Annotated in this window: 64 protein-coding genes (1 of these 64 cut by a window edge); 8 read left to right on the forward strand and 56 right to left on the reverse strand. The window is 65.5% G+C overall.

The window, feature by feature from the left end:
• Positions 1-22 precede the first annotated feature (22 nt).
• From ACZ5BH_RS02880 to ACZ5BH_RS02895, 4 genes are all read left to right on the forward strand, one after another.
• Positions 23-1501, forward strand: coding sequence for a NarK family nitrate/nitrite MFS transporter (locus ACZ5BH_RS02880; protein WP_464890417.1), 1479 nt, complete (start codon positions 23-25; stop codon positions 1499-1501).
• Between the two features lie 52 nt (positions 1502-1553).
• On the forward strand, positions 1554-3269 hold the full coding sequence (locus ACZ5BH_RS02885) for a protein kinase domain-containing protein (protein ID WP_464890418.1): 1716 nt from the start codon (positions 1554-1556) through the stop codon (positions 3267-3269).
• Positions 3270-3595: 326 nt separating this feature from the next.
• Positions 3596-4480: a phosphate ABC transporter substrate-binding protein gene (locus ACZ5BH_RS02890; RefSeq protein WP_464890419.1), complete on the forward strand. Its 885-nt coding sequence runs from the start codon at positions 3596-3598 to the stop codon at positions 4478-4480.
• 169 nt (positions 4481-4649) lie between these two features.
• Positions 4650-5792 (forward strand): DUF481 domain-containing protein, encoded by a 1143-nt coding sequence (locus tag ACZ5BH_RS02895; RefSeq protein WP_464890420.1) that lies wholly within the window; start codon positions 4650-4652, stop codon positions 5790-5792.
• A gap of 306 nt (positions 5793-6098) precedes the next feature.
• Here the strand turns inward: ACZ5BH_RS02895 and ACZ5BH_RS02900 are convergent, their stop codons facing one another.
• The 8 genes from ACZ5BH_RS02900 to ACZ5BH_RS02935 all read right to left on the reverse strand — a co-directional run bounded on the left by ACZ5BH_RS02900 (position 6099) and on the right by ACZ5BH_RS02935 (position 12617).
• Positions 6099-6713, reverse strand: a complete 615-nt coding sequence (locus tag ACZ5BH_RS02900; RefSeq protein WP_464890421.1) for a TIGR04282 family arsenosugar biosynthesis glycosyltransferase — start codon at positions 6711-6713, stop codon at positions 6099-6101.
• On the reverse strand, positions 6710-7402 hold the full coding sequence (locus ACZ5BH_RS02905; RefSeq protein WP_464890422.1) for a TIGR04283 family arsenosugar biosynthesis glycosyltransferase: 693 nt from the start codon (positions 7400-7402) through the stop codon (positions 6710-6712). The genes ACZ5BH_RS02900 and ACZ5BH_RS02905 overlap by 4 nt, the downstream gene beginning before the upstream one ends.
• A gap of 2 nt (positions 7403-7404) precedes the next feature.
• Complete coding sequence (arsS, locus tag ACZ5BH_RS02910; protein WP_464890423.1) at positions 7405-8373, reverse strand: arsenosugar biosynthesis radical SAM (seleno)protein ArsS; 969 nt, start codon at positions 8371-8373, stop codon at positions 7405-7407.
• 3 nt (positions 8374-8376) lie between these two features.
• The gene (locus tag ACZ5BH_RS02915) at positions 8377-8862 is read right to left on the reverse strand and encodes a hypothetical protein (RefSeq protein ID WP_464890424.1); all 486 of its coding nucleotides are present in this window, start codon (positions 8860-8862) and stop codon (positions 8377-8379) included.
• A 7-nt stretch (positions 8863-8869) separates the two neighbouring features.
• Positions 8870-9520: a class I SAM-dependent methyltransferase gene (locus tag ACZ5BH_RS02920; RefSeq protein ID WP_464890425.1), complete on the reverse strand. Its 651-nt coding sequence runs from the start codon at positions 9518-9520 to the stop codon at positions 8870-8872.
• A 114-nt stretch (positions 9521-9634) separates the two neighbouring features.
• Positions 9635-10687: a methyltransferase domain-containing protein gene (locus tag ACZ5BH_RS02925; protein WP_464890426.1), complete on the reverse strand. Its 1053-nt coding sequence runs from the start codon at positions 10685-10687 to the stop codon at positions 9635-9637.
• A 4-nt stretch (positions 10688-10691) separates the two neighbouring features.
• Positions 10692-11660 carry a VTT domain-containing protein gene (locus tag ACZ5BH_RS02930; protein ID WP_464890427.1) on the reverse strand — a complete coding sequence of 323 codons (969 nt, stop codon included), beginning with the start codon at positions 11658-11660 and terminating at the stop codon, positions 10692-10694.
• A 138-nt stretch (positions 11661-11798) separates the two neighbouring features.
• A complete protein-coding gene (locus tag ACZ5BH_RS02935) occupies positions 11799-12617 on the reverse strand; it encodes a sterol desaturase family protein (RefSeq protein WP_464891186.1) in 819 nt (272 codons plus the stop codon).
• A 154-nt stretch (positions 12618-12771) separates the two neighbouring features.
• On the opposite strand from ACZ5BH_RS02935, the gene ACZ5BH_RS02940 reads away from it, so the two are divergent.
• Entirely contained in the window at positions 12772-13470 is a 699-nt protein-coding gene (locus ACZ5BH_RS02940; RefSeq protein ID WP_464890428.1) for an ArsR/SmtB family transcription factor, read from the forward strand.
• The gene (locus ACZ5BH_RS02945) at positions 13467-13685 is read left to right on the forward strand and encodes an RND transporter (RefSeq protein WP_464890429.1); all 219 of its coding nucleotides are present in this window, start codon (positions 13467-13469) and stop codon (positions 13683-13685) included. Before ACZ5BH_RS02940 ends, ACZ5BH_RS02945 begins: the two co-directional genes overlap by 4 nt.
• Before the next feature lie 164 nt (positions 13686-13849).
• On the opposite strand, the gene ACZ5BH_RS02950 is transcribed toward ACZ5BH_RS02945, so the two are convergent.
• From ACZ5BH_RS02950 to ACZ5BH_RS03000, 11 genes are all read right to left on the reverse strand, one after another.
• On the reverse strand, positions 13850-14371 hold the full coding sequence (locus ACZ5BH_RS02950; protein WP_464890430.1) for a peroxiredoxin family protein: 522 nt from the start codon (positions 14369-14371) through the stop codon (positions 13850-13852).
• Between the two features lie 19 nt (positions 14372-14390).
• Positions 14391-14972, reverse strand: coding sequence for a hypothetical protein (locus ACZ5BH_RS02955; RefSeq protein ID WP_464890431.1), 582 nt, complete (start codon positions 14970-14972; stop codon positions 14391-14393).
• Positions 14969-15346 (reverse strand): hypothetical protein, encoded by a 378-nt coding sequence (locus ACZ5BH_RS02960; RefSeq protein ID WP_464890432.1) that lies wholly within the window; start codon positions 15344-15346, stop codon positions 14969-14971. The genes ACZ5BH_RS02955 and ACZ5BH_RS02960 overlap by 4 nt, the downstream gene beginning before the upstream one ends.
• A 65-nt stretch (positions 15347-15411) precedes the next feature.
• The gene (locus ACZ5BH_RS02965) at positions 15412-15639 is read right to left on the reverse strand and encodes a sulfurtransferase TusA family protein (protein ID WP_464890433.1); all 228 of its coding nucleotides are present in this window, start codon (positions 15637-15639) and stop codon (positions 15412-15414) included.
• Positions 15640-15649: 10 nt separating this feature from the next.
• Positions 15650-16066: a DsrE/DsrF/DrsH-like family protein gene (locus ACZ5BH_RS02970; RefSeq protein ID WP_464890434.1), complete on the reverse strand. Its 417-nt coding sequence runs from the start codon at positions 16064-16066 to the stop codon at positions 15650-15652.
• An 82-nt stretch (positions 16067-16148) separates the two neighbouring features.
• Positions 16149-16739, reverse strand: a complete 591-nt coding sequence (locus ACZ5BH_RS02975) for a TetR/AcrR family transcriptional regulator (protein WP_464890435.1) — start codon at positions 16737-16739, stop codon at positions 16149-16151.
• A 50-nt stretch (positions 16740-16789) separates the two neighbouring features.
• Complete coding sequence (locus tag ACZ5BH_RS02980; RefSeq protein WP_464890436.1) at positions 16790-17827, reverse strand: alpha-ketoacid dehydrogenase subunit beta; 1038 nt, start codon at positions 17825-17827, stop codon at positions 16790-16792.
• A complete protein-coding gene (gene pdhA / locus ACZ5BH_RS02985) occupies positions 17820-18803 on the reverse strand; it encodes a pyruvate dehydrogenase (acetyl-transferring) E1 component subunit alpha (RefSeq protein WP_464890437.1) in 984 nt (327 codons plus the stop codon). Before pdhA ends, ACZ5BH_RS02980 begins: the two co-directional genes overlap by 8 nt.
• Positions 18793-19371 (reverse strand): hypothetical protein, encoded by a 579-nt coding sequence (locus ACZ5BH_RS02990; protein WP_464890438.1) that lies wholly within the window; start codon positions 19369-19371, stop codon positions 18793-18795. The genes pdhA and ACZ5BH_RS02990 overlap by 11 nt, the downstream gene beginning before the upstream one ends.
• A gap of 249 nt (positions 19372-19620) precedes the next feature.
• Positions 19621-20085 (reverse strand): single-stranded DNA-binding protein, encoded by a 465-nt coding sequence (gene ssb / locus ACZ5BH_RS02995; protein WP_464890439.1) that lies wholly within the window; start codon positions 20083-20085, stop codon positions 19621-19623.
• A 56-nt stretch (positions 20086-20141) separates the two neighbouring features.
• Complete coding sequence (locus ACZ5BH_RS03000; protein ID WP_464890440.1) at positions 20142-21530, reverse strand: MFS transporter; 1389 nt, start codon at positions 21528-21530, stop codon at positions 20142-20144.
• 274 nt (positions 21531-21804) lie between these two features.
• On the opposite strand from ACZ5BH_RS03000, the gene ACZ5BH_RS03005 reads away from it, so the two are divergent.
• Positions 21805-22449: a LuxR C-terminal-related transcriptional regulator gene (locus ACZ5BH_RS03005; RefSeq protein WP_464890441.1), complete on the forward strand. Its 645-nt coding sequence runs from the start codon at positions 21805-21807 to the stop codon at positions 22447-22449.
• 119 nt (positions 22450-22568) lie between these two features.
• On the forward strand, positions 22569-25439 hold the full coding sequence (gene uvrA, locus ACZ5BH_RS03010) for an excinuclease ABC subunit UvrA (RefSeq protein WP_464890442.1): 2871 nt from the start codon (positions 22569-22571) through the stop codon (positions 25437-25439).
• A gap of 50 nt (positions 25440-25489) precedes the next feature.
• Here uvrA and ACZ5BH_RS03015 read toward each other — a convergent pair whose 3' ends face one another.
• The 37 genes from ACZ5BH_RS03015 to rplJ form a co-directional block, all read right to left on the reverse strand.
• Complete coding sequence (locus tag ACZ5BH_RS03015) at positions 25490-26215, reverse strand: SAM hydrolase/SAM-dependent halogenase family protein (protein ID WP_464890443.1); 726 nt, start codon at positions 26213-26215, stop codon at positions 25490-25492.
• Between the two features lie 230 nt (positions 26216-26445).
• A complete protein-coding gene (rplQ, locus tag ACZ5BH_RS03020; RefSeq protein ID WP_464890444.1) occupies positions 26446-26853 on the reverse strand; it encodes a 50S ribosomal protein L17 in 408 nt (135 codons plus the stop codon).
• A 43-nt stretch (positions 26854-26896) separates the two neighbouring features.
• A complete protein-coding gene (locus ACZ5BH_RS03025; RefSeq protein WP_464890445.1) occupies positions 26897-27907 on the reverse strand; it encodes a DNA-directed RNA polymerase subunit alpha in 1011 nt (336 codons plus the stop codon).
• Between the two features lie 60 nt (positions 27908-27967).
• Positions 27968-28597: a 30S ribosomal protein S4 gene (rpsD, locus tag ACZ5BH_RS03030; RefSeq protein ID WP_464890446.1), complete on the reverse strand. Its 630-nt coding sequence runs from the start codon at positions 28595-28597 to the stop codon at positions 27968-27970.
• A gap of 15 nt (positions 28598-28612) precedes the next feature.
• Positions 28613-29005 (reverse strand): 30S ribosomal protein S11, encoded by a 393-nt coding sequence (gene rpsK, locus ACZ5BH_RS03035; RefSeq protein ID WP_464890447.1) that lies wholly within the window; start codon positions 29003-29005, stop codon positions 28613-28615.
• 18 nt (positions 29006-29023) lie between these two features.
• Positions 29024-29380, reverse strand: coding sequence for a 30S ribosomal protein S13 (gene rpsM / locus ACZ5BH_RS03040; protein ID WP_464890448.1), 357 nt, complete (start codon positions 29378-29380; stop codon positions 29024-29026).
• A 137-nt stretch (positions 29381-29517) separates the two neighbouring features.
• The gene (rpmJ, locus tag ACZ5BH_RS03045) at positions 29518-29631 is read right to left on the reverse strand and encodes a 50S ribosomal protein L36 (protein WP_464890449.1); all 114 of its coding nucleotides are present in this window, start codon (positions 29629-29631) and stop codon (positions 29518-29520) included.
• Between the two features lie 31 nt (positions 29632-29662).
• Positions 29663-30991 carry a preprotein translocase subunit SecY gene (gene secY / locus ACZ5BH_RS03050; protein ID WP_464890450.1) on the reverse strand — a complete coding sequence of 443 codons (1329 nt, stop codon included), beginning with the start codon at positions 30989-30991 and terminating at the stop codon, positions 29663-29665.
• A 27-nt stretch (positions 30992-31018) separates the two neighbouring features.
• Entirely contained in the window at positions 31019-31453 is a 435-nt protein-coding gene (gene rplO, locus ACZ5BH_RS03055; protein WP_464890451.1) for a 50S ribosomal protein L15, read from the reverse strand.
• 4 nt (positions 31454-31457) lie between these two features.
• Entirely contained in the window at positions 31458-31649 is a 192-nt protein-coding gene (gene rpmD / locus ACZ5BH_RS03060; RefSeq protein ID WP_464890452.1) for a 50S ribosomal protein L30, read from the reverse strand.
• Between the two features lie 4 nt (positions 31650-31653).
• Positions 31654-32160: a 30S ribosomal protein S5 gene (gene rpsE, locus ACZ5BH_RS03065; RefSeq protein WP_464890453.1), complete on the reverse strand. Its 507-nt coding sequence runs from the start codon at positions 32158-32160 to the stop codon at positions 31654-31656.
• A gap of 10 nt (positions 32161-32170) precedes the next feature.
• Positions 32171-32524 (reverse strand): 50S ribosomal protein L18, encoded by a 354-nt coding sequence (rplR, locus tag ACZ5BH_RS03070; protein WP_464890454.1) that lies wholly within the window; start codon positions 32522-32524, stop codon positions 32171-32173.
• A gap of 15 nt (positions 32525-32539) precedes the next feature.
• Positions 32540-33067 carry a 50S ribosomal protein L6 gene (gene rplF / locus ACZ5BH_RS03075; RefSeq protein WP_464890455.1) on the reverse strand — a complete coding sequence of 176 codons (528 nt, stop codon included), beginning with the start codon at positions 33065-33067 and terminating at the stop codon, positions 32540-32542.
• Between the two features lie 18 nt (positions 33068-33085).
• Complete coding sequence (rpsH, locus tag ACZ5BH_RS03080; RefSeq protein WP_464890456.1) at positions 33086-33481, reverse strand: 30S ribosomal protein S8; 396 nt, start codon at positions 33479-33481, stop codon at positions 33086-33088.
• A gap of 24 nt (positions 33482-33505) precedes the next feature.
• Positions 33506-33811: a 30S ribosomal protein S14 gene (gene rpsN, locus ACZ5BH_RS03085; protein WP_464890457.1), complete on the reverse strand. Its 306-nt coding sequence runs from the start codon at positions 33809-33811 to the stop codon at positions 33506-33508.
• Positions 33812-33826: 15 nt separating this feature from the next.
• Positions 33827-34366 (reverse strand): 50S ribosomal protein L5, encoded by a 540-nt coding sequence (gene rplE / locus ACZ5BH_RS03090; protein ID WP_464890458.1) that lies wholly within the window; start codon positions 34364-34366, stop codon positions 33827-33829.
• A gap of 20 nt (positions 34367-34386) precedes the next feature.
• A complete protein-coding gene (gene rplX, locus ACZ5BH_RS03095; protein WP_464890459.1) occupies positions 34387-34707 on the reverse strand; it encodes a 50S ribosomal protein L24 in 321 nt (106 codons plus the stop codon).
• Between the two features lie 14 nt (positions 34708-34721).
• Entirely contained in the window at positions 34722-35090 is a 369-nt protein-coding gene (gene rplN / locus ACZ5BH_RS03100) for a 50S ribosomal protein L14 (RefSeq protein ID WP_464890460.1), read from the reverse strand.
• 36 nt (positions 35091-35126) lie between these two features.
• Positions 35127-35393 carry a 30S ribosomal protein S17 gene (gene rpsQ / locus ACZ5BH_RS03105; protein WP_464890461.1) on the reverse strand — a complete coding sequence of 89 codons (267 nt, stop codon included), beginning with the start codon at positions 35391-35393 and terminating at the stop codon, positions 35127-35129.
• Positions 35390-35587, reverse strand: coding sequence for a 50S ribosomal protein L29 (gene rpmC / locus ACZ5BH_RS03110; RefSeq protein ID WP_464890462.1), 198 nt, complete (start codon positions 35585-35587; stop codon positions 35390-35392). The genes rpsQ and rpmC overlap by 4 nt, the downstream gene beginning before the upstream one ends.
• Positions 35587-36000: a 50S ribosomal protein L16 gene (rplP, locus tag ACZ5BH_RS03115; RefSeq protein WP_464890463.1), complete on the reverse strand. Its 414-nt coding sequence runs from the start codon at positions 35998-36000 to the stop codon at positions 35587-35589. Before rplP ends, rpmC begins: the two co-directional genes overlap by 1 nt.
• Positions 36001-36015: 15 nt before the next feature.
• Positions 36016-36693, reverse strand: coding sequence for a 30S ribosomal protein S3 (gene rpsC, locus ACZ5BH_RS03120; RefSeq protein WP_464890464.1), 678 nt, complete (start codon positions 36691-36693; stop codon positions 36016-36018).
• Between the two features lie 12 nt (positions 36694-36705).
• Positions 36706-37038: a 50S ribosomal protein L22 gene (rplV, locus tag ACZ5BH_RS03125; protein WP_464890465.1), complete on the reverse strand. Its 333-nt coding sequence runs from the start codon at positions 37036-37038 to the stop codon at positions 36706-36708.
• Positions 37039-37050: 12 nt separating this feature from the next.
• Positions 37051-37323 carry a 30S ribosomal protein S19 gene (rpsS, locus tag ACZ5BH_RS03130; RefSeq protein ID WP_464890466.1) on the reverse strand — a complete coding sequence of 91 codons (273 nt, stop codon included), beginning with the start codon at positions 37321-37323 and terminating at the stop codon, positions 37051-37053.
• A 22-nt stretch (positions 37324-37345) separates the two neighbouring features.
• Positions 37346-38173, reverse strand: a complete 828-nt coding sequence (rplB, locus tag ACZ5BH_RS03135) for a 50S ribosomal protein L2 (RefSeq protein WP_464890467.1) — start codon at positions 38171-38173, stop codon at positions 37346-37348.
• Positions 38174-38190: 17 nt separating this feature from the next.
• Positions 38191-38487, reverse strand: a complete 297-nt coding sequence (gene rplW, locus ACZ5BH_RS03140) for a 50S ribosomal protein L23 (protein ID WP_464890468.1) — start codon at positions 38485-38487, stop codon at positions 38191-38193.
• Positions 38484-39104: a 50S ribosomal protein L4 gene (gene rplD / locus ACZ5BH_RS03145; protein WP_464890469.1), complete on the reverse strand. Its 621-nt coding sequence runs from the start codon at positions 39102-39104 to the stop codon at positions 38484-38486. The genes rplW and rplD overlap by 4 nt, the downstream gene beginning before the upstream one ends.
• Before the next feature lie 3 nt (positions 39105-39107).
• Positions 39108-39761 (reverse strand): 50S ribosomal protein L3, encoded by a 654-nt coding sequence (rplC, locus tag ACZ5BH_RS03150; RefSeq protein WP_464890470.1) that lies wholly within the window; start codon positions 39759-39761, stop codon positions 39108-39110.
• 33 nt (positions 39762-39794) lie between these two features.
• Positions 39795-40109, reverse strand: coding sequence for a 30S ribosomal protein S10 (gene rpsJ, locus ACZ5BH_RS03155; RefSeq protein WP_464890471.1), 315 nt, complete (start codon positions 40107-40109; stop codon positions 39795-39797).
• A gap of 23 nt (positions 40110-40132) precedes the next feature.
• Positions 40133-41323, reverse strand: a complete 1191-nt coding sequence (tuf, locus tag ACZ5BH_RS03160) for an elongation factor Tu (RefSeq protein ID WP_464890472.1) — start codon at positions 41321-41323, stop codon at positions 40133-40135.
• Positions 41324-41354: 31 nt separating this feature from the next.
• Complete coding sequence (gene fusA / locus ACZ5BH_RS03165) at positions 41355-43451, reverse strand: elongation factor G (protein WP_464890473.1); 2097 nt, start codon at positions 43449-43451, stop codon at positions 41355-41357.
• A gap of 59 nt (positions 43452-43510) precedes the next feature.
• Entirely contained in the window at positions 43511-43981 is a 471-nt protein-coding gene (gene rpsG / locus ACZ5BH_RS03170) for a 30S ribosomal protein S7 (protein WP_464890474.1), read from the reverse strand.
• Between the two features lie 64 nt (positions 43982-44045).
• Positions 44046-44420 carry a 30S ribosomal protein S12 gene (gene rpsL, locus ACZ5BH_RS03175; protein WP_464890475.1) on the reverse strand — a complete coding sequence of 125 codons (375 nt, stop codon included), beginning with the start codon at positions 44418-44420 and terminating at the stop codon, positions 44046-44048.
• A 130-nt stretch (positions 44421-44550) separates the two neighbouring features.
• On the reverse strand, positions 44551-48798 hold the full coding sequence (rpoC, locus tag ACZ5BH_RS03180; RefSeq protein ID WP_464890476.1) for a DNA-directed RNA polymerase subunit beta': 4248 nt from the start codon (positions 48796-48798) through the stop codon (positions 44551-44553).
• Between the two features lie 76 nt (positions 48799-48874).
• Positions 48875-52957: a DNA-directed RNA polymerase subunit beta gene (gene rpoB, locus ACZ5BH_RS03185; protein WP_464890477.1), complete on the reverse strand. Its 4083-nt coding sequence runs from the start codon at positions 52955-52957 to the stop codon at positions 48875-48877.
• 200 nt (positions 52958-53157) lie between these two features.
• Positions 53158-53538, reverse strand: a complete 381-nt coding sequence (gene rplL / locus ACZ5BH_RS03190) for a 50S ribosomal protein L7/L12 (RefSeq protein WP_464890478.1) — start codon at positions 53536-53538, stop codon at positions 53158-53160.
• Positions 53539-53568: 30 nt separating this feature from the next.
• On the reverse strand, positions 53569-53578 hold the 3' portion of the coding sequence (gene rplJ / locus ACZ5BH_RS03195) for a 50S ribosomal protein L10 (RefSeq protein ID WP_464890479.1). 518 nt of this gene lie beyond the right edge of the window; only the last 10 of its 528 coding nucleotides appear in the window; its start codon lies off the right edge, out of view; its stop codon occupies positions 53569-53571.

Genomic DNA, 53578 nt, shown 5'->3' on the forward strand with positions numbered 1-53578 from the left:
TGCCTTGCCGCTGGAGACCACCATGTCCGTCATCGACCACAGCAAGATCAACCTGCTGTCGTTCTCCGGAAAGATGCGCATCCTGCATCTGACCTGGTTCGCCTTCTTCCTGAGCTTCTTCGTCTGGTTCAACCACGCGCCCCTGCTGGGCGCCATGCGCGACACCCTCGGCCTCACCGATCAGCAGATCAAGACCCTGCTGATCCTCAACGTGGCCCTGACCATTCCGGGGCGGATCATCATCGGCATGCTCACCGACGCCTTCGGCCCGCGCCGGGTCTATTCGGGCCTGCTGTTCGTCTCGGCCTTCCTCTGTTTCGGTTTCGCCGTGGCCGACACCTATGAACAACTGGCCATGATGCGCTTCCTGCTCGGCTTCGCCGGCGCCGGCTTCGTGATCGGCATCCGCATGATCTCCGAATGGTTCCCGGCCAAGCAGGCAGGCGTGGCCCAGGGGATCTACGGCGGCTGGGGCAACTTCGGCTCCGCCGGCGCTGCGCTGGTCCTGCCCACCCTGGCCCTGCTGTTCGGCGGCGACGACGGCTGGCGCTGGGCCATCGGCACCACCGGCCTGCTGGCCCTGATCTATTCGGCCGTGTACTTCTTCTCGGTGACCGACACGCCCAAGGGCTCCACCTATTTCAAGCCCAGGCGCAACGGCGCGCTGGAGATCACCAGCCCCGGTGACTTCTTTCTCTACATCCTGATGAACGTCCCCCTGTACGCGGCCCTGGGCGTACTGGCCTGGAAGCTCGGCCCGGCCAACCTGGGCATGCTGAGCGAAGCGGTGACCGACATCATCTATGCCATCCTCGGCAGCCTGTTTCTGTTCCAGACCTTTCGCATCTACCAGATCAACGGCCACGTGTTCCGCGAGCCGGTGCCGGACATCGAACGCTACAAGTTCAAGCAGGTGGCGGCGCTGGATCTGGCCTACATGGTCACCTTCGGCTCCGAGCTGGCCGTGGTCTCCATGCTGCCGCTGTTCTTCCAGGACACCTTCAACCTCTCGGCGGTGGCGGCCGGCGCCATCGCCTCGGTGTTTGCCGGGCTGAACCTCATCATGCGCCCGGCCGGCGGCTGGATCTCGGACCGCTTCGGCCGCAAGCGCTCCCTGGCGGTGATCCTGGCCGGGCTGGCCGTGGGCTACTTCCTGATGAGCTTCATGGACGCGAGCTGGCCCATTGCCGCGGCCGTGGCGGTGGTGGTGTTCTCCTCCCTGTTCGTCAATGCCGGCAACGGCGCCGTATTCGCCGTGATTCCCCTGGTCAAGCGCCGCCTGACCGGACAGATCGCCGGCATGGCCGGGGCCTACGGCAACGTGGGCGGGGTGGTGTTCCTCACCGTCCTCTCCTTCGTCTCGCCCCAGCTCTTCTTCCTGACCATTGCCGTGGCGGCCGTGGCGGTGTTCCTGATCACCGTGCTGTTTCTCGAAGAGCCCCGCGGTCACATGCACGAAGTGCTGCCGGACGGCACCGTGCAGATGATCGAGGTGGAATAAAGGCAGAGAAAAGAGGAAAGATTCAAGATACAAAATCTTGTATCTTCCATTTATGCCCAAATCCCCATCCATCAAGATCGCCTCGGCCTGTCACTCCATCGCCGGAAGCAAGCCGCAAAACGAAGACGCCTGCGGGGTGCAGGTGCCTGAGGAGCCGTTGCTGACCACCAAGGGGCTGGCGGCGGTGGTCGCGGACGGCATGAGCGGATCGGACGCCGGGCAGCAGGCCAGCCGGGCCTGCGTGCAGGGCTTTCTCTCCGACTACTTCAGCACGCCCGAATCCTGGTCGGTGAAGACCTCGGGGCAGAAGATCCTCACGGCCCTCAACCACTGGCTGTACGGCAACGGCCAGCGGGAATACGGCAGCCACAAGGGCATGGTGACCACCGTGTCTGCCCTGGTGCTCAAGTCCAACACCGCGCACCTGTTCCATGTGGGCGATACCCGGATCTACCGCCTGCGCGACGGCGAGCTGGAACAGCTCACCACCGATCATCGCATCGACATGGGCGCCGACAAGACCTACCTCTCGCGGGCCATGGGGATCGATCTGCATCTGGAAATCGACTACCGCACCGTGCCGGTGGAGACCGGCGATCGGTTCGTGCTGCTGACCGACGGGGTGCACGAATTCCTGCCCGACAGCGCCATTCGCAAGACCCTGGAAGACCACGCCGACGACCCCGAAGCGGCCGCCCGCGCCCTGGTGGCGCAGGCGGCGGCCAACGCCAGCAACGACAATCTCACCGCCCTGGTGCTGCGGGTGGATCGCCTGCCCCGGGAGAACGAGCAGGAGTTCTACCAGAAGCTCACCGAGCTGCCCTTCCCCCCGCCGCTGGAACCGGGCATGGTGCTCGACGGCCAGCGCATCCTGCGCCACCTGTATTCCAACCGGCGCACCGAGGTCTATCTGGTGCAGGACATCGACTCGGGCGAGAAACGGGTGCTCAAGGCCCCCTCGGTCAACTACGAGGACGATCCCGAATACATCCACCAGTTCCTGCACGAGGAATGGGTGGGCCGGCGCATCAACAACCCCCACGTGATGAAGGTGCTGGAGCCGCCGCGCAAGCGCACCGCCCTCTATTACCTGGCCGAACACATCGAGGGCCGCACCCTGCGCCAGTGGCTGGACGACGAGCCACGCCCCTCCCTCAACCAGGTGCGCGACATGATCGAACAGATCGCCCGCGGCCTGCGCGCCTTCCACCGCCTGGAGATGATCCATCAGGATCTGAAACCGGAGAACATCCTGGTGGACGAGCACGGCACCCTGAAGATCATCGACTTCGGCTCCACCAAGATCGCCGGCATCGAGGAAATCTACGTGCCGCTGGAGACCAACAACCTGCTCGGCACCATCAACTACACGGCCCCCGAGTACCACATCGGCCAGCCCCCATCCAACCGCTCCGACATCTTCTCCCTGGGCGTCATCGCCTACGAGCTGCTCACCGGCCGCCTGCCCTACGGCAAGGAACTGACCGCCCGCAACCTGCGGCGGGTGCAGTACCAGCCCATCAAGCGCGTCAACCCCGAAATCCCCGTGTGGGTGGACCGGGCCATCGAGAAGGCGGTGAGCATTCACCCCGAAAACCGCTTCGAGAAGCTCTCGGAGTTCACCCACGCCCTGCGCCACCCCGATCCGCGGCTTGCCGGCACCGAGCACGTGCCCCTGATCCAGCGCCATCCCGTGCGGGTCTGGCAGACCATCAGCGCACTGCTGTTCGTGCTCAACGTCTGGCTGCTGTGGCTGCTGTCGCACTGACCGGGATTGCCTGCCGCCGGTCCGGAAAACGGCACCGCTGGTCCGGTTTCTTCTCCACGGGGGCTGCAATTTGCACTCCCGCCTTGCATCCTGACTTTTCTGCCGGGAGGATCGCAGGAATCGATATTCCGAATCCAGGACATCTGCTCGTGAATGAGCACAAAGCCCTTGGGGCGTGTTGAATGCTGACTCATTCGCCAGGATTGCCCGGTAATCCGGAACAGGCTCGCTCACCCCGGATCCCTTCAGATTCTGGTGCCGGCTGCCGATACAGACGGTTCACAGACAGACACGACACACGACTGACGACGCAGGTGATGACGATCATGACATTCCGCCTCCTTCCCGCGCTCCTTCCGCTTCTCGGCCTGCTGCTCCTCTCCCCCGCCGCCCCGGCGGCCGGCGGGCAGGACAACCTGATCACCTGGGCCGGCTGCGGCATCACCAAGAAGGCCTTCATGAAGGAACTGGCGGCGGCCTACACCAAAAAGACCGGCATTCAGGTCAAGCTCTCCGGCGGCGGCGCCACCCGCGGAATCCGCGATGCGGTCAAGGGCAAGGTCATGATCGGCGGCAGTTGCCGCATGACCCTGCCGGGCGCCGACAAGTCGGAACTCTATGCCAGCCTGCATCCGGTGGCCTGGGATGCCCTGGCCATCATCGTCAATCCGCAAAACCCGGTGAAAAGCCTCAGCATGCAACAGATCCGGGGCATCTACACCGGCAAAATCACCAACTGGAAACGGGTAGGCGGCCCCGACGCCCCCATCCACCTGTACGTGCGCCGCGGCAAGATCTCCGGCGTGGGCTACGCCATCCGTCAGTACGTGTTCCAGGACAGCAACATGGCCTTCGTCACCGATCCGAAATACGTGGTGCGCTCCTCCGGCCCGCTGGAGAAGGCCGTGGAGAAGGATCCCTACGCCATGGGCATCACCGGGGTCAGCTCGGCCCGCAAGCGCAAGGTGAAGATCATCGGTTTCGACGGCAAGACACCCACCTATGAGAACGTGGCCAGCGGCCAGTACGGCCTCTACCGACCCCTGTATCTGGTCACCAGCCCCCACCCCAGCAAGGAAGTGAAGGACTTCATCGCCTTCGCCACGTCGGAAGAAGGCCGCCGCATCATCCGCGACAACGGCACCGTGCCCTACAAGGACGCACCGAAACTGATGAGCAAGATGCTCATCTACGGCTTCGATGTGAAGTGATCCGCCCGCCGGCCTGACGCCGCGCCTTCCCTCTCCGGAACCGCGACAGGCGTCCGTTCCCAAGGTACACTTCGCGGCTAACGGGCACCCCTCTGCCCGCTGCCGGATACCCGGATGTTCACATCAACCTTGCGCTTTGCGTCTCGCAAATCCCGGTACTGAGGACGGCATGCAGCGACGCTTGCAGATCGGTTTGCTCGTCTGGCTGCTGCCGGCCCTGGCGATGGCCGCCCCCGTGGCGGGCGATCCGGCCGCGGCAGCTCGGCCCGGCGCACCGGCCGATGCCTGGCAACGTTTCGTCCCGCCCGCCGACAGCCGCCACGACTGGCTGCAATTGCAGTCGGGCGAATGGCTCAAGGGTCGGCTCAAGTCCCTCTACAACTTCACCCTCGAGTTCGACAGCATCAAGCTCAAGCGGCTGAACCTGGCCTGGAAAGACGTGCAGCGGCTGCGCACCGCGGCGCCGCGCACCGTGCGCGTCGAGACCGAACGCCTCCGCGAACAGCCGCTGACGGTGATCGGGCGCATCGAACTCGACGGCGACGCCGTGTGGGTGATCGCCGGCGAACACCGACAGCGCTTCCGCCGGGATCGGATCGTCTCCATCGGGAACGGGGGCGGGAAGGAGACCGACTACTGGAGCGGCAAGTTTTCCCTGGGCGCCAACCTGCGCGCGGGCAACGCCGATCTGGTGGACATGAGCCTGCTGGCCAACACCCGCCGCCTCACCGCCGAATCGCGCTTCGTGGCCGACTACGTGGGCAACTTCAGCCGCGCCGACGGGATCGAGACCTCCAACAACCACCGCCTCAACGGCCATTACGATCGCTTCCAGTCACGCCGTTTCTTCTGGCGGGTGGTCAATGCCGAATACTACCGCGACCTGCTGAAGAACATCGCCCACCAGGTCTCGATCGGCACCGCCTTCGGTTACGATCTGGTGCGTGACGGCCGCACCGACTGGGAACTGTCGGGCGGCGTGGGCGTTTCCTACAAGCGCTACGTGTCGGTGGAAACCGGCGAAACCCCGTCGGAGACCTCCCCCTCCCTGCGCCTCGGCACCCTCTACGCCACCCGCCTGAACGCCAGCGCGAAGCTGAAGGTCAATTACAGTTTCCAGATCCTGGACAAGGCCTCGGGCACCTACACCCACCATTTCCTCGCCACCCTCTCCTCGGATCTGTGGGCCAGCGTGGATCTGGACCTCTCCTTCGTCTGGGACCGGGTTCAGGATCCCCGCCCCGGCGCCGACGGCATCCTCCCCGAACGGGACGACTACCAGCTCATCGTCGGCATCGGCTACGATTTCTGATTCCGCCCCTCCAGAGGCCGCTTTCCCACCTCGGGTCGGCTCAAGCGCAGCGGGGCCGGTACAGGTACAGAGCCCTTGAGGCCGGAGAGGTGTTTCGTGACCGTCGGCCGCAGGGACGACGTGCAGGACGCACAAGTGTCGCGAGAGGGCAGGATGCCCGAAGCGACCGCGGCCGTCGAGCCTACATGGATGTATCCACGGCGTGTCACGAAACACCTCTCCGGCCTCAAGGGCGTGCCAGATAATGGAACCCATTGGCTGAAAAAGTCCTTCTGCACAGGTCGGCCCCGCTGCGCTTGAGCCGACCTACATTCGGGCCTCTCCCAGCCGTGACAACCGCGCCAGATCCGCCGGCCGATCCACGTCCCACAGGGGATCCAGCTCCTGCCACGTCAGGCCCGCGTCCGCCAGCCGCGCCCGGGTCTGCTCCAGAACCCGGGCGGTGCCCCAGGCCACGCCTGTGAACAGATCGGCCATGCGGCGCAGGCCGATGAGCACGTAGCCGCCATCCTCGGCCGGCCCAAGCACCGCATCGTGTTCCGCCAGCGCCGCGAGGGCCGCCTCCAGGTACGCCGCCGCCATCGCCGGGCAATCGCTGCCGATGAGCACCACCCGCCGCGCCTCGCGCAGCCCCTGCGCCAGGGCCGCGGCCATGCGCGCGCCCAGATCCGGCCCCCGTTGCCGCCGGCGCGGCAATCCCGTCTCGACGAACACCGGGTGGTCCACCTCGGACGCGCACCACAACTGCACCGGCGCCAGCCGGGCGCCCAGCGCCATCGCCACCGTGCGGCGCAGCAGGCGGACATGCAGTTCGGCGGCGCCGCGCGCGCCCAGGGCGGGGATCAGGCGCGTCTTCACCTGGCCGGGCGCGGGAGGCCTGGCGAAGATCTGGATCAGCGCATCGGGGTGGCGCCAGTTCATTCCGGGCGCCAGTGCGGATAGTAGAGCCGCACCAGCCGCCGCGGCGAGACGCCCAGGAACCACAGCAGGCGCAGCGACCACATCAGCAGCACGGTGCGCAGGATCCCCCGCTCCTCCCAGCGGCGGCTGGAGGTGATCACCGGCCCGCGCAGGCACAGGGGCCGGCTGCGGCGTTTCAGGCGGCGGGACAATGCCAGATCCTCCATCAGGGGGATGTCGGGAAAGCCGCCCGTCGCGGCGAAGGCCGCGCGGGTCACGAAGACGGCCTGATCACCGGTGGCCATGCCGGTGAGGCAGGACCGCCGGTTCATCAGCCACTCGATGATCCGCAGCGGCCAGGCCGCGCCCGAGAGGCGCACGTCGAAACGCCCCCACTCGCGCCCCGCCGCGTCCAGCGCCGCCGCCACGGCCGCGTCCGCGTCCTCCGGCAGGCGGGTGTCGGCATGCAGGAACAGCAGCACCTCGCCCCGGGCCACGGCGGCGCCGGCGTTCATCTGCCGGGCCCGGCCCCGGGGTGCCGTCAGCACCCGATCCGCCAGCGCCATGGCGCGCGCCGGCGTGCCATCGTCGCTGCCGCCGTCCACCACGATGACCTCGTGGCCCCGGGCACGCAGGGGCTGCAGCGCGTCCAGGGTCGCCGGCAGCGTCCCGGCCTCGTTGAGCACCGGCAGGATGATGCTCAGGCGCATGTTCAGCCGGCGGCCAGGGCGCCGCCGCAACTGCTGCCCTGCCCGGCGGTGCAGCCGTAGCAGTGCCCGGCCACCACGATGGGCCGCCCCTCCAGCGCCCCCGGCCGCAGATCCGCCAGGGTCAGCGGCGCGCCCCGGGCGTCGCGCAGCGGCAGCGCCAGCATCTGGTTGAAGTCGCAATCGTAGAGCCGGCCCTGCCAGTCCACGCTCACCAGCGTGCGGCACATCACCGTCTCCAGATTGGCCGCCTGGTGCGCCTCCTCGAGCAGTTGCAGATAGGCGTCGAACTCGCCCTTCGACAGCAGCATGGAGCCGAAGCGCTTGATGGGCATGTTGGCGATGGTCAAGAGGCGGTCGAAGGTGATGCCGAAGCGGGCCTTCAGCTCGCGCCGGTAATCGGCCTCGAGCTGGCACTGGGGCGGCGGCAGGAAGGGGCCGGTGGGGTTGTAGACCAAGTTCAGGCGCCGGGCCGGATCCCCCTGCCCGTAACCGGCGGCGTTGAGGCGCCGGATCCCCTCGATGCTGCCCTCGAAGACCCCCTTGCCGCGCTGCCCGTCCACGTTTTCCTCCAGGTAGCAGGGCAGCGAGGCGAACACCTCCACGGCATGCGCCGCCAGGAAGGCCGCCAGATCGGCCTGTTCCGGTTCGCACAGCACGGTGAGGTTGCAGCGGTCCATCACGTGCACGCCCAGCGCCCGCGCCTCGCGCACCAGGTAACGGAAATGGGGATTGAGCTCCGGCGCGCCGCCGGTCAGATCCAGCGTGCCGATCCGGTTGCGCGCCAGCGCGGCGAGCACCGCGTCCACCGTCTCCCGCGCCATGATCTCGCGGCGCTTCGGCCCGGCGTCCACGTGGCAGTGCAGGCACTGCTGGTTGCACAGGTAACCCAGGTTGACCTGCAGGGTGGCCAGTGCGGCGCGGCGGATGGCGGGAAACCCCTTTTGCAGAAGATGCGGCAGCGTGGACAGCACGTTTCAGGACTCCGTGTTCAGGGCCGGCGCCGAGCGGCCGAGCAGGGCGGCAAGCTGGCGGCGGGCGGTTTCGGCAATGCGCCCGGCGGACAACTGCCGTTCCCGGAACAGCAGCTGTTGCAGCAGGCGCGTCTGCTGGAAGACGATCTGTTCGGGCCCCGGCTCGAAGGCCTGGCCGATGCTGATCCGGGCAATCCAGCCCAGGTTCAGGCCCCGCCCGTCGTCGAGCACGATCATGTGCGGATAGAGCCGTTTCGCCGGATCGGCGGCGGGAAAGTCCAGTACCTGCAGCAGCGTGGCCGGCCGGTTGCCCAGGCGCACGGTCATCTGGATCTCGGAAACCGAAACCTCCACCAGATACACCGGCCGGCCGACGGCCGCGCGCAGCCGCTCGAGCTGGCGATCGTATTCGGCCGAAGGCCACAGGCTGGCCAGCGGCGGCGAACCCGGCGCCGCCGCCGGCAACGGAATGCGGGCATCGTTCTCCATGACCGGTTCATTCTCTCCGCTTGTGCAGGGCCACGGCAAGGAAGCCCCCGAGCGGCAGGCCACGCACCGGCAGCACCGTCTCCAGGGCGCGGGCCAGCCTGCCCTCGCCGCTGCCGAAGATCGCATAGCCATGGGCCACGGCTGCCGGCGCCGGTTCGAGCCGGCGCAGCCACCCACGCACGGCCTGCCAGGAATCCCAGCGCGCGCCGGCATAGCTGGCGCCGCCGCGCTTGCGCCACCACAGCAGGCTGGGCCGGTGCAACAGACCCAGCACCACGCCCCGTCGCGCCACCCGCCACATTTCCCCCAGCGCCCGGCCCGGATCGGCCACGAAGCACAGGCTGGTGACCGCGGCCGCGTGGTCGAAGGCGGCATCGGCGAAGGGCAGCGCCTCGGCCCGCCCCCGCACCCAGCCCGTCGCGCCGTCGTGCTCGCGGGCGTATTCCAGCATGGCCGCCGCCGGGTCCAGCCCCGTCACCGCCAGCCCCGCCGCGGCGAAACGGCGCGTGAACTGCCCGGTACCGCAACCCACGTCCAGCAGGCTCGCGCCCGCCACCGGCCGCAGCAATCGCCACAACAAACCGAATTCCCGTTCGGCGATCCATCGCCCGCGGGCGGTGCGATACCAGGCATCATAAGCGGCCGGATCGAAGCTCAATCTTCCTCGCCATCCATCGTTACGCCCCCTGTAGGTCGGCCTTCAGGCCGACACCCATCCGTCCATTACCACGCATGTCGACCATTGGCAGCCTGTCTGGCCTGGCCGCGAGGCTCAACAACACCCTCCTGCCGCGTCGCCGTTCTCTGTATCATCGAACGGCAACCCCTTCCCGCATCCGGCGAAGATCCCGTAATGGGTACGCCCGTCGCCGAGGAACTCGAAGTGCTCCCGGAAGCGGGTTTCGTGCAGCATGCGCCAGGTGTTGCCGCACACGGGAAAGACCCGGCCGGCCTCGATCACGTGGTGCTTGTCCAGCACGAAACGATCCGGGTGATGGACGATGTCGCCGCGGTAGATCACCGCCTGCCCGTAGTCCTCGCAGGCCGGTTCCAGGCCGTCCAGTTTGAACAGGCGATAGGTGGCGGAGAAGAAGCGGATGTTGCCCACCTTGGCCCGTTGCTCGGGATCGTTCACCGCCAGCGGCCGGTCGCTGACCAGGCGCGGATCGCCGAAGCCGCAATCCCGGGCCAGATTCTCGAAATCGTTCCAGTACAGCGCGCCGCCCAGGCATTCGCCGTAGAGCACCGGATCGTTGCGCACGGCGTCCGGCACCCGCCGGTCGGCGTACACGTCCGAGAAATACAACTCGCCACCGGGCTTGAGCAGATCGAACACGCCGCGCAGCACGGCGCCCTTGTCCGACGAGAGATTGATCACGCAGTTGGATACCACCAGATCGAAACTGCCCGGCGCCAGATCCAGCTCGCCCAGCTTCTCGATATAGCCTTCGACGAAGCGCGTGTTGGGCGCGGCGTAACCGAAACGCGCCGCGTGCCAGGCTTCGTGCTCCCGGGCCACGGCGAGCTGTTCGGGCGTCATGTCCACGCCCACCACCTCGCCGGCCTCCCCCACCAGCTTCGCCAGCAAAAACACGTCACGCCCGCTGCCGCAGCCCAGATCCAGCACCCGCAGCCCCGCCAGCCGCTCCGGGATCACCAGCCCGCAACCGTAGTAACGGGCCTGCACCTCGGGATGGATGTCGGCCAGCGCCGAACGCACGTGCGCGGGCATGGCCTCCGGCGTGCAGCAGGCATCGGTTTTCAGATCGGCGCTGGAACCGAGCACCTTGCCGTAATAGTCGCGGACCGTGTCATGTTCGTTCATCGCGTCATGCCTCCGCCAAAGGATAACCGTGGGCGTTCCAGTCGGTCATGCCCTGGCGCACCACGTGCACGTCACGAAAACCCTGCCGGGCCAGGATTTGTGCTGCCCTGGCCGAGCGCCGATCGGTGCGGCAGACGATGGCCACCGGTTTCTCCAACCGATCGGCAAGCCGCTCCAGTTGCGCTGGCAGCACTTCCAGCGGAATGTTCACCGCGCCGGGGATGTGACCCTGTTCGCCACAGAAATCCTCGGCACTGCGCACGTCCAGGACCAGCACATCTTCGCCCGCCTCCAGCCGCCGGCGCAGTTCCGCTACTGTCAGCATGGACCCGCTGCGCAGGATGGCCACCAAACGCGGCAGAAAGCCCACCACCGCAAGCAGGGCCAGGGCCAGCAGGATCTTCTGAATCAGGCCTTCCTCGCCGGCCAAAGCCTCGCGACCCACATAGCCCACATAGGTATAGGCGATGGCCCCCGGCAGCATGAACAGCCAGGAGGCGAGCACGTATTCGGTGAAGCGGATCCGGGTCAGCCCCAGGGCATAGTTGAGCAGGTTGAAGGGAAACAGCGGCACCAGACGCACGAAGGCCACGAAGCGCCAGCCTTCCTGCTCCACCCCTTCCTTGAGCTGCCGGAGACGGCCCCCGGTCTTGCGCTGCACCCAGTCGGCGGCCAGGTAACGAGCCACCAGAAAGGCCAGCGCCGCGCCCAGGGTGGCGCCGGTGAGGTTGATCAGGGTGCCCCAGACGGGTCCGAACAGGGCCCCGCCGGCCAGGGTCAACACCGAGCCGGGCAGAAAGAAGACCGTGGCCAGGGCATAGATCAGCATGAACAACACCGGCCCGGCGGGACCGGCCTCGCGCACCCAGGCTTCGAGGGCCGCGGCGTCGAACTGCTCGCGGTAGATCACGGCCAGGGCGATGCCGGCGATCAGCACGAGCAGCAGAAGGATACGAAACAGCTTGGCTTGCATGATGTTCTCCAGGACCATGTCGTGTTTTGTCGCACGACCGTGGCATCACGGCCATGCAGGGAATTCCCTGTCCTCGTCCCTGAGAACGCGCGTCGTGGGGGGTTGACGGAAATCGTCTCTCGCGGTCGCGGACCCGACCTACGATTCATCCGACGGGTTCCACTCCCGCCGGTTGATCACGTAACCGGTGAGCTGGCCGATGAACGGCAGGGCCAGCATGCCCGGCAACCAGCTCACCAATTTGGGTTCGCGGTACTTGTGGATGCCGATGGTCATGCCCTCGTGACCGCCGCGCGGCTGATCCCGGTAGGTACCGAACAGGCGATCCCACCAGGGCAGGTTGAAGCCGAAATTGCTGTTGGCCTCGTCGTCGGCCACCGAGTGGTGCACCCGGTGCATGTCGGGCGTGACCACGAACCAGCGCAGCACCCGATCCAGCCGCGCCGGCAGGCGCACGTTGCCGTGGTTGAACATGGCGGTGGCATTGAGCAGGATCTCGAAGATCACCACCGCCACCACCGGCGGGCCGAGTACCACGATGGTGGCGAACTTGATCAGCAGCGAAAGCAGGATCTCGAGGGTGTGGAACCGCGCGCCGGTGGTCACGTCGAAATCGGGATCGGCGTGGTGGACCCGGTGCAGGCGCCAGAGGACGGGCACCGCGTGCACCATCACGTGCTGCAGCCAGATGACGAAGTCCATGGCCACGATGGCGATCACCACCGCCGGCCAGAAAGGGATCGAATAATAATGGAGCAAACCCCAGCCCTGCTCCGCCGCGAAGGCAGCCACCCCGACGGCGGCCGCGGGAAATAGCAGGCGGACGACGAAACTGTTGAAGAACACCAGCCCCAGGTTGTTGAACCAGCGCACCCCCTTGGACACGGTGAGGGCCCGGCGAGGGGCGAGCACCTCCCAGAGCCCCATCAGGACCAGCATGCCGAAGAAGAAACCCATGCGCAGCGGTTTCTCGTAGGTCATCACGAATTCGTCGAGGGTCACGGGTTCCAGCCTCCCGACCACCGGCACGCACCGGAACGGTCTATAATGGGTAAGAGAAATCTTATATTCAATTAATTGCTTGAATACTAGAATAGACGAAGACCAAAAAATGTCAAGCGGCACCTTCAAGCACGACCTGTTCAGCCAGTTCGCTCGCGTGGGCAAGGCGCTTAGCAACGCCAACCGGCTGGAATTGCTGGAATTTCTCGCCCAGGGCGAGCGCAGCGTGGAAGAACTGGCTAAGGTCTCGGGCCTTACCGTGGCCAACACCTCCCAGCATCTGCAGCAGTTGCGCCAGGCCGGTCTGGTCACCACCCGCAAGCAGGGCCAGCACGTCTACTACCGTCTCACCGGCGACGACGTGGTCCAGTTGCTCGGATGCCTCCGCCGGGTAGCCGAACACCACGTGGCCGAAGTGGAAAAGTTGGTGAACACCTACCTCACCGTGAAGGACGATCTGGAACCGGTTCCGGCGAAAGAGCTGCTGGAGCGGGCACGGAAGGGTCTGGTGACGGTCATCGACGTGCGCCCGCCCGAGGAGTACGCTGCCGGCCACCTGCCGGGGGCGGTGAACATCCCGCTCTCCGAGCTGGAAGCGCACCTCGAGGAACTGGATCCCAGCCAGGAAGTGGTCGCCTACTGCCGCGGTCCCCACTGCGTGCTGGCCTTCGACGCGGTCGCCCGCCTGCGCGAGAAGGGCCTGAAGGCCCGCCGCCTGGAAGACGGCTATCCCGAATGGAAACTCAAGGGCCTGCCGGTGGAAACGTCGCCGCCGGATGCCGACGAACCCCAGGAGAACACCCCATGAACTGGCTCGACAAGCTCGGCTGGCCCACCGTGATCCTCTTCGCCCTGCTGCTGGGCCTGGCCCCCTTCCGCCCCGAACCGCACGTGGTGGAAAAACTGCGCATGCTCTTCGACGGCAGCCTGCACCGGCCCATCGACATCTTCGATCTGCTCCTGCACGGCGCGCCCTGGGTGGTGCTGGCGCTCAAGGGCATTCGGGAAATGCAACGGCGGTAGGGATTCAACGCAAAGGCGCGAAGGCACAAAGAACGCGAAGAATATTGATTATGGAACGGTAGGAGCGGTACCCCGCCGTGATCATGCAGGGTGTAGGTCGGAAGGCAAAACCATTTTGAGACGATTGATAATCTTCGCGTTCTTCGCGCCTTTGCGTTGAAACGTCACCGCCTCACCAATGCCCGCACCAGGTCAAGCAATTCGGGATCGTCCCATTCGCGGCCGCCGATGGCCTGGTAGACCAGGCGGCCAGCGGGATCGATGACGAAGGTGGTGGGCAGGCCGCGTACCGGCCAGCGGTTGATGATCTCGCCATCCTGATCCAGCAACACGGGAAACTCGATGGGGTAGTCGGCCATGAAGGGGAAGATCACGTCCTCGCTCTCGCCCACGTTCACGGCCAGCATCATTACGCCTGCCTTCTGCAGGCGGGCCCAGGCCCGGTTCATGGACGGCAGTTCCTCACGGCAGGGCGGGCACCAGGTGGCCCAGAAGTTGACGATCACCACCTTGCCCCGGTAATCGGAGAGCTTGTGGCGCTTGCCGTCCATGTCGGGCAGGTCGAAGTTGCGCGCCAGGGGCGCCTCCGGCACGGGGGTCAGCAATTCCCGTTTCGGGCCCGGTTCGGCCATGATCCCGCCAACGGTGCCCGCGAGCACGGTGATCAGCAACAGACGCAGCAGCATGGGTGATCCTCCTCGGGATTCATTCATGACGATCGGGCGCGCATTCGAGCCCGCGCAGCCAGGCGGCGTGACGGCGCGCGCCGGCATGCCAGACCACATAGAGATCGAAGCGGCTGCCCGGCGGCAGATCGTAAATCGTCATGCCCCAGTTGTAGTCGCCCCGCGGTTCGTACACCTGCTCGGTGGGCAGGGTGGACCAGCGGAAGGCGATGCGTGCCGGCGGCGGCACGGCACCCGTCTTCGCCCACTCGGCCAGCCAGGCTTCCTTGTGCCGCAGCGGGCGGATGGCGCCGCCATGGGCCACGCGCCATTCCCGCAGATCCACCCGGATCGGCGGCGCCTCGCCGGGCCGGCCGGTATTGCGCACGATGGTCTGCATCACGCAGTGCACTGCCAGCCGATCCGCCTCGGCAGCCGGGAAACCCCGCGCCAGGAAGAAGGCCCGGGTCTGATCGGGCAGGCGCTGCACGATCTCCAGTTCGAAGGCACCGCGCGCCTGTTTCCAGCCCACCAGCCCCGTCTGCGGATCCACCATGCGGCTGAGGCCGGCCATCGCCAGCGCCGGCAGCAGGAACGGCAGGAACCAGGCATAACGCCTCATGCAGGCAACCCCCGACGCAGACCCTCGCCCCATTCGGCCACGAAGGTCTCGATGGACTCGATGAAGTCCGGATCGTGTTCCCGGCGATTGATGGTGGCGTGGATCACCACCGCCGCCTCGTCCGGTGGCAGATCCGTGGTCACGGTCCAGGCAAAGGCATTGGGACAGCCCGGCAGGGCAAACCGCACCCCGCCGCGGATGACCTCCCGCGTCACCCGGAACACGCCCCACACCGTCTCGATCTCCCCTTCCCGCTCTGCGGCCGCGCGCACGGCATGAATGGAGGCGCACCACTCGGGCAAGGCCGCGATGCTCAGCCGTGCCTGCAGCGCTTCGGCCGCGATGGATGCCGTGATCCGGGTGAAGAATTCCAAGCGCGATCTCCGTCGTCGAGTCGAGTCAATGGTACGCAAAAATGGCCCTCCCTGGCGATGGGGGGTTATTTCTTGCGCAACACGTAGCGGAAACCGTCTTCCGTGGTGGTGGTCTCGAGCAACGCGTTCCCGGTGCGTTCACACCAGGCCGGAATGTCGGTCCGGGTGCCGGGATCGGTGGCCAGCACTTCCAGTTCGTCGCCGGCAGCCAACCGGCCCATGACCCGGTTGAGTTCCACGATGGGCATGGGGCAGCACTTGCCCGACGTATCCAGAATCGTTCGGTTCGTCATGGGTCTCTCCTCAGAAATACTGGCAATGATCCGCCTGGGCGGCCTTTTCGTTGACGAACCAGGAAGCACCGACGATCCCCGACGCTTCCGGCATCAGGTTGTCCTCGTTGACGCCGAAGATGCTCGCCGCCAGGCTGCAGGCGTAGAAATTCACCTTCCCCGTCTCCTTGAGTGCCCGGATGAGATCCGGAATCTCCGCCGGCAGGCCGGCCTTGGCCACCTGTTCGCGAACCCAGGCATCCTGATCGGCGTGATCACCCTGGATGCGGATCGCCCTGGCGCCTTCCTCGGTGAGCGCCCGGACGGCCCAGTTGACGAACAGCATGTCCACATCACAGCCCTCCGAGGCCTGCAGATAGGCGAAGGCAAAGGGCGTGAGCAGCTTGTCGTAGGAATCGTCTCTTACCACGATGGCCATGGATTGCATGATACGCCTCCTCGAACGAATGTTCGTTCTAGTCGTTGGTGAAGAAAAAGGCCGGTTCCCCGGCCCGCCTGTCATGGTCGGCTCATGTGCCGGACACGGCCCGCCATGCGCAGTCCCAGACGTCGTCGAGATACTCGTGCAACGGCCGCTCCAGGATCCCGTCCAGGCGCAGGTTGATCAGCCGCAACGCGCCACCGAAGACCGCCGCCGCCGCCACCATGGGATCCAGGCGACGGAATTCGCCACTGTCCATGCCCTGCTCCACCATTCGCCGCATGTGCCGGAACGGCTGGGAAGAACACACGGGCGCCACTTCGGGCATGAACTCACGGTGCTTGACGAAAAGCATGTAGGTCATCACGTCCGGCTCTTCCTCGGTGATTCGGAACAGCAGCGCGATGACCGCCCGACACCGCTCCGCGGCCGTGGAATGACGACGCTCGATGCGATCGAACTCCACCTCCATGCGATTCACCAGCGTCTCGAACAGCGCCCGGGCAATGCCTTCCTTGTCGCCGAAATGGTGATAGATGGAGCCGGTGCTCACGCCGGAGGCCCGCACGATGTCGGGGATCGAGGTGTTGAAATATCCCTGTCGCGTGAACAGGCGGATGGCGGCGTCGAGCACCCGTTCCCGGACCGGATTTGGCGCCGTCGCTTGTCTGGCGTTCATGTGCCAAGATTAGAACGAACGTTCGTTCTTGTCAAACACACCCCCTACGCTCATTCCCCCACCCGCGGCGTGAGGAGCCGCAGGGCCGTGCCCACCACCGCGCCGGCATCGGGGATGGAGGCCCGCTCCAGGAGGCCGTTGTAGGGGGTGGGCACGTCGAGTCCCGCCACCCGTTCCACCGGGGCGTCCAGGGCAGCGAAGGCCGCCTCGTGGAGGCTGGCGGCGATCTCGGCACCGGCGCCGGCGAAACGGCAGTCCTCTTCCACCACCAGGGCGTGATGGGTCTTTTCCACCGAAGCGACCAGCGCCGGCAGGTCCAGCGGCCGCAGGCTGCGCAGATCGATCACTTCCGCCTCGATGCCTTCGGCGGCCAGGGTTTCGGCCGCCTGCAGGGCCACGGGCACCATCCGGTGCCAGGCGATCAGGGTGAGATCGCGCCCTTCCCGCCGCACCGCCGCCGCGTGCAGCGGCAGGGGTTCGGCCGTGGCATCGAAGGGGCCCTTTTCGTTGTAGAGCAGCTCGTGCTCCAGCACGATCACCGGATCGTCGCAGTCGATGGCCTGCTTCAGTTGCCAGTAGCTGTCCTGCGGCGTGCCGGGGACCACCACCCGCAGGCCCGGCACGTTGAGCAGGGTGTGTTCCAGGCGCTGGGAATGCTGGGCGGCCAGCTGTTTCGCCACCCCGCCCGGCATGCGCACCACCAGCGGCACGATGAACTGGCCGCCGGACATGTAACGCAGCTTGGCGGCCATGTTGATGATGGCGTCGAGCGCCAGCAGGGCGAAGTTGACGGTCATGATCTCCACCACCGGCCGGCCGCCCACCAGGGCCGCGCCCACCCCCAGGCCGGTGAAACTGTTCTCGGAGATGGGCGTGTCGCGCACGCGCCATTCGCCGTATTTGGCATACAACCCCTGGGTGACCCGATAACTGCCGCCGTACAGCCCCACGTCCTCGCCCAGCACGAAGACCGCCTCGTCGGCGGCCATGGCCTCGTCCAGCGCGAGATTGAGCGCTTCCCAGACCTTCAGCTCCCGGGCCGCCACGGTGACCGGTTCCCCGCCCAGATTGGCCTGTCGATCACGCATCGCGCGGCCCTCCATAGAGTGCGAACGGCTCGGCATACACGTCCTTGCGCACGTCGTCCGGCTCGGGGCTCTCGGCGGCGAAACGCACGGCCTCTTCCACCGTGCTCTGCGCCTCGCGCTCGATGGCGGCCAGATCCGCCTCGCTCACCCAGCCCGCCTCGAGCGCCCGCTGGCGGAAGGTGCGCAGCGGATCCCTGGCCATCAGTTCCTGCACTTCCAGGGTGGAACGGTAGGCCCCGCTGTCGGCCATGGAATGGCCGCGATACCGGTAGGTGTCGCATTCCAGCAGCATCGGTCCGTTGCCGGCACGCACGAACTCCAGCGCCTCGCGGGTTGCGGTGTAGACGGCCTCCACGTCCATGCCGTCCACCCGCTTGCCGGGAATGCCGTAGGGCGTGGTATGGCGCCAGATCTCGGGCACCGCCGTGTGGCGGTGGATCTCGGTGCCGATCTGGTAATGGTTGTTCTCGCAGAGAAACAACACCGGCAGTTTCCACAGGGCCGCCATGTTGAGGGATTCGTGGAAGGTGCCCTGGTTGGCGGCGCCGTCGCCGAAGAAGCAGTAGACCACGTCGTTGCGGTTGTTCATGCGCAGCCAGTAGGCCACGCCGATGGCCACGGGAAAGGTCTCGCCGACGATGGCATAGCCGCCCAGGAAGCGCCGTTCGCGATCGAACAGGTGCATGGAGCCGCCATAGCCGCCGGAGCAGCCGGTGGCCTTGCCGAACAGCTCCGCCATCACCGCCCGCGCCGGCACGCCCCTGACCAGGGCGTGCACGTGTTCCCGGTAGGTGCTGACCACATAGTCGCCGGCATCGGCCGCCCGCAGGCTGCCTACTGCCACCGCCTCCTCGCCCGGATACAGGTGCAGGAAGCCGGCGATGTTGCCGGCCTGGTACTGATCGGCCGCCGCCTGCTCGAATTCCCGGGCCAGAATCATGTCGGACAGGAATTGCCGGGCCAGGTCACGCTGCATGGTCCCCTCCGGAAGCCAGGTGCAGAACCGGCTCGGCACCGGCCCAGCGCAGCAGCCGGTCCCACTTCTCCGTGTGCGCCGCGTCGGTGTGCAGGATCACCACCGCCTTGCCGTCGTCGATGGCCGCCTCGATCCGGGCCACCGCCTCGGCCGGCAGGCCGAGGCGGTGCAGGGCCGTGGCGAGTTCGCTCAGGGCCGCCGCGCCGGCCATGGCGCCCCCGGCGACCACGGCGCCCGCCAGCGCACCGGCCAGGGCCTCCACGATGGGCCCGGCCGCCAGCAGGGGCCCGAGCCCCGGCAGGACGAACATCCCCGTCGCCCCGGCCAGCAGCCCCCACAGGGCGCCCCAGAAGGCCCCGTGCTCACCCCAGACTTTCATCTTCTCGCCGGTACCGTGATAGGACACCCCCAGCACATCGTCGCCGGAACCCCGCCCGGCCCGCCCCAGCAGGGAAAGCTGATCCATGGGAAAGTCTTCCTCGATGAGCCGCTCCACCAGCCGCTGCGCCTGCGCCGGGTTGGCGAAGATCCCGACCGTCAGCATGCGCTGTGCGTTTTCGCCCGTCACCTTTCGCTCCTTTTTTCCAGCCGATCGTCTCTCACATGGCGATGGCCGCCGGCAAAATCAATGCGCGGGACCGAAAAGGCAAAAGGCCGGTCAGATGACCGGCCTTTTGCACATCATTCTAAATCGATAACTCCCAAACAACCGTTCCGACATGCTGGGACCATCGCTTGTTGTTGGCACAGAGCCCTTGAGGTCGGTCCAGATACTGGTTCAGTCAAAGCAAAAGCAGGCGAATGTTTGGAACGGTTTCTAGAACGGTATGTCGTCGTCGAAGTCGGCACCGCCGCTGGCCGCCACCGGCTCCGGGGCGGCGGCCGGGGCACTGCGTTGCGCCGCCTGGCCGTTGTCCTGGTTGAAGTTGGCGCTGCCCCCGCCACGGCTGTCGAGCATCTGCATCTCGTTGGCGACGATCTCGGTGGTATAGCGATCGTTGCCGTTCTGATCCTGCCACTTGCGAGTCTGCAGACGGCCCTCGATATACACCTTCGAGCCCTTCTTCAGGTATTCGCCGGCGATCTCCGCCAGGCGGTTGAAGAACACCACCCGGTGCCATTCGGTCTTTTCCTTCTGCTCGCCGGTGTTCTTGTCCTTCCAGGTTTCGGAGGTGGCCACGGTGATGTTGGTGACCGCGCTGCCGCTGGGGGAATAGCGCACTTCCGGATCCTTGCCCAGATTGCCAATCAGAATGACCTTGTTCACACCCCTGGATGCCATGTCGTTGTTTCCTCTCGTCTCGTCAAAATCGCAATGAATACCGTGGGTATCCCGCCTCAGGCCGCGTCGCGGACCGCAGGCAGGTTGGCCAGGGCCGCCTCGTCAAGCGTGCGGTTGTCCACCTTGAGGTAGGCCACGCCGTCCTCGGGAATCACCGTCACCTCCACCACGCCGGTGACCTCGCCCAGGCGCTCGGCCAGTTGCCGCGCCGCCGCCACGTCCAGCGGACCGACGTTCAGCAGGCGGGTCTGGAGGTAAGGCGGCCGGGCCATGCCCAGCACCAGCACCAGCCAGATCCCGGCAAGCAGGGCGGTGGCCAGAAACACCCCTTCGCTGCCCGCCTGCTGGAGAAGCCAGCCCCCCAGGCTGCCACCGGCGAACACCCCCAGGAACTGGGCGGTGGTGTAGACCCCCATGGCCGTGCCCTTGTGGGCCGCGGGCGCCAGCTTGGCCACCAGCGAGGGCAGCATGGCCTCGAGCAGATTGAAGGCGGCGAAGAACAACAATAGCATGAACGCCAGACCGGCCATAGCGCCGCCGAACCGCGTCTCGACCAGGGCCATGCCCAGCTCGGCCAGCAGCAGGGTGGCCACGGCGCCGATCAGCACCCCCTTCAGACGGCGTTTCTTCTCTGCCAGAATGATGAACGGCACGATCAGCCCCATGCCCACCACCATCACCGGCAGATAGACCAGCCAGTGGCGCTCCACCCCCAGCCCCGCCTGCACCAGCAGGCCGGGCACCACCACGAAGGTGGCCATCAGCGCCGCATGCAGGGCGAAGATGCCGAAATCCACGCGCAGGAGCTGGGGATTGCGCAGGGCCTGGCCGATCCAGCCGGTCTCCACCTCCGTATCCCGGTGGAAACGGCTGTGCACGGGGGTCGGCACCACGAACAGCACGATGGCGATCCCCAGAAGCGCCAGGCCGGCGATGATCCAGAACAGGCCCGACAGCCCCAGGAAATGGTGCAACAGCGGCCCCAGCACCATGGCCAGCGCGAAGGACAGGCCGATGCTCATGCCGATGAAGGCCATGATCTTCACCCGGTGCTCCTCGCGGGTGAGATCCGCCGTGAGCGCCAGCACGGCGCTGGCGATGGCCCCAGCCCCCTGCAGGGCCCGGCCCACGATGACCCCGGTCATGGAGTCGGAAAGGGCCGCCACCACGCTGCCCAGGGCGAACACCAGCAACCCGGCCACGATGACCGGCTTGCGCCCCAGCCGGTCGGAGAGCCGCCCCAGCGGGATCTGCAACAACGCCTGGGCCAGGCCATAGATCCCGATGGCGAAACCCGCCAGCGCCGGCGTATACCCCCGCAGACCGCGCGAGTATTCCACGAAGACGGGGACGATCAGGAACAGCCCCAGCATGCGGGTGCTGAAGATGCCGGCCATGGCATAGGCGATGCGGCGTTCGGCAGGGGTCAGGGACGACGAACTCATGGGCGGCATGCGGGAAAACGGGAAAGCGCCCATTCTAGCAGAATCCCGGCCTCACCCGCGCCGCGCCTCGGCTATACTTCCTGCAATGGAACGGGAACCCCGTGGCGCCCCCCCCACCGCACCGACCCGTTGCCCATTTTGTGAACGAAGTCTTGTCGTGCCGGACAAAGCTGCCTATATTGTCGGGTCATGCATTCCCGGAATCCGGGCAGGGACAAGACCTGCCGAAGCGGATTCCCGATCGGCCACGGACATCCTGAATGAGGTTTGCCCCATGTTAGCAGGACGCTGGATCAACATCGTCGGCACCGATGCCGAACGCTACCAGGATCTGGCCGCGCATCTCGAGACGGCGACCGGCGGCCGCGTGAATCTGGCCACCGAAGACGGCCGCTCCCGGCCCACCCTCAAGTACAATGCCAAGAGCGGGCTGGTGCTCATCGACGCCATGGAAGACCGCCCCGGCACCGCCCTGGACATCCTCGTCCAGTGCCGCAAGTCGGGCAAGAAGCAGCTCATGTACGCCTTCCTCAATGCCCATCACGACACCAGCCTGGAACGCATGACCGGCCCGCCCGAGATCAGCGGCATCTTCTACGAGGACGACGCGCCCGACCACATCGCCAAGGGCGTGCTGGCCATGTTCAACGGCGATCTGTGGTTCCCGCGCAAGGTGATGAGCCGCTATCTCACCAGCAACACCTCCAGCCACCGGATCATGTTGCGCGAACACGATCTGCTCACCACCCGCGAGCTGGAGATCCTCCAGTTGCTGGCCACCGGCGCCAAGAACACCGACATCGCCGCCGAGCTCAGCCTCTCGGTGCACACCATCAAGACCCACATCTACCACATCTACAAGAAACTGGACGTCTCCAACCGCACCCAGGCGGTGAACTGGGCCACGCAGAACCTGTGAGGCGGGTAGCTGGGTTCCCGGTTTTCCCAGCCCCCCGCCAACCGCCACCGAACCCCGACTGGCCGTTCGGCCCCCCGAAGTCGTAAAATGGCGCGTTTTCCTCTTTGCGGTACCTCCCCATGGATACCATCCGCCTGCGCGGGGCGCGCACCCACAATCTGCAGAACCTCGATCTCGACCTGCCGCGGGACCGGCTGATCGTGATCACCGGCCTGTCGGGCTCGGGCAAGTCGTCGCTGGCCTTCGACACCATCTATGCCGAGGGGCAGCGGCGCTACGTGGAATCCCTCTCGGCCTACGCCCGGCAGTTCCTGTCGGTGATGGAAAAACCCGACATCGACCACATCGAGGGCCTGTCGCCGGCCATCTCCATCGAGCAGAAGTCCACCTCCCACAATCCCCGCTCCACGGTGGGCACCATCACCGAGATCTACGACTACCTGCGCCTGCTGTTCGCCCGGGCCGGCGAGCCCCGCTGCCCCGAGCACGGCACCGTGCTCGACGCCCAGACCGTCAGCCAGATGGTGGACACGATCCTGGCCCTGCCCGAGGGCAGCCGGCTGATGCTGCTGGCGCCCCTGGTGGACGCCCGCAAGGGGGAGCACGAGGCCGTCTTCGAGCGCCTGCGCGCCGAGGGCTACGTGCGGGCCCGGGTGGACGGCAAGGTGGTGGAACTGGACGACGTGCCGAAACTCGACAAGCGGCGCAAGCACACCATCGAAGCGGTGGTGGACCGCTTCAAGGTGCGCCCCGACCTCAAGACCCGCCTCGCCGACTCCCTCGAGACGGCGCTGGCCCTGGGTGAGGGCATCGCCCGGATCGCCTGGCTGGATGGCGAACGGGAGGATCTGGTGTTCTCGGCCCGCTATGCCTGCCCCGTTTGCGGGTACTCACTATCGGAGCTTGAGCCGCGTCTCTTCTCGTTCAACAACCCCGCCGGGGCCTGCCCCACCTGCGACGGCCTCGGCCACCAGCAGTTCTTCGATCCGGAGCGCGTGGTCAGCCGTCCCGAACTCAGCCTGGCCGAAGGCGCCATCCGCGGCTGGGATCGGCGCAACGCCTACTATTTCCAGATGCTCGCCTCCCTCGCCGAGCACTACGGCTTCGACATGGACACCCCCTTCCGCAAGCTGCCGAAGAAGATCCGCAACGTGATCCTGTACGGCTCCGGCGACGAGGAAATCGAATTCGTCTATTACAACGAGCGCGGCGGCGCCTACCGCAAGGTCCAGCCCTTCGAGGGCATTCTGAACAACATGCAGCGCCGCTACCGGGAAACCGAGTCCAACGCCGTGCGCGAGGAACTGGCCAAATACCTCGCCTCCCAGCCCTGTCCCGACTGCGGCGGTACCCGCCTCAACGAGGCCGCCCGCAACGTCTTCGTCTGTGACCGCAGCCTGCCCGAGATCACCGCCCTGCCCATCGACGAAGCCCTGACCTTCTTCACCGGCTTCCGTCTGCCCGGCCGGCGCGGCAAGATCGCCGAGCGGATCGTCAAGGAGATCCGCGAACGGCTGGCCTTTCTGGTCAACGTGGGCCTGGAATACCTCACCCTGGATCGCAGCGCCGATACCCTCTCCGGCGGCGAGGCCCAGCGCATCCGCCTGGCCAGCCAGATCGGCGCCGGCCTGGTGGGCGTGATGTACATCCTCGACGAACCCTCCATCGGCCTGCATCAGCGGGACAACACCCGCCTGCTCAACACCCTGCGCGACCTGCGGGATCTGGGCAACACGGTGATCGTGGTGGAGCACGACGAGGAAGCCATCCTCAGCGCCGATCACGTGGTGGACATCGGCCCCGGCGCCGGCATCCACGGCGGACGGATCGTCGCCCAGGGCACGCCCGAGGAGATCATGGGCAATCCGGCCTCGCTCACCGGCCAGTATCTCTCGCGCCGACGGGTCATCGCCGTGCCGGCCGAACGCACGCCGCGGGACCCGGCCCGCCAGATCAGCATCCTCGGCGCCAGCGGCAACAACCTGCGCAGGGTCAACGTGCAGATCCCGGTGGGCCTGATGACCGCGGTGACCGGCGTCTCCGGCTCCGGAAAGTCCACCCTGATCAACGACACCCTCTACCGCTACGCGGCCCGGCACATCAACGGCAGCACCGAGGAGCCGGCCCCCTGCGAGGCGATCACCGGCCTCGACCAGTTCGACAAGGTGGTGGACATCGACCAGAGCCCCATCGGCCGCACGCCGCGCTCCAACCCGGCCACCTACACCCAGCTCTTCACCCCCATCCGCGAGCTGTTTGCCGCCACCCCCGAGGCCCGCGCCCGGGGCTACACCCCTGGCCGCTTCAGTTTCAACGTCAAGGGCGGGCGCTGCGAAGCCTGCCAGGGCGACGGCGTGATCAAGGTGGAGATGCACTTCCTGCCCGACATCTACGTGGCCTGCGACGTCTGTCACGGCCGGCGCTACAACCGTGAAACCCTGGAGATCAAGTACAAGGGCAAGACCATCCACGAGGTGCTGTCGATGACCGTGGAAGAGGCCCTGGCGTTCTTCGACGCGGTGCCCGTGGTGCGCCGCAAGCTGCAGACCCTGATGGACGTGGGCCTGTCCTACATCACCCTCGGCCAGAACGCCACCACCCTCTCCGGCGGCGAGGCCCAGCGGGTGAAACTGGCCCGGGAACTGTCCAAGCGCGACACCGGCCGCACCCTCTACATCCTCGACGAACCCACCACCGGCCTGCACTTCCACGACATCGAGCAACTGCTGGCCGTGCTCCACCGCCTGCGCGACCACGGCAACACCATCGTGGTCATCGAACACAACCTGGACGTGATCAAGACCGCCGACTGGATCATCGACCTCGGCCCCGAAGGCGGCAGCAAGGGCGGCACCATCGTCTGCACCGGCACCCCCGAGGAAGTCGCCCGCCACCCCGATTCCCACACCGGGCGCTATCTGCTCCCGCTGCTGGAGGAGGCCGGGACGAGGGAACATCCCGCTGAAACCGGCCTGGCCACCGACCCGTAGGCCGGCTCAAGCCGCACCGCGGCGGAGCCGGCAACCCGGGCCAGGGGAGCTCATCCCCCCACCTGCACCGGCGCGCCAATCTCAAGCCCGTAGCGTTGCGCCGCACTGCCCTGATTCACCGCCAGCTCCACCAGCCCCAGCGAATTGACGTACCAGAACCCTTCCCCCGGCGGCACCTCGCCGAAGGTGCGGGCGTGGCGGAACATCTGTTCCCCGCACCGAATCACCGCCGTCTCCGGCACGGCATCGGCGCCCAGGCCGGTCATGGCATTGCCGTAACTGTCGATATAGATCACCTCGGCCAGTTCCGATTCGACCGGCGCAGCCGGTTGCCACAGTTCCATGGGGGAACGGTCAAACGCTCGTCCCGTAGCCAGCATCGCCGCCACCGGTGCGAAGAGATCGCGGCCGTGGAAGGAGGCCGAAAGCGTCTCCGGCCGCCAGTCGATGCGCCAGGCCCGTGCCGAATCCGCCCGCTGCGCCACACGGTCGAACAGGCCGTTGGCCGGCCCGACGAAATGGCGCCCGTCGGCCTCGACGAGGCACGGCAACCGCTCGGTGCCGACACCGGGATCCACCACCGCCAGCACCACCGCCGACGCGGGCAACCAGGGCACCAGCGCCGCCAGCAAGGCCCCGGCCGCCTGCGGCCGGAAGGCCGGCGCATCGTGCATCAGATCGACTACCGGAATCCCTGCCGCCTGCTGCGCCAGCACCGTCTTCATCTGGCCCGTGTAGGGGCCCTGCCAGCCGAAATCGTCAAACAGGAAGATCATGCGCTCGGCCCTTGTCGATCGATGATTTCAACGCAAAGGCATGTAGGAGCGGCGCGAGCCGCGACCATTTTTAGAATGATTTCGCGGCTTGCGCCGCTCCTACACGTCTTTTCAAAACTCTTTGCGCCCTTCGCGTCTTCGCACCTTTGCGTTGGACTTTTCAGCCCGTCTCCAGACACAAAAAAACCGGGGCAAGCCCCGGTTTTTGAGTATAGCGGTCATGCGGCCCGTTACGCGCTGGCCGCGGCCTCTTCGGTCTGGGTTTCGCCTTCGGCGGCCACGGGGCGGTCGACCAGCTCGACGATGGCCATGGGCGCATTGTCGCCGGCACGGAAGCCGCACTTGAGGATGCGCAGGTAGCCGCCGGGGCGGTCCTGGTAGCGCGGGCCGAGTTCGTTGAACAGCTTGCCCACGGCCTCCTTGTCGCGCAGGCGGGCGAAGGCCAGGCGGCGATTGGCCACCGAGTCGGTCTTGGCCAGGGTGATCAGCGGCTCGGCGGTGCGCCGCAGTTCCTTGGCCTTGGCCAGGGTGGTGCGGATCATCTCGTGCTTGAACAGCGACGCCGACATGTTGCGGAACATGGCCTGGCGGTGGCTGCTGGTGCGGTTCAGTTTACGACCACTTTTACGGTGACGCATGAGTCTCTACCTTCGCGATGCGGTTGGGAAGAAGAAGGCGCCCTCAGGCGACGCCTTCCTCCTGCTGTTTCTTCTTCAGGCTGGGCGGCGGCCAGTTCTCCAGGCGCATGCCCAGGGAGAGGCCGCGGGAGGCCAGCACGTCCTTGATCTCGGTGAGGGACTTCTTGCCCAGATTCGGGGTCTTGAGCAGCTCCACCTCGGTGCGCTGGATCAGATCGCCGATGTAGAAGATCTGCTCGGCCTTCAGGCAGTTGGCGGAGCGCACGGTCAGCTCCAGATCGTCCACCGGGCGCAGCAGGATGGGATCGATGTCCGGCTCGTGCTCGGCTTCCGGCTCCTGGGCGGTGCCGCGCAGATCGACGAAGGCCGAAAGCTGCTCCTGGAGGATGGTGGCGGCGCTGCGGATGGCCTCTTCCGGATCGATGGTGCCGTTGGTTTCCAGCTCGATGATCAGCTTGTCGAGGTCGGTACGCTGCTCGACGCGGGCACTGTCGACCACGTAGGCCACGCGCTGCACCGGGCTGAAGCTGGCGTCCAGGGTCAGACGGCCGATGGGCTTGTCCTCGTCCTCTTCGGTGAGGCGCTGGGTGGAGGGCTGGTAGCCCCGACCCCGGGCCACCTTGAGGGTCATGTTCAGCTCGCCGGCCTTGGTCAGGTTGGCGATGACGTGCTCGGGATTGATCACCTGCACGTTGTGGGGCAGACTGATGTCGCCGGCGGTCACCGGGCCCGGGCCCTTCTTGTTCAGGGTCAGGGTCGCTTCGTTCTCGCTGCCCTCGAGGCGCAGGGCCACGCCCTTGAGGTTGAGCAGGATGTCGACCACGTCTTCCTGGACCCCTTCGATGGTGGTGTACTCGTGCAGCACGCCCTCGATCTCCGCTTCCACGATGGCGCAGCCGGTCATCGAGGAGAGCAGGATGCGGCGCAGGGCATTGCCCAGGGTGTGCCCGAAGCCCCGCTCCAGGGGTTCGAGGGTCACCTTGGCGCGCGTCTTGTCGATCTGCTGGATGTCGACGATCCGCGGGGTAAGTAGTTCAGATGCTGAGGCCTGCATGTATGAATGCCCTCTCAAAGGTTCCTGTGGTTTTCCGACATCGTTGCCGTATGCGGCGGCTTACTTGGAGTACAGTTCGACGACCAGGTGCTCGTTGATGTCAGACGGCAGTTCGCTGCGCTCCGGCACGCTCTTGTACACGCCTTCCAGCTTGTTCAGATCCACGTCGACCCAGTCCACCAGGCCGCGCTGGCTGGCCGCAGCGGCGGCGGCACGGATCCGCAGTTGCTTGGCGGCCTTCTCGTTCACGGCGATCACGTCACCCGCCTTCACCTGATAGGAGGGGATGGTGACCTTGCGGCCGTTGACGGTGATGGCCTTGTGCCGCACCAGCTGCCGGGCTTCCGAGCGGGAGGCGCCGAAGCCCATGCGATAGACCACGTTGTCCAGGCGCGATTCCAGCAGTTGCAGCAGGTTTTCGCCCGTGGAGCCCTTGCGCCGGTCGGCTTCCTTGTAATAGGCGCGGAACTGGTTTTCCAGCACGCCGTAGATGCGGCGCAGTTTCTGCTTCTCGCGCAGCTGGGTCGCATAGTCGGACATGCGGCCACGACGGGCCTGGCCATGCTGGCCGGGCGGGAAAGCGCGGTTCTCCATGGCGCACTTGCTGCTGAAACACTTTTCGCCCTTGAGGAAGAGCTTCTCCCCTTCCCGGCGACAAAGACGACATTTGGGTCCGATGTATCGTGCCAAGGTAGTTCTCCCGCTTTATACGCGACGTTTCTTGGGCGGACGGCAGCCATTGTGCGGAATGGGCGTCACGTCCTTGATGTTGGTGATCTTGAAGCCTTTGGCGTTGAGGGCGCGCACGGCCGACTCCCGCCCCGGGCCCGGGCCCTTGACGTTGACTTCCAGGTTCTTCATGCCGAATTCCTGGGCCATGGTCCCGGCCCGCTCGGCGGCCACCTGGGCAGCGAAGGGCGTGCTCTTGCGTGACCCGCGGAAACCGGAGCCGCCGGCCGTGGCCCAGCACAGGGTATTGCCCTGGCGATCGGTGATAGTCACGATGGTGTTGTTGAAGGAGGCGTGGATATGCGCGATGCCGTCGGAGACGTCGCGCTTGACCTTCTTGCGGGTACGACCGGAAGATTTTGCTGCCATGTCTGGAAACCTGTCTGATTAACGCTTGATGGGCTTGCGCGGGCCCTTGCGGGTCCGGGCGTTGGTACGGGTGCGCTGGCCGCGCAGGGGCAGCCCCCGGCGGTGGCGGATCCCGCGGTAGCAGCCGAGATCCATCAACCGCTTGATGTTCATGGACACTTCCCGGCGCAGATCGCCTTCGACGGTGTACTTGCCCACCTCCTGGCGCAGCGCCTCGATCTGGCTGTCGTCCAGATCGCGGATCTTGACGTCGGGGCGCACGCCGGTGGCGGCGCAGATTTCCCGGGCACGGGTCCGGCCGATACCGTAGATGGCCGTGAGGGCGATTTCGGTATGTTTGTTGTCCGGAATGTTGATGCCAGCAATGCGGGCCATGGAGTTACTCCTGAATCAGTCGAATCCTGGGCATTCCACCGAACGCGACGGTCCGGGAAAACGCGCAATTCTACGAAAAATGCCCTGCCAGAGCAAGGCCAACGGGAACAAATCTTGCACTAACGGCCAGCGGGAGGCTAACCCTGGCGCTGCTTGTGACGCGGATCCTTGCAGATCACGCGCACCACGCCCTGGCGGCGGATGATCTTGCAGTTCCGGCACAGTTTCTTCACGGATGCACGCACTTTCATGGTTCACACTCCAAAAATGTCAGTATTCGGTCTATCGCAACAGGCCGCCGGCACCGCCGCCGCCCTTGAGGTTGGCCTTCTTCATCAGGCTCTCGTACTGGTGCGACATCAGATGGGCCTGCACCTGGGCCATGAAATCCATCACCACCACCACGATGATCAGCAGCGAGGTGCCGCCGAAGTAGAACGGCACGCTCTTCCACACGATCAGGAACTCGGGCAGCAGGCACACCGCGGTGATGTACACGGCCCCCACCAGGGTCAGGCGGCCCATGATCCCGTCGATGTACCTGGCCGTCTGCTCGCCCGGCCGGATCCCGGGGATGAAGGCCCCGGATTTCTTCAGGTTGTCTGCCGTCTCCTTGGGGTTGAACATCAACGCCGTGTAGAAGAAGCAGAAGAACACGATGGCCAGCGCATAGAGCAGCACGTACACCGGCTGTCCCGGCGAGAGCATGGTGGCCACGTCCTGCATCCAGCCCATCGGTCCATCCGGATCGCCGCCGAACCAGCCTGCCAGGGTGGCCGGGAACAGGATGATGCTGGAGGCGAAGATCGGCGGGATCACCCCGGCCATGTTGATCTTCAGCGGCAGATGGCTGCTCTGGGCCGCGTACAGCTTGCGCCCCTGCTGGCGCTTGGCATAGTTCACGGTGATCCGCCGCTGCCCCCGCTCCATGAACACCACGAAGGCGGTCACGCCCAGGGCCAGGAGGAACAGCACCAAGATGAAGCCGTAGCTCAGCTCCCCGGTGTTGCCCATCTCCAGCGTCCCGGCGATCGCCGCGGGCAGGCCCGCCACGATACCGGCGAAGATGATCATCGAAATGCCGTTGCCGATGCCTCGCTCGGTGATCTGCTCGCCCAGCCACATCAGGAACATGGTGCCGGTGACCAGGGTGACCACGGTGGTGAAGTAGAACGTGTTGTGGTCCATGATCACCAGCCCCGGCTGCCGGGCCAGGGCCACGGCCACGCCGAGGGCCTGGAAGGTGGCCAGCGCCAGGGTGCTGATCCGCGTGTACTGGGTGATCTTGCGCCGCCCGGCCGCGCCTTCCTTGCTCAACTGCTCGAGCTTGGGATGCACCTTGGTCAGCAGCTGGATGATGATCGAGGCCGAGATGTACGGCATGATCCCCAGCGCGAAGATCGAAAGGCGACTGAGCGCCCCGCCGGAAAACATGTTGAACATGGCCAGGATGGTGCCCGACTGCTGCTCGAACAACCGCTCCAGCTCGTTCGGGTCCAGTCCCGGCACGGTGATGAAGGAGCCTGCACGAAAGACCAGCAATGCGCCGATGAGGAAGAAGATCCGTTGCCGCAGCTCGGTGAACTTGCCGGCGGCCAGAGCATCGGCCATGGCGGAACGTGAGGCGCCCACCGTGGCTTACTCTTCGACCTTGCCGCCAGCGGCTTCGATGGCCTGGCGCGCACCCTTGGTGACCATGATCCCCTTGAGGGTCACGGCCTTGTCGATGGTGCCGGAGGCCATGACCTTGACCCGCTGGATGTTGCGGTTGATGAGGCCGGCCTTGCGCAGGGCATCCAGATCGATGACCTCGGCGTCCACCTTGTTCAGCTCGTGCAGGCGGATTTCGTCGGTCACCATGCCGATCCGCGAGCGGAAGCCCACCTTGGGCAGGCGACGTTGCAGCGGCATCTGGCCGCCTTCGAAACCGACCTTGTGGAAGCCGCCGGAACGGGATTTCTGGCCCTTGTGACCCCGGCCGGCCGTCTTGCCCAGACCGGATCCGATGCCGCGGCCGACGCGCTTGCGCGGCTTGCGGGCGCCCTCGGCGGGCTTGAGTGTATTCAGACGCATCTTCTCAGCTCTCCTCGACGACCTGGACCATGTAGCTGACCTTGTTGATCATGCCACGGGTGCAGGGGGTATCCTCGACTTCCACCACCTGGTGCATGCGCCGCAGGCCCAGGCCGCGCACGCAGGCCTTGTGGGCGGCCAGTCGGCCATTCGTGCTGCGCACCAGCTTTACCTTGATCTTGCCTTTGTCTGCCATGGGTCTAGTCCAGAATCTCGTCGACCTTCTTGCCCCGCTTGGCCGCGACCTGCTCCGGAGAGGACATGGCCGCCAGACCCTTGATGGTGGCGCGGACGACATTGATGGGGTTGTTGGAACCGATGCACTTGGCCAGCACGTCGTGCACGCCGACCACGTCGAACACGGCACGCATGGGACCGCCGGCGATAACCCCGGTCCCTTCCGAGGCCGGCTGCATGTAGACCTTGGCGGCCCCGTGCTCGGCGGTGATCGGGTACTGCAGGGTGCCGTTCTTCAGGGGCACCTGCACCATGTTCTTGCGAGCGTTCTCCATGGCCTTCTGGATGGCCACCGGCACCTCGCGGGCCTTGCCGCGGCCGAAACCGACCCGGCCCTGGCCGTCACCGACCACGGTCAGCGCGGAGAAACCGAAAATCCGGCCACCCTTGACCACCTTGGCGACGCGTCGGATGCCGACCAGCCGCTCCTGCAGGCCGTCGCCGTTCTGTTCTTTATCGAATCCAGCCATGATTTAACCCTTAGAATTGCAGCCCGGCTTCACGCGCGGCATCCGCCAGCGCCTTCACCCGGCCGTGGTACTTGAAGCCCGAACGATCGAATGCCACCGTGGTGACCCCTGCGGCCTTGGCCTTCTCGGCAATCAGCTTGCCGACCACGGCCGCGGCCTCGGCATTGCCGGTACTCTTGAGTTCCTTCTTGACATCGGCCTGAACGGTCGAGGCCGCCGCGATGACTTCGCTGCCGTTGGGCGCGATGACCTGGGCGTAGATGTGCCGCGGCGTGCGGTGCACCGTGAGGCGCGGCACGGCCAGTTCGCGGATCTTGGCGCGGGTGCGGCGAGCGCGGCGCAGTCGGATTGCTTTCTTGTCCATAGTCTTGTCCTGCCCTTACTTCTTCTTGGCTTCTTTGCGCACGATGTGCTCGTCGGCGTACTTGACGCCCTTGCCCTTGTAAGGCTCCGGCGGGCGGAAGGCGCGGATTTCCGCGGCCACCTGGCCCACCTTCTGCTTGTCGATGCCCTTGACCACCACCTCGGTCTGGCTCGGCGCCTCGATGGTGATGCCCTCGGGCGCCTCGTAGCTGATCGGGTGCGAATGCCCCAGGGTCAGGTTCAGGTTGCGGCCCTGGACCTGGGCACGATAGCCCACGCCGACCAGCTCCAGCTTCTTCTCGAAACCGGTGCTCACCCCGATCATCATGTTGTTGACCAGGGAACGGGCGGTGCCGCTCTGGGCCACGGCGCCCGGCATGCCCTCGCGGGGCACGAAGGTCAGCACGTCGCCGTCACGGACGATTTCCACACTCGGATGAATGGTCCATTCCAGGGTGCCCTTGCCGCCCTTGGCCGTGACGTGCTGACCGTCGATGGTCAGCTCGACGCCCTTGGGAATGTTCAGCGGGGTGATTCTAGCCATGTTCTTTCGACCTGTCGTTTACTGTACGGTGCACAGGATTTCTCCACCGTGCCCGGCCTTGCGGGCCGCGCGGTCGGTCATCAGACCGGCCGAGGTGGAGACGATGGCGATGCCGAGTCCGCCCATCACGCGGGGCAGTTCGTCCTTGCCCTTGTAGATCCGCAGGCCCGGACGGCTGACGCGCTTGATCTTCTCGATCACCGGCCGGCCCTCGTGATACTTGAGGCCGATGCGCAGACCGGGCTTGCCCTCGAACTCGGTTTCCTCGACGGCGGCGATGTAGCCCTCGTCGAGCAGTACCTGGGCGATGGCCTTCTTCTGCTTGGACAGCGGCATGGTCACGTCCGGCTTGCCGGCATGCAGCGCATTGCGGATGCGGGTCAGCATGTCGGCGATGGGATCACTCATACTCATCGGTTTTGCTCCTGCAAATCTCGGTTACCAGCTGGCCTTGCGCAGACCGGGCACGTTGCCCTGCATGGTGTGTTCACGCAGCTTGTTGCGGCACAGGCCGAACTTGCGGTAGACCGCATGGGGCCGGCCGGTCAGGCGGCAACGACGCTGCTGGCGTACGGGCGAGGCATTGCGCGGCAGCTTCTGCAACTGTTCCTGCGCGGCCATGCGCTCCTCGTACGGGGTTTCGGGGTTCTTGATGATGGCCTTGAGTTCCGCCCGCTTCTTGGCGTACTTCTTGACCATCTTTTCGCGCTTCTTCTCGCGCTCGATCATGCAAACCTTGGCCATGTCTCTCTCCTGGACCTATGACTTGAGCGGGAAGTTGAACGCCTTGAGCAGCGCTCGGCCTTCCTCGTCAGTGCGGGCGGTGGTGGTGATGGTGATGTCCATGCCACGCAGGGCATCGATCTTGTCGTATTCGATCTCCGGGAAGATGATCTGCTCCTTCACGCCCATGCTGTAGTTGCCCCGCCCGTCGAAGGACTTGGGGCTGAGCCCGCGGAAGTCCCGAATCCGGGGGATGGCAATGCTGATCAGACGGTCCAGGAACTCGTACATCCGCTCCCGGCGCAGGGTCACCTTGCAGCCGATGGGCCAGCCTTCCCGCACCTTGAATCCGGCCACGGACTTGCGGGCCTTGGTGATGATGGGCTTCTGGCCGGCGATCTTGGTCATGTCGGCCACGGCGTGCTCGAGCACCTTCTTGTCGGCCACCGCCTCACCCACCCCCATGTTGAGGGTGATCTTGGTGATCCGCGGGACCTCCATGATGCTCTTGTAGCCAAACTGCTCCTGGAGCTGCTTGACCACCTGGTCCTTGTAGAATTCCTGTAATCTCGCCATCGTTCTGCAACCTGGATTGTTTAGGCGTCAATGACTTCGCCGTTGGATTTGAAATACCGTACCTTGCGGCCGTCTTCGAGGAACTTGAAGCCCACCCGGTCGGCCTTGCCGGTGGTCGGGTTGTAGATCGCCACGTTGGAGACATCCAGCGGCATCTCCTTCTCGACGATCCCGCCGGGGATGCCGAGATTGGGATTGGGCTTCTGGTGCTTCTTCACCAGGTTGACGTTTTCCACGACCACCCGGCCGGTTTCGGGAATCACCCGAACCACGGTTCCGCGCTTGCCCTTGTCCTTGCCGGTGATGACGATGACCTCGTCACCTTTCTTGATCTTGAACATGTCTAGTCTCTGCCTTACAGAACTTCAGGAGCCAGGGAAATGATCTTCATGAACTGCTCAGTACGCAGTTCACGGGTCACCGGCCCGAAGATACGGGTGCCGATGGGCTGCAACTGGTTGTTGAGCAGCACCGCGGCGTTGCTGTCGAAGCGGATCACCGAGCCGTCGGGCCGGCGCACGCCCTTGCGGGTACGCACCACCACGGCGTTGAACACGTCACCCTTCTTCACGCGACCGCGCGGAATGGCTTCCTTGATGCTCACCTTGATGATGTCGCCCACGCCGGCATAGCGGCGCTTCGACCCACCGAGCACCTTGATACACTGCACCCGACGCGCGCCGCTGTTGTCGGCGACTTCGAGCATGGTTTGCATCTGAATCATGGCTTGTCTCCGCTGAACCTGTGGATCGTCCGATCCTTAAACCGTGGCTGCCCGTTCGACGATCTTTTCCAGAACCCAGGTCTTGGTCTTGGAGATCGGCCGGCATTCACTGATGGTGACCAGATCGCCGATCTGGCACTCGTTGTTTGCATCGTGCGCATGCAGCTTGGTGGAGCGCTTGATGTACTTGCCGTACACCGGGTGCTTGACGCGGCGTTCCACCAGCACGGTGATGGTCTTGTCCATCTTGTCGCTGACCACACGGCCGGTGACCGTGCGCTTGTTCTTCTGTCCTTCGCTCATGCTGTCTTACCTGCTTTTTCGTTCAGGATGGTCTTGATCCTGGCAATGTTGCGGCGCACGGCCTTGAGCTGGTGCGGCCGCGCCAGCTGCCCGGTGCCCTTCTGCATCCGCAGGTTGAACTTTTCGCGGGTCAGGTTCAGCAGCTCCTGTTTGAGCTCCTCGACACTCTTCTCACGCAATTCGCTGGCTTTCATCACAGTACCGTCCGGGTTACGAAGGTGGTGGAAATCGGCAGTTTGGCCGCGGCCAGGCGAAACGCCTCGCGGGCCACGTCTTCGGCCACCCCTTCCATTTCATACAGCACGCGGCCCGGCTGGATCTGGGCCACCCAGTATTCGACGTTGCCCTTGCCCTTGCCCATGCGCACTTCCAGGGGCTTCTTGGAGATGGGCTTGTCGGGAAACACGCGGATCCAGATCTTGCCGCCACGCTTGATGTGCCGGGTCATGGCCCGCCGGGCGGCTTCGATCTGGCGGGCCGTCAGGCGGCCCCGGCCGGTGGCCTGCAGGCCATACTCGCCGAAGCTGACCTTGTTGCCCCGGGTCGCCAGGCCGCGGTTGCGCCCTTTCTGTTGCTTGCGGAATTTCGTGCGTTTCGGTTGCAGCATGTCTCTGGACTCCTGTTAGCCGGCGGCCTTCTTCTTGGCTTCGGGTTCGGCGCCTTCCTGCTTGCCGATCACCTCGCCCTTGAAGATCCACACCTTGACACCGATGATGCCGTAGGTGGTGGCCGCTTCGGCAAAACCGTAATCGATGTCGGCACGCAGGGTGTGCAGGGGCACGCGGCCTTCCCGGTACCACTCGCTGCGGGCGATTTCCGCGCCATTGAGGCGGCCGGCAACCATGATCTTCACGCCCTGGGCGCCGAGGCGCATGGTGTTCTGCACGGCGCGCTTCATGGCCCGGCGGAACATGATCCGGCGCTCGAGCTGCTGGGCCACGCTCTCGGCCACCAGCTGGGCGTCGAGTTCCGGCTTGCGGATCTCTTCGATGTTGATGTGCACCTGGGGCAGGTTCATCATCCGGGTCACTTCCTTGCGCAGGCGCTCGATGTCTTCCCCCTTCTTGCCAATCACCAGGCCGGGCCGGGCCGTGTGAATGGTGATGTTGGCCGTGCCTGCGGTGCGTTCAATCTGGATGCGGCTCACGGAAGCCTGCTTCAGCTTCTGCTTGATGAAGTCGCGCGCCTGCAGATCGGCATGCAGCAGCTCGGGATAGTCCTTGCTGTTGGCGTACCACTTGGAGGTGAAGTCCTTGACGATGCCAAGGCGGATACCCGTCGGATGTACTTTCTGACCCATGCTGATTCTCGCTTATTTGTCGGCGACCATCACGGTGATGTGACTGGTCCGCTTGAAAATGTGGTTGACCGCACCCTTGGCCCGGGGACGCCAGCGCTTCATGGTCGGCCCCTCGTCAACGAAGATGCGGCTGACCTTCAGCTCGTCGATGTCGGCCCCTTCGTTGTGCTCGGCGTTGGCAATCGCCGACTCCAGCACCTTCTTGACGATGCCAGCGGCCTTCTTGGGGCTGAAGGTCAGGATCTGCAGGGCACGCTCGACCGGCAGGCCACGGATCTGGTCGGCGACCAGGCGGCACTTCTGCGGCGAGATGCGCGCGTGCTTGAGTTTTGCTGCAACTTCCATTTTCGAAACCTCTTACTTGGCTTTCTTGTCAGCCATGTGGCCCTTGTAGGTGCGCGTGGGCGCGAATTCGCCGAGCTTGTGACCGACCATGTTCTCGGAAATCAGGACCGGAACGTGCTGGCGGCCGTTGTGCACGGCGATGGTCAGGCCGATCATGTCGGGCACGATCATCGAGCGGCGCGACCAGGTCTTGATCGGCTTCTTGCTGTTGGCTTCCTGGGCCTCGCGCACCTTCTTGGCCAGGTGCAGGTCGACAAACGGGCCTTTTCTGATCGAACGTGGCATGTTGGCTCTCTATACGTTGACGTTACTTCTGGTTGCGACGGCGCACGATCATCTTGTCGGTACGCTTGTTCTTGCGGGTCTTGTAACCCTTGGTCGGGACGCCCCAGGGGGTCACCGGATGGCGGCCGCCGGAGGTGCGGCCCTCGCCGCCACCGTGGGGGTGGTCCACCGGGTTCATGGCCACGCCGCGCACGGTCGGACGCACGCCGCGCCAGCGCTTGGCGCCAGCCTTGCCCAGCTTGCGCAGGTTGTGCTCACCGTTGCTGACCACGCCGATGGTGGCGCGGCAGTCGGCATGGACCTTGCGCATCTCGCCGGAGCGCAGGCGCAGGGTGGCGTAGCTGCCTTCGCGGGCCACCAGTTGCACCGAGGTGCCGGCGCTGCGGGCCAGCTGGGCACCCTTGCCGGGCTTGAGTTCCACGGCATGCACGGTGGTGCCCACCGGAATGTTGCGCAGGGGCAGGCAGTTGCCGGTCTTGATCGGGGCGTTCTGGCCGCTGAGCAGCACGTCGCCGGCCTGGATGCCCTGGGGCGCGATGATGTAACGGCGCTCGCCGTCGGCATACAGCATCAGGGCGATGTGGGCGCTGCGGTTGGGATCGTATTCCAGGCGCTCGACCCGGGCCTCGATGCCATCCTTGTTGCGCTTGAAGTCGATGATCCGGTAGTGCTGCTTGTGCCCGCCGCCGCGGTGCCGGGTGGTGATCCGGCCCAGGTTGTTGCGGCCGCCATTGCGGGATTTCTTCTCCAGCAGCGGCGCATAGGGCTTGCCCTTGTGCAGTGCCGGCTCCACCACCTTGACCACGAAGCGGCGGCCGGGGGATGTCGGTTTGGTCTTTACGACTGCCATGTTCTTGTCCTCAAGCCTTATTCAGCGCCGATGAAGTTGATGTCCTGGCCTTCCTTCAGGCGGACATAGGCCTTCTTCCAGTTCTTGCGACGGCCCAGGCCGGTGCGGGTACGCTTGGTCTTGCCCTTGACGTTGACCACCTGCACGCCTTCCACGTTGACCTCGAAGAGCATCTCCACGGCGGCGCGGATCTCGGCCTTGGTGGCATCGGGGGCCACCTTGAACACCACCTGGTTGGCCTCGTCGGCGGCAATGGTGCTCTTTTCGGTCACGTGCGGCGCCAGCAGCACGTTCATCAGTCGTTCCGGGTTCATGCCAGGGACTCCTCGATTTTCTTCACGGCGTCGACGGTCATGACGATCTTGTCGTAGCCCACCAGGCTGACCGGATCGATGGCCGCCACGTCGCAGATCCCCACGTTGGGAATGTTGCGGGTCGACAGGTACAGCGGCTCGCTCAGTTCGGCGGTGACGATCAGCCCCTTGTCCACGCCCAGCTTGTTGAGCTTCTCGGCCATTTCCCTGGTCTTGGGCTTGTCCATGTCGAAGTTGTCGATCACCAGCAGGCGTTCCTGGCGCACCAGCTCGGAGAGGATGGAGCGGATGGCCGCCCGGTACATCTTCTTGTTGAGCTTCTGGCTGTGATCCTGCGGCGTGGCGGCGAAGGTCTTGCCGCCCCCGCGCCACAGCGGGCTGCGGATGGTGCCGGCCCGGGCCCGGCCGGTGCCTTTCTGGCGCCAGGGCTTCTTGCCGCCGCCGCGCACGGCGGAGCGGTTCTTGTGGGCGCGGGTCCCGGCCCGGGCGCCGGCCAGGTAGGCCACCACGGCCTGGTGCACCAGAGGCTCGTTGAAATCGGCGGCAAAGTTGGCGTCGGAGACTTCGATGGTCTTGGTCGAGGCCTTGCCGGTGGCGGTTGTCAGGTTCAGTTCCATGGTTTACTTCTCCCCTCCACGGGCCTTCACGGCCGGGCGCACGATCACGTCGCCACCCTTGGCGCCGGGCACGGCGCCCTTGACCAGCAGCAGGTTGCGTTCGGCGTCCACGCGCACGATTTCCAGGTTCTGCATGGTGCGCTGCACGGCGCCCATGTGGCCGGCCATGCGCTTGCCCTTGAACACGCGGCCCGGGGTCTGACACTGACCGATGGAACCGGGCGCGCGGTGCGACAGGGAGTTGCCGTGGGTGGCGTCCTGTGTGCGGAAGTGATGCCGCTTGACGCCGCCGGCGAAGCCCTTGCCGATGCTGATCCCGGTCACGTCCACCTTCTGGCCGTTCTCGAAGATGTCCACCTTGATCTCGGCGGCCGGGGCCAGATCCTCGCCCTCGCCGTCGTCCAGGCGGAACTCCCACAGGCCGCGCCCGGCCTCGACGCCGGCTTTGGCGAAATGCCCGGCCAGCGGCCTGGTCACGCGGGAGGCCTTGCGGGTGCCGGTGGTGACCTGCACGGCGCGGTAGCCGTCGGTTTCGGCGGTCTTGACCTGGGTCACCCGGTTCGGCGCCACTTCGATCACGGTCACCGGCAGGGACGCGCCGTCTTCGGTGAAGACGCGGGTCATGCCCAGCTTGCGACCAATTACACCAATTGTCATTGTCTTGAACTCCGGTTGCGGATGGCGCTGCCGTTACTGCAGTTGAATCTGAACATCGACGCCAGCGGCGAGATCCAGCTTCATCAGCGCATCGACCGTCTTGTCGGTCGGGTCGATGATGTCCATCAGGCGCTTGTGGGTCCGCAGCTCGTACTGGTCACGCGCATCCTTGTTCACGTGCGGGGAAATCAGCACGGTGAAGCGCTCTTTCTTGGTCGGCAGCGGAATCGGGCCACGCACGTGGGCGCCGGTTCGCTTGGCCGTTTCCACGATCTCGCGGGCCGACTGATCGATCAGGCGATGGTCGAAGCCCTTGAGGCGGATGCGGATGTTCTGATTCTTGGCCATGTTTCTCTCGGTTTCGGTCCAGATTATTCGATGATCTTGGAGACCACGCCGGCGCCGACGGTGCGGCCGCCCTCGCGGATGGCGAAGCGCAGGCCTTCCTCCATGGCGATCGGGGCGATCAGGCTCACGGTCATCTGCACGTTGTCGCCCGGCATCACCATCTCCACCCCTTCCGGCAGGTCACAGGAGCCGGTCACGTCCGTGGTCCGGAAGTAGAACTGCGGACGGTAGCCGTTGAAGAACGGGGTGTGACGACCGCCTTCGTCCTTGCTCAGCACGTACACTTCGCACTCGAACTTGGTGTGCGGGGTGATCGAGCCGGGCTTGGCCAGCACCTGGCCGCGCTCCACTTCGTCACGCTTGGTGCCGCGCAGCAGCACGCCCACGTTGTCGCCGGCCTGACCTTCGTCCAGCAGCTTGCGGAACATTTCCACCCCGGTCACGGTGGTGCTCTGGGTCGGGCGGATGCCGACGATTTCCACTTCGTCGCCCACCTTGACGATGCCGCGCTCGATACGTCCGGTCACCACGGTGCCGCGACCGGAAATCGAGAACACGTCTTCCACCGGCATCAGGAAGTCGCCGTCAATCGCGCGCTCCGGCTCGGGGATGTATTCGTCCATCGCCGCCACCAGCTTCTCGATGCTCGGCACGCCGATGTCGGATGTGTCGCCTTCCAGGGCCTTGAGGGCCGAGCCGATGACCACGGGGGTGTCGTCGCCCGGGAAGTCGTAGCTGTCCAGCAGCTCACGCACTTCCATCTCCACCAGCTCCAGCAGCTCTTCGTCGTCGACCATGTCGGCCTTGTTCAGGTACACGACGATGTACGGCACGCCCACCTGGCGCGACAGCAGGATGTGCTCCCGCGTCTGCGGCATGGGGCCGTCCGCGGCAGAGACCACCAGGATGGCGCCGTCCATCTGCGCGGCGCCGGTGATCATGTTCTTCACGTAGTCGGCGTGCCCGGGGCAGTCCACGTGCGCGTAGTGACGCTTCTCCGACTCGTATTCCACGTGCGCCGTGGCAATCGTGATCCCGCGCGCCTTCTCTTCCGGCGCCGAGTCGATCTGGTCATACGCCTTGGCTTCGCCGCCGAACTTCTCGCCCATCACCTTCGTGATCGCCGCCGTCAGCGTCGTCTTGCCATGGTCCACGTGACCAATCGTGCCAACGTTCACGTGGGGTTTCGTACGTTCAAATTTTTCCTTGGACACGGTGCTTACCCTCTGACTGAATTGGTTTGAATCAGGATGCCTTCTTGATGATCTCGTCGGCGATGTTCGCCGGCGCCTCGGCGTACTTCTCGAATTCCATGCTGTAGGTGGCGCGGCCCTGGGTGGCGGAGCGCAGATCGGTGGCATAGCCGAACATCTCGGCCAGCGGCACCTCGGCGCGGATCACCTTGCCCGCGGGGCTGTCGTCCATGCCCTGGACCAGGCCACGGCGACGGTTCAGGTCGCCCATCACGTCCCCCATGTATTCCTCGGGGGTCACCACTTCCACCTTCATGATCGGCTCGAGCAGCACCGGGTTGGCCTGCTTCGCGCCTTCCTTGAAGCCCATGGAACCGGCGATCTTGAAGGCCATTTCGGAGGAGTCCACCTCGTGGTAGGACCCGTCGAACAGGGTGACCTTCACGTCGACCACCGGATAGCCGGCGATGACGCCGTTTTCCATCTGCTCCTGGATGCCCTTGTCCACCGCCGGGATGTATTCCTTGGGCACCACGCCGCCAACGATCTCGTTGACGAATTCATAACCCTTGCCGGGCGGCTGCGGCTCGAGGCGCAGCTTGACGTGGCCGTACTGGCCGCGACCGCCGGACTGACGGACGAACTTGCCTTCGGCCTCGACCGTCTTGCGGATGGTTTCGCGGTAGGCCACCTGGGGCGCGCCCACGTTGGCATCCACCTTGAACTCCCGCTTGAGGCGGTCGACGATGATCTCCAGATGCAGCTCGCCCATGCCGGAGATGATGGTCTGGCCCGACTCCTCGTCGGTGTGCACCCGGAAGGACGGGTCTTCCTGGGCCAGCTTGGCCAGGGCGATGCCCATCTTTTCCTGGTCCGGCTTGGTCTTGGGCTCGATGGCCACCGAGATCACCGGCTCCGGGAACTCCATTCGCTCCAGGACGATGACGTTCTCCGGGTCGCACAGGGTGTCGCCGGTGGTCACGTCCTTCAGGCCCACGGCGGCGGCGATGTCGCCGGCGCGGACTTCCTTGATTTCGTCGCGGTGGTTGGCGTGCATCTGCACGATGCGCCCCACGCGCTCCTTCTTGCCCTTGACCGAGTTGTAGACCGTGTCGCCCGAGTTGATCACGCCCGAGTAGACCCGGAAGAAGGTCAGGGTCCCCACGAAGGGGTCGGTGGCGATCTTGAAGGCCAGGGCCGCGAACGGCTCGTCGTCGCTGGCGTGGCGCTCGGCCTCGGTCTCGCCGTCGTCCAGGGTGCCCTTGATGGCCGGCACGTCCACCGGCGAGGGCATGTAGTCGATCACCGCGTCGAGCATGGCCTGCACGCCCTTGTTCTTGAACGCGGAACCGCACAGGGCCGGGATGATCTCGTTGGCCAGGGTGCGGATGCGCAGGCCCTGCTTGATCTCCTCGGCGGACAGGTCCCCCTCGTTGAGGTACTTGTCCATCAGTTCCTCGCTGGCCTCGGCGGCGGCCTCGACCATCTGTTCCCGCAGCTCGATGGCCTTGTCCTGCAGCTCGGCCGGGATCTCGCGCTCCTCGTAGGTGGCGCCCATGTCGGCCTCGTTCCAGTAGATGGCCTTCATGCGGATGAGGTCGACGATGCCCTCGAAATTCTCCTCGGCGCCGATGTTGAGCTGGATGGGCACCGGGTTGGCGCCCAGCCGCTCGCGGATCTGCTCGACCACCCGCAGGAAGTCGGCGCCGGCGCGGTCCATCTTGTTGACGAAGGCCAGGCGCGGCACACCGTACTTGTTGGCCTGGCGCCAGACCGTCTCGGACTGGGGCTCGACGCCGCCCACGGCGCAGAACACGGCACAGGCCCCGTCCAGCACCCGCAGGGAGCGCTCCACCTCGATGGTGAAGTCCACGTGCCCCGGGGTGTCGATGATGTTGATCCGGTGCTGGGGATACTGCCGGTCCATGCCCTGCCAGAAGCAGGTGGTGGCGGCCGAGGTGATGGTGATCCCCCGCTCCTGTTCCTGCTCCATCCAGTCCATGGTCGCCGCGCCGTCGTGGACCTCACCGATCTTGTGCGAGATCCCGGTGTAGTACAGGATGCGCTCGGTCGTCGTCGTCTTGCCGGCATCGATGTGCGCCATGATGCCGATATTCCGATAACGTTCGATGGGTGTCTGGCGTGCCACGGTCTTTCCGTATCCCCGGGTTCGGGATCCTCCTCTCTATATGTTCGGTTGCGCGAAAACTACCAACGATAGTGGGCGAATGCCTTGTTGGCCTCGGCCATGCGGTGCGTGTCTTCCCGCTTCTTGACGGCCGCGCCGCGGTTCTCGGAGGCCTCCAGGATCTCCCCGGCCAGGCGGGCGCCCATGCCCTTCTCGCCGCGCCGGCGGGCGGCATCGACGATCCAGCGCATGGCCAGGGCGTTGCGCCGCTCGGGCCGCACTTCCACCGGCACCTGGTAGGTGGCGCCGCCGACCCGGCGGGACTTCACTTCCACCATCGGACGCACGTTGTCGAGGGCCGTCTCCAGGGCTTCGACCGCGTCCTTCTTGCTCTTCTCGGCCACGGTGTCGAGCGCGCCGTAGACGATCTTCTCGGCCACCGACTTCTTGCCGTTGAGCATCACCATGTTGATGAACTTCGCGATCATCTCGGAGCGATACTTCGGATCCGGCAGAATCGCCCGTTTTTCAGCTTGTCGCCTTCTCGCCATCGGATTTTTCCTGACGTTTCAATTAGTTACACAAACCCGCCAGCCTGGCGGATTGTTCGGAAATCTAGGCCTTGGGCCGCTTGGCGCCGTACTTGGAGCGCCCCTGGCGGCGGTCGCTCACGCCGGCGGTGTCCAGCGAGCCGCGCACCACGTGGTAGCGCACGCCCGGCAGGTCCTTCACCCGGCCGCCGCGGATCAGCACCACCGAGTGCTCCTGGAGGTTGTGCCCCTCGCCGCCGATGTAGCTGGTGACCTCGTAGCCATTGGTGAGCCGCACACGGGCCACCTTGCGCATGGCCGAGTTCGGCTTCTTGGGCGTGGTGGTGTAGACGCGGGTGCAGACCCCGCGCTTCTGGGGGCAGGCTTCCAGCGCCGGGACGTTGCTCTTTTCCGCCTTCCGCTTGCGCGGCTTGCGAACCAGTTGGTTGATAGTCGCCATGATTCTTTCTTACTCCAGAAAATAAACGACAGGCCGGAGGACCCGACCTGTCGTAAGGCGCGAAATTGTAGGGATACCCGGGGTTCCTGTCAACAGGATCCCCGGGGTAAATCGCCGATTATTTCAGAACTTAGCCCTGATCGGCCGGTTCGGAGGCCGATTCGCCGTCGGCCTCCGCCGCCGGGGCCTCCTCGGCCGCGGTGGCGGCGCTGAGCGCGGCGGTTTCCGCGGCCAGCACCTCGTCGGCGGTCATCACCCGGCGCTGGCGGCGCTGCTCGGCATGGAAGGCCAGGCCGGTGCCGGCCGGGATGAGCCGGCCGACGATGACGTTCTCCTTGAGGCCGCGCAGGTCGTCCACCTTGCCGGTGACCGCCGCCTCGGTGAGGACGCGGGTGGTCTCCTGGAAGGAGGCCGCGGAGATGAACGACTCGGTGGCCAGCGAGGCCTTGGTGATGCCGAGCAGCATGGGCTCGAACTCGGCCGGGCGCTTGCCCTCGGCCACCAGCTTCTCGTTGTCCTCGAGGATGCGGGTCTTCTCCACCTGCTCGCCGCGCAGGTACTTGGAGTCGCCGGGCTCGGTGATCTCCACCTTGCGCAGCATCTGCCGGACGATGACCTCGATGTGCTTGTCGTTGATCTTCACGCCCTGCAGGCGGTAGACGTCCTGCACCTCGTTGACGATGTAGCGGGCCAGCTCCTCGACCCCCAGCAGGCGCAGGATGTCGTGGGGGTTCGGCTCGCCCTCGACGATCACCTCGCCCTTCTCCACGTGCTCGCCCTCGAACACGGTGACGTGACGCCACTTCGGGATCAGGGTCTCGTAGGGCTCGCCGCCATCGGTCGGGGTGATCACCAGGCGCTGCTTGCCCTTGGTCTCCTTGCCGAAGGAAATGGTGCCGGAGATCTCCGCCAGGATGGAGGATTCCTTGGGCTTGCGGGCCTCGAACAGATCCGCCACCCGGGGCAGACCGCCGGTGATGTCGCGGGTCTTGGAGGACTCCTGCGGGATGCGGGCCAGAATGTCGCCCACGCCCACCTCGGCGCCGTCCTTGAGCTGGATGATGGCGCCGGCCGGCAGGTAGTAGTGGGCCGGGATCTCGGTGCCCGCCAGGTTCAGGTCGTTGCCGTCCTTGTCCACCAGCTTGACCATGGGCCGCAGATCCTTGGCCTGGGTGCCGCGCTGCTTGGGATCGGTGACCACCAGCGAGGTGAGACCGGTGATCTCGTCCACCTCGGAGTTCACGGTCACGCCTTCGACGATGTCCTCGAACTTCACGATGCCCGCCACTTCGGTGACGATCGGGTGGGTGTGCGGGTCCCAGGTGGCCACCACCTGGCCGGCGTCCACCTTGTCGCCGTCGTTGACGGAGATCTGGGCGCCGTAGGGCACCTTGTAGCGCTCGCGCTCGCGGCCGTGTTCATCGAGCACGGTGATCTCGCCCGAGCGGGAGACGGCCACGTTGTTGCCGGAGGCGTGGCGCACGGTCTTGATGTTGTGCAGGCGCACGGTGCCGGCGGTCTTGACCTCGATGCTGTTGGCCGCCGCCGACCGGCTGGCGGCGCCGCCGATGTGGAAGGTGCGCATGGTGAGCTGGGTGCCCGGCTCGCCGATGGACTGGGCGGCGATCACGCCGACCGCCTCGCCTTCGTTGACCAGATGCCCGCGGGCCAGGTCACGGCCGTAGCAGGTGGCGCACACGCCGTAGCGGTTCTCGCAGGTGATGGGCGAGCGGACCTTGATGTGGTCGATGGCCAGCTCCTCGATCTTCTCCATCCAGCGCTCGTCGAGCAGGGTGCCGGCCGGGATCAGCACCTCGTCGCTGTCGGCCTTGCGCACGTCCTCGGCCAGCACGCGGCCCAGGGCCCGTTCGGAGAGGGGCTCGACCACGTCGCCGCCCTCGATGAGGGAGGCCATCATCAGACCGTTGTCGGTGCCGCAGTCCTCGCCGATGATCACCAGATCCTGGGAGACGTCCACCAGGCGACGGGTCAGGTAGCCCGAGTTGGCGGTCTTCAAGGCCGTGTCGGCCAGGCCCTTGCGCGCGCCGTGGGTGGAGATGAAGTACTGCAGCACCGAGAGCCCTTCACGGAAGTTGGCGGTGATGGGCGTTTCGATGATGGAGCCGTCGGGCTTGGCCATCAGGCCGCGCATCCCGGCCAGCTGCCGGATCTGGGCGGCGGAGCCACGGGCCCCGGAGTCGGCCATCATGTAGATGGAGTTGAAGGAGGGCACCTTGACGAGGTTGCCGTCCTTGTCCTTCACCTCCTCGGTGCCGAGGCGCTCCATCATGGCCTTGGCGATGAGGTCGTTGGTGCGCGACCAGATGTCGATGACCTTGTTGTAACGCTCGCCCTGGGTCACCAGACCGGAGGTGTACTGCTCCTCGATCTCGCGCACCTGTTCCTCGGCATCGGCCAGGATCTCGGCCTTCTCGGGCGGGATGACCATGTCTTCCACGCCGAAGGAGACGCCGGCCCGGGTCGAGTAGGCGAAGCCCATGTACATGAGCTGGTCGGCGAAGATCACCGTGTCCTTCAGGCCCAGGCGCCGATAGCAGGCGTTGATCAGGTTGGAGATGGCCTTCTTCTTCATGTCGCGGTTGACGAGATCGAAGGGCAGGCCTTCGGGCACGATCTCCCAGATCAGGGCACGGCCGACGGTGGTGTCCTGCAGGGTGGTCCGTTCGTGGCGCTCGCCGTCGTCGTCGAATTCCACCTCGGTGATGCGCACCTTGATCTTGGCCTGCATGTCCACCACGCGGTTGGAGTAGGCGCGCATGACCTCGTTGGTGTCGGCGAAGACCATGCCCTCGCCCTTGGCGTTGATGCGCTCGCGGGAGAGGTAGTACAGACCCAGCACCACGTCCTGGGAGGGCACGATGATGGGCTCGCCGTTGGCCGGCGAGAGGATGTTGTTGGTGGACATCATCAGCGCCCGCGCCTCGAGCTGGGCTTCCAGCGAGAGAGGCACGTGCACGGCCATCTGGTCGCCGTCGAAGTCGGCGTTGAAGGCGGTGCACACCAGCGGGTGAAGCTGGATGGCCTTGCCCTCGATGAGCACCGGCTCGAAGGCCTGGATGCCCAGGCGGTGCAGGGTCGGGGCGCGGTTGAGCATCACCGGATGTTCGCGGATCACCTCTTCGAGGATGTCCCAGACTTCCGGCCCTTCCTTCTCCACCATCTTCTTGGCCGCCTTGATGGTGGTGGCCAGGCCACGGCGCTCCAGCTTGCTGAAGATGAAGGGCTTGAACAGCTCCAGGGCCATCTTCTTGGGCAGGCCGCACTGGTGCAGCTTGAGGGTCGGGCCGACCACGATCACCGAACGGCCCGAGTAGTCCACGCGCTTGCCCAGCAGGTTCTGGCGGAAGCGGCCCTGCTTGCCCTTGATCATGTCGGCCAGGGACTTGAGCGGGCGCTTGTTGGAGCCGGTGATGGCGCGGCCGCGGCGGCCGTTGTCGAGCAGCGCGTCCACCGATTCCTGGAGCATGCGCTTCTCGTTGCGCACGATGATGTCGGGCGCGTTGAGATCCAGCAGCCGGCGCAGACGGTTGTTGCGGTTGATCACCCGGCGGTAGAGATCGTTGAGATCGGAGGTGGCGAAGCGGCCGCCTTCCAGGGGCACCAGCGGGCGCAGCTCCGGCGGCAGCACCGGCAGCACGGTCATCACCATCCATTCGGGCTTGTTGCCCGACTCGATGAAGGCCTCCAGCAGCTTGAGGCGCTTGCCCAGCTTCTTGAGCTTGGTCTCGGACTTGGTGGCGGCGATGTCCTCGCGCACCTGGGCGGCTTCCTTCTCCAGGTCCAGGCTGCTGAGCAGGGCGTGGATGGCCTCGGCGCCCATGCGCGCGTCGAACTCGTCACCGAATTCCTCGATGGTCTCGAGGTAGGCCTCGTCGGAGAGCAGCTGGCCGCGCTCGAGGGTGGTCATGCCCGGATCGATGACCACGAAGGCCTCGAAGTAGAGCACCCGCTCGATGTCGCGCAGGGTCATGTCCAGCAGCAGGCCCATGCGCGAAGGCAGGGACTTGAGGAACCAGATGTGGGCCACCGGGCTGGCCAGCTCGATGTGGCCCATGCGCTCGCGGCGCACCTTGGCCAGGGTCACCTCGATGCCGCACTTCTCGCAGATCACGCCGCGGTGCTTGAGGCGCTTGTACTTGCCGCACAGGCATTCGTAATCCTTCACCGGGCCGAAGATCTTGGCGCAGAACAGGCCGTCGCGCTCCGGCTTGAAGGTGCGGTAGTTGATGGTCTCCGGCTTCTTCACCTCGCCGTAGGACCAGGAACGGATCTTCTGGGGCGACGCCAGGCCGATGCGGATGGCGTCGAAGTCTTCAACCTGCCCTTGCTGCTTGAGGATCTTGAGTAGATCTTTCACGTTGTCACTCCTGAGATAGTGCATTCGGGCTTGCGCCCGAGGTTGCCGGCCCCGCGGGGCCGGCCGGCCACCCGGTTCAGTCTTCGGTCTGTTCCAGCTCGATGTCGATGCCCAGGGAGCGGATTTCCTTCAGCAACACGTTGAAGGATTCGGGCATGCCCGGCTCCATGTGGTGATCGCCGTCCACGATGTTCTTGTACATCTTGGTCCGGCCGTTCACATCGTCCGACTTGACGGTGAGCATCTCCTGCAGGGTGTAGGCGGCGCCGTAGGCCTCCAGGGCCCAGACCTCCATCTCCCCGAAGCGCTGGCCGCCGAACTGGGCCTTGCCGCCCAGCGGCTGCTGGGTGACCAGGCTGTACGGGCCGGTGGACCGGGCGTGCATCTTGTCGTCGACCAGGTGGTTGAGCTTGAGCATGTACATGTAGCCCACGGTCACCGGCCGCTCGAAGGGCTCGCCGGTACGGCCGTCGATGAGGGTGGTCTGGCCCGAGGTGGGCAGATCCGCCAGCTCGAGAAGCTGCTTGATGTCTTCCTCGGTGATGCCGTCGAACACCGGGCTGGCCATGGGCACGCCCTTCTTCAGGTTGTGCGCCAGCTCCAGGATTTCCTCGTCGCTGAAGGACTTGAGATCCTCCTTCTGGCCGCCGGTCTTGTTGTAGACCGCTTCCAGGAAGCGGCGGATCTCGGCGATCTTCACCTGCTCGGCGCGCAGCATGGCCTCGATCTTCTTGCCCAGGCCGCGGGCGGCCCAGCCCAGGTGGGTCTCCAGCACCTGGCCCACGTTCATGCGCGAGGGCACGCCCAGGGGGTTGAGCACGATGTCCACCGGCTCGCCGTCCTCGGTGTGGGGCATGTCTTCCACCGGCACGATCATGGAGATCACGCCCTTGTTGCCGTGGCGGCCGGCCATCTTGTCACCCGGCTGGATGCGGCGCTTGACGGCCAGGTGCACCTTGACCATCTTCAGCACGCCCGGCGCCAGATCGTCGCCGGTGGTGAGCTTGGCCTTCTTCTCCTCGAACTTGGCGTCGAAGTCCTTGCGCAGCTGCTTGATCTGGGCGCCCATGGCCTCCAGCTGGGCGTTGGCCTCCTCGTTGCGCAGGCGGATCTCGAACCACTTCTCGCGCGGCAGATCGGCCAGGTAGCCCTTGGTGATCTTGCTGCCGGCCTTGAGCTTGTTGGGACCGCCCTCGGCCACCTTGCCCAGCAGCAGGGACTCGACACGCTGGTAGGCGTCGTCTTCCATGATCCGCCGCTGGTCGTCGAAGTCCTTGCGGATCCGCGCCAGTTCCGACTCCTCGATGGCCTTGGCCCGGGAATCCTTCTCCAGCCCGTCGCGGGTGAAGACCTGCACGTCGATCACGGTGCCGGCCATGCCCGAGGGCACGCGCAGGGAGGTGTCCTTCACGTCGGCGGCCTTCTCGCCGAAGATGGCGCGCAGCAGCTTCTCTTCGGGGGTAAGCTGGGTTTCACCCTTGGGCGTGACCTTGCCCACCAGGATGTCGCCCGGCTTGACCTCGGCGCCGATGTAGACGATGCCTGCCTCGTCGAGCTTGGCCAGGGCGGCCTCGCCCACGTTGGGAATGTCGCCGGTGATCTCCTCGGAGCCCTGCTTGGTGTCACGGGCCACGCAGGTCAGTTCCTCGATGTGGATGGTGGTGTAGCGGTCTTCCTGCACCACCCGCTCGGAAACCAGGATGGAGTCCTCGAAGTTGTAGCCGTTCCAGGGCATGAAGGCCACCAGCATGTTCTGGCCCAGGGCCAGCTCGCCCATGTCGGTGGAGGGACCGTCGGCCAGCACGTCGCCGCGGGCGATCTGATCCCCCGGCTTGACCAGCGGGCGCTGGTTGATGCAGGTGTTCTGGTTGGAACGGGTGTACTTGATCAGGTTGTAGATGTCCACGCCCGACTCGCCGGCGGTGGTCTCGTCGCCGTTGACCCGCACCACGATGCGCGCGGCATCCACCGAATCCACCACGCCGCCGCGGCGGGCCACCACGGTCACGCCCGAGTCCACGGCCACGGTGCGCTCGATGCCGGTGCCCACCAGGGGCTTGTCGGCGCGCAGGGTCGGGACCGCCTGGCGCTGCATGTTGGAGCCCATCAGGGCGCGGTTGGCGTCGTCGTGCTCGAGGAACGGAATCAGGGCCGCCGCCACCGAGACGATCTGCTTGGGCGAGACGTCGATGTAGTCGATGCGGTCCGGCGTGGCCATGGTGAACTCGTTCTGGTGCCGGCAGGGCACCAGCTCGTCGGTCAGTCGGCCGCGGCTGTCCACCGTGGCGTTGGCCTGGGCGATGACGAACTCGCTCTCGTCGATGGCCGACAGGTAGTGCACCTCGTCGGTGAGCTTGCCATTGACCACCTTGCGGTAGGGCGTCTCGAGGAAGCCGTATTCATTGGTCCGGGCATAGACCGCCAGCGAGTTGATGAGGCCGATGTTCGGCCCTTCCGGGGTTTCGATGGGGCACACCCGGCCGTAGTGGGTGGGGTGCACGTCGCGCACCTCGAAGCCGGCCCTCTCGCGGGTCAGGCCGCCCGGGCCCAGCGCCGAGATGCGCCGCTTGTGGGTCACTTCCGAGAGCGGGTTGTTCTGATCCATGAACTGGGAGAGCTGGCTGGAGCCGAAGAACTCCTTGATCGCCGCCGACACCGGCTTGGCGTTGATCATCTCCTGGGGCATCAGGTTCTCCGATTCGGCCAGGCTCAGACGCTCCTTGACCGCCCGCTCCACGCGCACCAGCCCCACGCGGAACTGGTTCTCGGCCATCTCGCCCACGGAGCGGATGCGGCGGTTGCCCAGGTGATCGATGTCGTCCACCTGGCCCCGGCCGTCGCGGATGTCGATCAGGGTCTTGATGACATCGAGGATGTCCTCCTCGGAGAGGGTGCCCGGGCCCTCGATTTCCTTGCGCCCCACCCGGCGGTTGAACTTCATGCGGCCCACGGCCGAGAGGTCGTAGCGCTCGGGGGTGAAGAACAGGTTCTTGAACAGGTTCTCGGCGGCCTCCTTGGTGGGCGGCTCGCCGGGGCGCATCATGCGGTAGATCTCCACCTGGGCCTCGAGCTGGGTGGTGGTGGGATCGATGCGCAGGGTGTTGGAGATGTAGGGGCCGTGATCCAGATCGTTGGTGAAGAGGGTCTGGAATTCCTCGATGCCGGCCTGCTTGATCTGTTCGATCAGCTCTTCGGTGATCTCGTCGTTGGCGCGGGCGATGATCTCGCCGGTCTGGGGGTTGACCAGATCGTGGGCCAGCACCTTGCCCACCAGGTACTCGTCCGGCACCTGCAGGGCCTTGACGTTGGCCTTCTCCAGTTCGCGGATGTGGCGGGCGGTGATCCGCCGGCCCTCTTCCACGATGACCTTGTTCTTGATCTTGATGTCGAAGGTGGCGGTTTCGCCGCGCAGCCGCTCGGGCACCAGATCCAGGGTGAAGCCGTCCTGGGTCAGGCGGAAGGTGTTCTTCTCGAAGAACATGTCCAGCATCTCCTGGGTGCCATAGCCCATGGCCCGCAGGAGAATGGTCACCGGCAGCTTGCGGCGCCGGTCGATGCGCGTGAACAGGCAGTCCTTGGGATCGAACTCGAAGTCCAGCCAGGAACCACGGTAGGGGATGATCCGGGCATTGAACAGCAGCTTGCCCGAAGAGTGGGTCTTGCCCTTGTCGTGATCGAAGAACACGCCGGGCGAACGGTGCAGCTGGCTGACGATGACCCGCTCGGTGCCGTTGATGACGAAGGTGCCGTTCTCGGTCATGAGCGGAATCTCGCCCATGTACACTTCCTGCTCGCGGATGTCCTTGACGGTCGGCTCCTTGGCTTCCTTGTCATAGATGACCAGGCGAACCTTGACCCGCAGGGGCGCGGAGTAGGTCACCCCGCGCATCTGGCATTCCTTCACGTCGAAGGCCGGCGTGCCCAGACGGTAGCTCACGTATTCGAGCGCGGCGTTGCCCGAATAGCTGACGATGGGAAACACGGACTTGAAGGCGGCGTGCAGTCCCTTGTTCTTGCGCTGCGCCTCGGGCACCCCTTCCTGCAGGAAGTCCCGGTAGGACTCGATCTGGGTTGCGAGCAGGTAGGGAACCTCGAGAATGCTGGCCCTGCGGCCGAAATTCTTGCGGATCCGTTTCTTTTCAGTGAAGGAGTATGCCATTGGACACCTTGCGAATCGCCGTTGAAATTGGGTAGTTCAGGTTCGTTGCCGCGCGCGCAACAACGAATGCACAGCGGGCCGGTGCCCCCCTGCGGGTGCACCGGCCGGCCGTGCGGGCAGAAATCTCTGTCGCCGGACACCCGGAACCCGGGCCCCGCAGGGCCCGGCGAACCGGACTGTCGCCAAAGCGTCTGGCAAGATTACTTGAGCTCGACGGATGCGCCAGCCTCTTCCAGTTGCTTCTTGACTTCTTCGGCTTCGTCCTTGGAAACGCCTTCCTTGATGGTCGACGGCGTGCCTTCCACCATTTCCTTCGCTTCCTTCAGACCCAGGCCGGTGATGGCGCGAACGGCCTTGATCACGGCCACCTTGTTGTCGCCGAAACCGGTCAGGACCACGTCGAACTCGTCCTTCTCGGCAGCGGCTTCGCCACCGGCCGCGCCGGCAGCCGCCGGCGCGGCGGCCACGGCAGCCGCGGCGGTCACGCCGAACTTCTCTTCCATCGCCTCGATCAGCTCGACCACTTCCATCACGGTCATGTTGCTGATCGTTTCCAGAATGTCTTCTTTGCTTACAGCCATTGTCTTTCTCCTGATATCGTTGAAAATCGGTTAAGCGGCC

Source organism: Thioprofundum lithotrophicum (assembly GCF_055387065.1).

What these genes read in the sequence shown, in the direction of transcription:
- rpsH (WP_464890456.1), bottom strand. Translation starts at nt 33,481, where the DNA reads ATGAGTATGAGTGATCCCATCGCCGACATGCTGACCCGCATCCGCAAT.
- ACZ5BH_RS02895 (WP_464890420.1), top strand. Translation starts at nt 4,650, where the DNA reads ATGCAGCGACGCTTGCAGATCGGTTTGCTCGTCTGGCTGCTGCCGGCC.
- rpsC (WP_464890464.1), bottom strand. Translation starts at nt 36,693, where the DNA reads ATGGGTCAGAAAGTACATCCGACGGGTATCCGCCTTGGCATCGTCAAG.
- rpsG (WP_464890474.1), bottom strand. Translation starts at nt 43,981, where the DNA reads ATGGCGAGAAGGCGACAAGCTGAAAAACGGGCGATTCTGCCGGATCCG.
- rplN (WP_464890460.1), bottom strand. Translation starts at nt 35,090, where the DNA reads ATGATTCAGATGCAAACCATGCTCGAAGTCGCCGACAACAGCGGCGCG.
- rplL (WP_464890478.1), bottom strand. Translation starts at nt 53,538, where the DNA reads ATGGCTGTAAGCAAAGAAGACATTCTGGAAACGATCAGCAACATGACC.
- ACZ5BH_RS02915 (WP_464890424.1), bottom strand. Translation starts at nt 8,862, where the DNA reads ATGGAGAACGATGCCCGCATTCCGTTGCCGGCGGCGGCGCCGGGTTCG.
- ACZ5BH_RS02905 (WP_464890422.1), bottom strand. Translation starts at nt 7,402, where the DNA reads ATGCGCCTGAGCATCATCCTGCCGGTGCTCAACGAGGCCGGGACGCTG.
- ACZ5BH_RS02945 (WP_464890429.1), top strand. Translation starts at nt 13,467, where the DNA reads ATGAACTGGCTCGACAAGCTCGGCTGGCCCACCGTGATCCTCTTCGCC.
- rplD (WP_464890469.1), bottom strand. Translation starts at nt 39,104, where the DNA reads ATGGAACTGAACCTGACAACCGCCACCGGCAAGGCCTCGACCAAGACC.
- ACZ5BH_RS02935 (WP_464891186.1), bottom strand. Translation starts at nt 12,617, where the DNA reads ATGGGTTTCTTCTTCGGCATGCTGGTCCTGATGGGGCTCTGGGAGGTG.
- ACZ5BH_RS02940 (WP_464890428.1), top strand. Translation starts at nt 12,772, where the DNA reads ATGTCAAGCGGCACCTTCAAGCACGACCTGTTCAGCCAGTTCGCTCGC.
- rplW (WP_464890468.1), bottom strand. Translation starts at nt 38,487, where the DNA reads ATGAACCCGGAACGACTGATGAACGTGCTGCTGGCGCCGCACGTGACC.
- rplC (WP_464890470.1), bottom strand. Translation starts at nt 39,761, where the DNA reads ATGACAATTGGTGTAATTGGTCGCAAGCTGGGCATGACCCGCGTCTTC.
- rplE (WP_464890458.1), bottom strand. Translation starts at nt 34,366, where the DNA reads ATGGCGAGATTACAGGAATTCTACAAGGACCAGGTGGTCAAGCAGCTC.
- rpsQ (WP_464890461.1), bottom strand. Translation starts at nt 35,393, where the DNA reads ATGAGCGAAGGACAGAAGAACAAGCGCACGGTCACCGGCCGTGTGGTC.
- ACZ5BH_RS02885 (WP_464890418.1), top strand. Translation starts at nt 1,554, where the DNA reads ATGCCCAAATCCCCATCCATCAAGATCGCCTCGGCCTGTCACTCCATC.
- ACZ5BH_RS02890 (WP_464890419.1), top strand. Translation starts at nt 3,596, where the DNA reads ATGACATTCCGCCTCCTTCCCGCGCTCCTTCCGCTTCTCGGCCTGCTG.
- ACZ5BH_RS02900 (WP_464890421.1), bottom strand. Translation starts at nt 6,713, where the DNA reads ATGAACTGGCGCCACCCCGATGCGCTGATCCAGATCTTCGCCAGGCCT.
- rplF (WP_464890455.1), bottom strand. Translation starts at nt 33,067, where the DNA reads ATGGCTAGAATCACCCCGCTGAACATTCCCAAGGGCGTCGAGCTGACC.
- uvrA (WP_464890442.1), top strand. Translation starts at nt 22,569, where the DNA reads ATGGATACCATCCGCCTGCGCGGGGCGCGCACCCACAATCTGCAGAAC.
- secY (WP_464890450.1), bottom strand. Translation starts at nt 30,991, where the DNA reads ATGGCCGATGCTCTGGCCGCCGGCAAGTTCACCGAGCTGCGGCAACGG.
- rpsL (WP_464890475.1), bottom strand. Translation starts at nt 44,420, where the DNA reads ATGGCGACTATCAACCAACTGGTTCGCAAGCCGCGCAAGCGGAAGGCG.
- ACZ5BH_RS02950 (WP_464890430.1), bottom strand. Translation starts at nt 14,371, where the DNA reads ATGCTGCTGCGTCTGTTGCTGATCACCGTGCTCGCGGGCACCGTTGGC.
- rpsM (WP_464890448.1), bottom strand. Translation starts at nt 29,380, where the DNA reads ATGGCCCGCATTGCTGGCATCAACATTCCGGACAACAAACATACCGAA.
- rplV (WP_464890465.1), bottom strand. Translation starts at nt 37,038, where the DNA reads ATGGAAGTTGCAGCAAAACTCAAGCACGCGCGCATCTCGCCGCAGAAG.
- rpsJ (WP_464890471.1), bottom strand. Translation starts at nt 40,109, where the DNA reads ATGGCCAAGAATCAGAACATCCGCATCCGCCTCAAGGGCTTCGACCAT.
- rplP (WP_464890463.1), bottom strand. Translation starts at nt 36,000, where the DNA reads ATGCTGCAACCGAAACGCACGAAATTCCGCAAGCAACAGAAAGGGCGC.
- pdhA (WP_464890437.1), bottom strand. Translation starts at nt 18,803, where the DNA reads ATGCAGCGTGACCTGGCCCGGCAATTCCTGTCCGACATGATTCTGGCC.
- ACZ5BH_RS02965 (WP_464890433.1), bottom strand. Translation starts at nt 15,639, where the DNA reads ATGACGAACCGAACGATTCTGGATACGTCGGGCAAGTGCTGCCCCATG.
- ACZ5BH_RS02925 (WP_464890426.1), bottom strand. Translation starts at nt 10,687, where the DNA reads ATGAACGAACATGACACGGTCCGCGACTATTACGGCAAGGTGCTCGGT.
- ACZ5BH_RS02880 (WP_464890417.1), top strand. Translation starts at nt 23, where the DNA reads ATGTCCGTCATCGACCACAGCAAGATCAACCTGCTGTCGTTCTCCGGA.
- ACZ5BH_RS02930 (WP_464890427.1), bottom strand. Translation starts at nt 11,660, where the DNA reads ATGCAAGCCAAGCTGTTTCGTATCCTTCTGCTGCTCGTGCTGATCGCC.
- ACZ5BH_RS02970 (WP_464890434.1), bottom strand. Translation starts at nt 16,066, where the DNA reads ATGCAATCCATGGCCATCGTGGTAAGAGACGATTCCTACGACAAGCTG.
- rplR (WP_464890454.1), bottom strand. Translation starts at nt 32,524, where the DNA reads ATGGACAAGAAAGCAATCCGACTGCGCCGCGCTCGCCGCACCCGCGCC.
- rpsE (WP_464890453.1), bottom strand. Translation starts at nt 32,160, where the DNA reads ATGGCTGGATTCGATAAAGAACAGAACGGCGACGGCCTGCAGGAGCGG.
- ACZ5BH_RS03015 (WP_464890443.1), bottom strand. Translation starts at nt 26,215, where the DNA reads ATGATCTTCCTGTTTGACGATTTCGGCTGGCAGGGCCCCTACACGGGC.
- rplO (WP_464890451.1), bottom strand. Translation starts at nt 31,453, where the DNA reads ATGCGTCTGAATACACTCAAGCCCGCCGAGGGCGCCCGCAAGCCGCGC.
- rpoB (WP_464890477.1), bottom strand. Translation starts at nt 52,957, where the DNA reads ATGGCATACTCCTTCACTGAAAAGAAACGGATCCGCAAGAATTTCGGC.
- ssb (WP_464890439.1), bottom strand. Translation starts at nt 20,085, where the DNA reads ATGGCATCCAGGGGTGTGAACAAGGTCATTCTGATTGGCAATCTGGGC.
- ACZ5BH_RS03005 (WP_464890441.1), top strand. Translation starts at nt 21,805, where the DNA reads ATGTTAGCAGGACGCTGGATCAACATCGTCGGCACCGATGCCGAACGC.
- ACZ5BH_RS02955 (WP_464890431.1), bottom strand. Translation starts at nt 14,972, where the DNA reads ATGAGGCGTTATGCCTGGTTCCTGCCGTTCCTGCTGCCGGCGCTGGCG.
- rpmJ (WP_464890449.1), bottom strand. Translation starts at nt 29,631, where the DNA reads ATGAAAGTGCGTGCATCCGTGAAGAAACTGTGCCGGAACTGCAAGATC.
- ACZ5BH_RS03000 (WP_464890440.1), bottom strand. Translation starts at nt 21,530, where the DNA reads ATGAGTTCGTCGTCCCTGACCCCTGCCGAACGCCGCATCGCCTATGCC.
- rpmC (WP_464890462.1), bottom strand. Translation starts at nt 35,587, where the DNA reads ATGAAAGCCAGCGAATTGCGTGAGAAGAGTGTCGAGGAGCTCAAACAG.
- rplB (WP_464890467.1), bottom strand. Translation starts at nt 38,173, where the DNA reads ATGGCAGTCGTAAAGACCAAACCGACATCCCCCGGCCGCCGCTTCGTG.
- rpsK (WP_464890447.1), bottom strand. Translation starts at nt 29,005, where the DNA reads ATGGCAGCAAAATCTTCCGGTCGTACCCGCAAGAAGGTCAAGCGCGAC.
- rpsS (WP_464890466.1), bottom strand. Translation starts at nt 37,323, where the DNA reads ATGCCACGTTCGATCAGAAAAGGCCCGTTTGTCGACCTGCACCTGGCC.
- ACZ5BH_RS02975 (WP_464890435.1), bottom strand. Translation starts at nt 16,739, where the DNA reads ATGAACGCCAGACAAGCGACGGCGCCAAATCCGGTCCGGGAACGGGTG.
- rplX (WP_464890459.1), bottom strand. Translation starts at nt 34,707, where the DNA reads ATGTTCAAGATCAAGAAAGGTGACGAGGTCATCGTCATCACCGGCAAG.
- rpsN (WP_464890457.1), bottom strand. Translation starts at nt 33,811, where the DNA reads ATGGCCAAGGTTTGCATGATCGAGCGCGAGAAGAAGCGCGAAAAGATG.
- ACZ5BH_RS03025 (WP_464890445.1), bottom strand. Translation starts at nt 27,907, where the DNA reads ATGCAGGCCTCAGCATCTGAACTACTTACCCCGCGGATCGTCGACATC.
- rpmD (WP_464890452.1), bottom strand. Translation starts at nt 31,649, where the DNA reads ATGGCAGACAAAGGCAAGATCAAGGTAAAGCTGGTGCGCAGCACGAAT.
- rplQ (WP_464890444.1), bottom strand. Translation starts at nt 26,853, where the DNA reads ATGCGTCACCGTAAAAGTGGTCGTAAACTGAACCGCACCAGCAGCCAC.
- ACZ5BH_RS02980 (WP_464890436.1), bottom strand. Translation starts at nt 17,827, where the DNA reads ATGCGTGATCGACAGGCCAATCTGGGCGGGGAACCGGTCACCGTGGCG.